At 72.6% G+C, this 57671-nt stretch carries 34 protein-coding genes; 18 read left to right on the top strand and 16 right to left on the bottom strand.

The annotated features are described in order from the left end of the window. The first annotated feature begins 161 nt into the window (after positions 1 to 161). Positions 162 to 914 carry a glycosyltransferase family 2 protein gene (locus ACIHEI_RS33325; RefSeq protein ID WP_396609333.1) on the top strand — a complete coding sequence of 251 codons (753 nt, stop codon included), beginning with the start codon at positions 162 to 164 and terminating at the stop codon, positions 912 to 914. Between the two features lie 141 nt (positions 915 to 1055). Here ACIHEI_RS33325 and ACIHEI_RS33320 read toward each other — a convergent pair whose 3' ends face one another. The 3 genes from ACIHEI_RS33320 to ACIHEI_RS33310 all read right to left on the bottom strand — a co-directional run bounded on the left by ACIHEI_RS33320 (position 1056) and on the right by ACIHEI_RS33310 (position 4212). Then, positions 1056 to 1832 (bottom strand): alpha-ketoglutarate-dependent dioxygenase AlkB, encoded by a 777-nt coding sequence (locus ACIHEI_RS33320; protein ID WP_396609332.1) that lies wholly within the window; start codon positions 1830 to 1832, stop codon positions 1056 to 1058. Beyond that, entirely contained in the window at positions 1816 to 3045 is a 1230-nt protein-coding gene (locus tag ACIHEI_RS33315; protein WP_396609331.1) for a hypothetical protein, read from the bottom strand. Before ACIHEI_RS33315 ends, ACIHEI_RS33320 begins: the two co-directional genes overlap by 17 nt. 225 nt (positions 3046 to 3270) lie before the next feature. Then, the gene (locus tag ACIHEI_RS33310; RefSeq protein WP_396609330.1) at positions 3271 to 4212 is read right to left on the bottom strand and encodes a LysR family transcriptional regulator; all 942 of its coding nucleotides are present in this window, start codon (positions 4210 to 4212) and stop codon (positions 3271 to 3273) included. Between the two features lie 82 nt (positions 4213 to 4294). Between ACIHEI_RS33310 and ACIHEI_RS33305 the strand changes: the two genes are divergently transcribed. Further along, entirely contained in the window at positions 4295 to 5221 is a 927-nt protein-coding gene (locus tag ACIHEI_RS33305; RefSeq protein WP_396609342.1) for a DMT family transporter, read from the top strand. Between the two features lie 192 nt (positions 5222 to 5413). Beyond that, positions 5414 to 7891: an excinuclease ABC subunit UvrA gene (locus ACIHEI_RS33300; protein ID WP_396609329.1), complete on the top strand. Its 2478-nt coding sequence runs from the start codon at positions 5414 to 5416 to the stop codon at positions 7889 to 7891. A gap of 47 nt (positions 7892 to 7938) precedes the next feature. Here ACIHEI_RS33300 and ACIHEI_RS33295 read toward each other — a convergent pair whose 3' ends face one another. Both ACIHEI_RS33295 and ACIHEI_RS33290 read right to left on the bottom strand, forming a co-directional pair. Beyond that, on the bottom strand, positions 7939 to 9093 hold the full coding sequence (locus tag ACIHEI_RS33295; protein WP_396609328.1) for a metallophosphoesterase: 1155 nt from the start codon (positions 9091 to 9093) through the stop codon (positions 7939 to 7941). A gap of 19 nt (positions 9094 to 9112) precedes the next feature. Further along, positions 9113 to 10582: an FAD-dependent monooxygenase gene (locus tag ACIHEI_RS33290; RefSeq protein ID WP_396609327.1), complete on the bottom strand. Its 1470-nt coding sequence runs from the start codon at positions 10580 to 10582 to the stop codon at positions 9113 to 9115. 300 nt (positions 10583 to 10882) lie between these two features. Here ACIHEI_RS33290 and ACIHEI_RS33285 point away from each other — a divergent pair, with 300 nt between their 5' ends. The 5 genes from ACIHEI_RS33285 to ACIHEI_RS33265 are packed head-to-tail and all read left to right on the top strand — an operon-like array spanning position 10883 to position 15705. Beyond that, positions 10883 to 11824, top strand: coding sequence for a thiamine pyrophosphate-dependent dehydrogenase E1 component subunit alpha (locus ACIHEI_RS33285; protein ID WP_392955889.1), 942 nt, complete (start codon positions 10883 to 10885; stop codon positions 11822 to 11824). Between the two features lie 29 nt (positions 11825 to 11853). Next, on the top strand, positions 11854 to 12090 hold the full coding sequence (locus ACIHEI_RS33280; protein ID WP_387649111.1) for an acyl carrier protein: 237 nt from the start codon (positions 11854 to 11856) through the stop codon (positions 12088 to 12090). Continuing rightward, the gene (locus ACIHEI_RS33275; protein WP_396609326.1) at positions 12087 to 14132 is read left to right on the top strand and encodes a 2-oxo acid dehydrogenase subunit E2; all 2046 of its coding nucleotides are present in this window, start codon (positions 12087 to 12089) and stop codon (positions 14130 to 14132) included. The genes ACIHEI_RS33280 and ACIHEI_RS33275 overlap by 4 nt, the downstream gene beginning before the upstream one ends. A gap of 22 nt (positions 14133 to 14154) precedes the next feature. Next, entirely contained in the window at positions 14155 to 15159 is a 1005-nt protein-coding gene (locus ACIHEI_RS33270) for a 3-oxoacyl-ACP synthase III family protein (RefSeq protein WP_392955885.1), read from the top strand. A 51-nt stretch (positions 15160 to 15210) separates the two neighbouring features. Next, positions 15211 to 15705: a hypothetical protein gene (locus ACIHEI_RS33265; RefSeq protein WP_392955883.1), complete on the top strand. Its 495-nt coding sequence runs from the start codon at positions 15211 to 15213 to the stop codon at positions 15703 to 15705. A 64-nt stretch (positions 15706 to 15769) separates the two neighbouring features. Here the strand turns inward: ACIHEI_RS33265 and ACIHEI_RS33260 are convergent, their stop codons facing one another. The 8 genes from ACIHEI_RS33260 to ACIHEI_RS33225 form a co-directional block, all read right to left on the bottom strand. Continuing rightward, on the bottom strand, positions 15770 to 18157 hold the full coding sequence (locus ACIHEI_RS33260) for a M28 family peptidase (protein ID WP_396609325.1): 2388 nt from the start codon (positions 18155 to 18157) through the stop codon (positions 15770 to 15772). Beyond that, positions 18138 to 19991: a BTAD domain-containing putative transcriptional regulator gene (locus ACIHEI_RS33255; protein ID WP_396609324.1), complete on the bottom strand. Its 1854-nt coding sequence runs from the start codon at positions 19989 to 19991 to the stop codon at positions 18138 to 18140. Before ACIHEI_RS33255 ends, ACIHEI_RS33260 begins: the two co-directional genes overlap by 20 nt. 392 nt (positions 19992 to 20383) lie before the next feature. Next, positions 20384 to 22864: an amino acid adenylation domain-containing protein gene (locus ACIHEI_RS33250; RefSeq protein ID WP_396609323.1), complete on the bottom strand. Its 2481-nt coding sequence runs from the start codon at positions 22862 to 22864 to the stop codon at positions 20384 to 20386. Between the two features lie 44 nt (positions 22865 to 22908). Next, positions 22909 to 23913: a guanitoxin biosynthesis L-enduracididine beta-hydroxylase GntD gene (gntD, locus tag ACIHEI_RS33245; protein WP_396609322.1), complete on the bottom strand. Its 1005-nt coding sequence runs from the start codon at positions 23911 to 23913 to the stop codon at positions 22909 to 22911. Continuing rightward, positions 23910 to 28370 carry an amino acid adenylation domain-containing protein gene (locus ACIHEI_RS33240; RefSeq protein WP_387649133.1) on the bottom strand — a complete coding sequence of 1487 codons (4461 nt, stop codon included), beginning with the start codon at positions 28368 to 28370 and terminating at the stop codon, positions 23910 to 23912. The genes gntD and ACIHEI_RS33240 overlap by 4 nt, the downstream gene beginning before the upstream one ends. Positions 28371 to 28439: 69 nt before the next feature. Next, positions 28440 to 28640, bottom strand: coding sequence for an MbtH family protein (locus ACIHEI_RS33235; protein ID WP_387649134.1), 201 nt, complete (start codon positions 28638 to 28640; stop codon positions 28440 to 28442). A 52-nt stretch (positions 28641 to 28692) separates the two neighbouring features. After that, positions 28693 to 31764: a condensation domain-containing protein gene (locus ACIHEI_RS33230; protein WP_396609321.1), complete on the bottom strand. Its 3072-nt coding sequence runs from the start codon at positions 31762 to 31764 to the stop codon at positions 28693 to 28695. Continuing rightward, positions 31761 to 32480, bottom strand: a complete 720-nt coding sequence (locus ACIHEI_RS33225; RefSeq protein WP_396609320.1) for a thioesterase II family protein — start codon at positions 32478 to 32480, stop codon at positions 31761 to 31763. The genes ACIHEI_RS33230 and ACIHEI_RS33225 overlap by 4 nt, the downstream gene beginning before the upstream one ends. Before the next feature lie 454 nt (positions 32481 to 32934). Here ACIHEI_RS33225 and ACIHEI_RS33220 point away from each other — a divergent pair, with 454 nt between their 5' ends. From ACIHEI_RS33220 to ACIHEI_RS33185, 8 genes are all read left to right on the top strand, one after another. After that, the gene (locus tag ACIHEI_RS33220; protein WP_392955867.1) at positions 32935 to 34887 is read left to right on the top strand and encodes an AMP-binding protein; all 1953 of its coding nucleotides are present in this window, start codon (positions 32935 to 32937) and stop codon (positions 34885 to 34887) included. 84 nt (positions 34888 to 34971) lie between these two features. After that, the gene (locus tag ACIHEI_RS33215) at positions 34972 to 44160 is read left to right on the top strand and encodes an amino acid adenylation domain-containing protein (RefSeq protein WP_396609319.1); all 9189 of its coding nucleotides are present in this window, start codon (positions 34972 to 34974) and stop codon (positions 44158 to 44160) included. A gap of 83 nt (positions 44161 to 44243) precedes the next feature. Further along, entirely contained in the window at positions 44244 to 44972 is a 729-nt protein-coding gene (locus ACIHEI_RS33210; protein WP_387867230.1) for a GPR1/FUN34/YaaH family transporter, read from the top strand. 4 nt (positions 44973 to 44976) lie between these two features. Beyond that, positions 44977 to 46020 (top strand): hypothetical protein, encoded by a 1044-nt coding sequence (locus tag ACIHEI_RS33205; protein ID WP_396609318.1) that lies wholly within the window; start codon positions 44977 to 44979, stop codon positions 46018 to 46020. A gap of 64 nt (positions 46021 to 46084) precedes the next feature. Next, entirely contained in the window at positions 46085 to 47155 is a 1071-nt protein-coding gene (locus tag ACIHEI_RS33200; protein WP_387649148.1) for a methyltransferase, read from the top strand. A gap of 100 nt (positions 47156 to 47255) precedes the next feature. Further along, on the top strand, positions 47256 to 48308 hold the full coding sequence (locus ACIHEI_RS33195; protein WP_387649151.1) for a methyltransferase: 1053 nt from the start codon (positions 47256 to 47258) through the stop codon (positions 48306 to 48308). Between the two features lie 106 nt (positions 48309 to 48414). After that, positions 48415 to 50019 (top strand): FAD-binding oxidoreductase, encoded by a 1605-nt coding sequence (locus tag ACIHEI_RS33190; RefSeq protein WP_387649154.1) that lies wholly within the window; start codon positions 48415 to 48417, stop codon positions 50017 to 50019. 179 nt (positions 50020 to 50198) lie between these two features. Further along, the gene (locus ACIHEI_RS33185; protein ID WP_396609317.1) at positions 50199 to 51029 is read left to right on the top strand and encodes a methyltransferase domain-containing protein; all 831 of its coding nucleotides are present in this window, start codon (positions 50199 to 50201) and stop codon (positions 51027 to 51029) included. 97 nt (positions 51030 to 51126) lie between these two features. On the opposite strand, the gene ACIHEI_RS33180 is transcribed toward ACIHEI_RS33185, so the two are convergent. Then, complete coding sequence (locus ACIHEI_RS33180) at positions 51127 to 52056, bottom strand: SDR family oxidoreductase (RefSeq protein ID WP_387649159.1); 930 nt, start codon at positions 52054 to 52056, stop codon at positions 51127 to 51129. 246 nt (positions 52057 to 52302) lie between these two features. Between ACIHEI_RS33180 and ACIHEI_RS33175 the strand changes: the two genes are divergently transcribed. Beyond that, positions 52303 to 53865, top strand: a complete 1563-nt coding sequence (locus ACIHEI_RS33175; RefSeq protein WP_392955858.1) for an MFS transporter — start codon at positions 52303 to 52305, stop codon at positions 53863 to 53865. A 76-nt stretch (positions 53866 to 53941) separates the two neighbouring features. Here ACIHEI_RS33175 and ACIHEI_RS33170 read toward each other — a convergent pair whose 3' ends face one another. Continuing rightward, complete coding sequence (locus tag ACIHEI_RS33170) at positions 53942 to 55354, bottom strand: multicopper oxidase family protein (RefSeq protein WP_387867220.1); 1413 nt, start codon at positions 55352 to 55354, stop codon at positions 53942 to 53944. Positions 55355 to 55831: 477 nt separating this feature from the next. Beyond that, the gene (locus tag ACIHEI_RS33165; protein ID WP_396609316.1) at positions 55832 to 56296 is read right to left on the bottom strand and encodes a calmodulin-binding protein; all 465 of its coding nucleotides are present in this window, start codon (positions 56294 to 56296) and stop codon (positions 55832 to 55834) included. Positions 56297 to 56558: 262 nt separating this feature from the next. Here ACIHEI_RS33165 and ACIHEI_RS33160 point away from each other — a divergent pair, with 262 nt between their 5' ends. Continuing rightward, positions 56559 to 57512, top strand: a complete 954-nt coding sequence (locus tag ACIHEI_RS33160) for an acyl-ACP desaturase (RefSeq protein WP_396609315.1) — start codon at positions 56559 to 56561, stop codon at positions 57510 to 57512. Positions 57513 to 57671 lie beyond the last annotated feature (159 nt).

Here is a 57671-nt window from a genome sequence, read left to right as displayed (position 1 = left end):
GGGTGCGGTGTCGAGGGAACCGGCAGCTGGTCGGGCAAGGCGGCGGGACACGGGCGGTGATGGCCGCGGAGGCGACCGGTGGCGCTGATCGGACCGGCCGGCGGAGTCTCGTTCGGCGTCCTCCTCGCGCAGTGGTGAACGTGGTCGAGAGGGGAGCATCAGTGACCGACCTGTGGGTGGTCGTGCCGGCCTACAACGAGGAGGCCTCGCTGCCTGCCACTCTGCGCGCGCTGGCGGAGCAGAGCGACGCGGACTTCGAGTGCGTGGTCGTGGACAACACCTCGACCGACCGGACCGCCGAGGTGGTCCGGGAGTTCGCCGTCACCGCCGGCTTCCCGCTGCACCTGATCACCGAGGCGCGCAAGGGCACCGGCGCGGCGGCGGACACCGGGATGCGGTTCGCGATCGAGGCCGGTGCCCGGTACCTGGCCCGCACCGACGCCGACTGCCTCCCGGTACCCGGCTGGACGGCGGCCGTGCGCCGCGGACTGGCCGGTGGGCTGGAACTGGTCACCGGCCAACTGAGGCCGCGCACCGACGAGTTCCGGCTCAAACTGTGGGAGCGGCGGCTGCTGCCGGCGGTGGTCGCGGTAGCGGCGTGGTTCGGCAGGTTCCGGCCCGGCAACCAGGACCCGCAGTACCTCGGCCGGTACTTGATGTGCCCCGGCTGCAACCTGGCCATCACCGCCGACCTCTACCAGCGCTGCGGCGGCTTCCCGCGCACCGCGATCGAGGAGACGCACGAGGACCGCGCTCTGGTGAACCGGGTGCGCAAGCTCACCGGGGCCTACGGGCAGGTCCCGGGGATGACGGTCTACGGTTCGGTGCGGCGGCTGCGCGCGTTCGGGCTGCGCAACACGCTGGCCTGGTACGCGGACCACCGGTACCGGCCGGACGTGATCGACGTCCGATGAAGCGTCAGGAACACGCCCGGGAGCGACGGGTACGGCCGGCCGCGCACCCATCGGCACGGGTGCCAGGGGCCGGGACGTGCACGGACCACGCACGGCTGGAGACCTGGCTCCGCGCGCTCTCCGCCCGCCGGGTGAAGGCCCTCAAGGCCGGACGGGCGGCATCAGATCGCTCTCGCTGATGGTGTACCTCAGTACGGGGTAGGTGAAATCCGTTTCGTGGTTCTCACGCCGTCGCAGTTGGAAGAATTCGCGTTCCTGCTCATCATCGGCCGGCACGAGCCGCGTACCCTGCGCGAGGTATGGGTGTCCGTCGTGGAACCGCACAAAGGTCTTCGACGTTCGAAATGTCACCCCCAGCCATTGGTTGTCCGCCGCCGGGACGGGTTTGTCCAGTACGATCTTGTGCCTGAGCCGCCGATTCGAGTCGACGGAGAATATGACGACACTGTTGTGGGTGAGCGGGATCTCGACCTTCTCGTCACTGGAGCCCTTCGATTCAAAGATCAGCTTTCTCGGCGGGCTCACTTCGGGGTGCTGATAACAGGAGAAGACGGCGATGAACGAATCGTCGGCCAGATCGAGGGCTTGGTCGGAGTGGCTTCCCATCGTCGTGCAGGAGTTCGTGTAGATCTCCATGAGAGCGTTGTTGAATCCGACCGAAAGCGCCGCGGCTTCCTGAATCTGCTGTGCCAGGCGTTCGTGCACGTCGCCGAAGTGCTGCGCCGGGCTGCCGTATCGAGTGGTGGTCCGTACGAGAGGCACGCCGTGCGCCTCATGGACCTTCGTGACCACGGCACCTCGTCGACCCCTTCCCACCTCTTCCAGGCGGGCCGACGCGGAAAGCTCCGTGAAGGGATTCTCCCCAGTGCGCAGGGTGCACGAGAGGATCTCGTCCGAGATCCTAGGCTCGAGGGGCAAGGTAGTCTCCCGTGTTCATGCTGAAGAGAAGCTCGTCGCCGTAATCGATGAAGGACGAGGTCCTGTTCTCCTCGGCGTACAGCCTTCGCAGTTCGTCCATGCCTGCCGGCGTGGGCGGCTCCAGTTCCAGCAGATCTCCGGCCGCTTTGAGGAACGTGTGGCCGTTCTTGTGAACGGCTTCGGAGTTCGAACAGCGCACCACGTATCCCAGGCGGGTCGGCAGCAACTCGGCGCCCAGTGGCGGAGGCTGGATTTCATGGGTGTACAGGCGATTGGTGGACAGCGGCATGAAGAACACGGAGCCGGGGTAGAGGGTCAGGCTGAATTGCAGGGGGAGTGCGACTTCGTTGCGCTTCCCGGCCGATTCCTTGAGTCGAAAGCGGAGCCTGGTCAGCCCGCTGGTGCCCCCCACGCCGTAGTCGAATTCGTTCTCGGTCAGGGGGTGCAGCTTGTCGAGCCGGTCGTAGAAGGTGCAGAAGGCCATGACGCCATTGACGGGCATGTCCTTGGTCTTGTCGGCATGAGCCGAGATCCTGGCCTTTGACTGCTTGCGCTCGGCCGTGGCGCCGGCGTTGTGGTAGATCTGAGCGAGGACGTGATTCAGCGCTGCCTGGTTCCGGAAGACGGCGGCGGCCTCGCGGTTCAGAGCCTCGACGATGCGCGTGTCGGTCGGGCGAAAGTTCTCGGTCGGTCCCGAGAGGTTCGTGGAGCACCGGAGCAGACGGAAATGCAGTTCCTCACCGTCTCGTGTGACGGGCGTCAGATAGATTCCGCTGCGATGGGCCGTTCCGGGTTTGGTGGACTCCGTCAGGGACTGGAAATCGTGCTCTGCGCGGATTCGTCCGAAGTGATCGGTGCCGGGGTCGAAGAAGCGGCGGTAGTACACGCCGGTGCCGTGTACGCGGATGGGAACCCGGCCGAGGTCGACGAGGGGCCAGGGCCCGTCGGCGTCCTCCTGGTAACCGTGTGACAGTTCCCGGACGACGAACACCCGGGCCGCCGCCCGCAGTCGGTGGGCGCTGATCCCGGATACATCGCCGCACAGGTAGACGGTCTTCTGCGCGACGTCGGGTGAACCGGAAGCGAGCTCCTCCGGCGTGATCGTGGACCCGAAGAAGTCCCGGACCAATTCATGATCCCGCAAGGTCGACGGCGCAACCAAGGTGTTGCCCGAATCGTCGATGCAGGCTTCTTCCGGCCCTGTCGCGTCCATCAAGCCGTACCTGCCATTTCTCACCCCGAGGCACGAACCGGCAGGGCCGACCGGATGGCCTGCCCACCTGTCCGGCCCATTCCATGAACTTCCGAACGGTCTTTTCGTTCGCGGCCGCCACGCGTCTTGGTGGATTGCGTGAAGTCGTCTACGCGGCTGGATCTTGATGCTCTCACGGGGGCCGGACCGTGGGCAACGAGTTCTGCCGCACCGGCGGCGCACGAGTCAGCCGGAGGGCGGTCCGGTGCCGGGCCGCGGTGGCTGGGCGTCGTGGGTGCGGATTTCCGCGGCGGCGCGGTGGAGTTCGGCGAGGACGGTGCGGACGGCCCGGCGTGCGGTGCGCTCCGGGCGGTGGAGGACGTCGATGCGGCGGCGGGCGTGCACTGCGGTGAGTGGGCGCAGGGCGACGCCGGGGTGTGTGCGGGTGGTCCAGCGTGGCAGCAGGGCCAGTCCGCCGCCGGCGGCGACGAGTTCGGCGACCACGGTGAATTCGTTGACGCGGTGGACGATGTCGAGGCGGCGGTTGGCGACGGCGGCGATGGCTTCGACGGTGGACATCAGCGGGAAGCCGTCGTGGACGGTGATCCAGGGCTGGTCGGCGACGTCCTGCGGGGTGAGGACGGTCCTGGTGGCGAGCGGGTGGCCGGTCGGCAGGGCGACGTCGAGTGGTTCCTGGAGCAGGGTGTTCGCGGTGACGGTGCGGGGCCAGGGCGGGCCGTGGTCGAGGCGGTGGGCGAGGACGAGGTCGTAGTCGCGGGTGAGGACGGGGAAGCGTTCCTGGGCGACGTCCTCGTCGGCGAGGCGGAGCCGCGGCCGGCCCGGCCCGGCGAAGCCGCGCAGCAGCGGGGGGAAGAAGGTGGTGGCCGCGCTGTGGAACGCCGCCAGCGAGACGTTGCCGTCGGGCTGGTCGGCGAACTCGTCGACGCTGTGCCGGGCCCGGGCCAGGGCCGTCTCCACCTCGATGGCCGCGCGGGCCAGGGCCTGGCCGGCTTCGGTCAGCACCACCCGGCGTCCGGCGCGTTCGGTGAGCGGGACGGGCAACGAGCGTTGCAGCAGGCGCAGTTGCTGGGAGATCGCGGAAGGCGTCACGTGCAGGGCCGCGGCGACCGCACTGACGCTGCCGAGTTCTCCCAGTTCCCGCAGGATCCGGAGTTGCCGCTCGTCCATGGACGGACAGTGTAGGGCTGCTACAGCTTCGTTTGAGGAGCTCGTGATGGTCTTCAACGTCCTGGTGGTGCAGCGTGAGGGCATGCCTTCTGCACGCCGTGTCGATGTGGTGCTGTTCCTGATCGCGCTGGTCTGGGGTTCCAGCTACCTGGTGGCCAAGACGACCACCGGTGCGCTCCCCGTCACCGGCGTGCTGTTCGCGCGGTACGCGATCTCGGCACTCGCCTGTGGAGCTCTGCTGCTCACCGCCCGTCGCGGGGCGCGCCGTTGGACCCGCGCGGAGGTCCGTGCCGGGGTGCTGCTGGGAGTCACGCAGGCGGCGGTCCTGGTGTTGGAGACCTACGGCGTCGCGTACACCAGCGCCGCGAACGCCGGACTGATCATCAGTCTGACCATCGTGCTGACACCGCTGCTGGACCGGACGGCGGGCAGTCGCGGACTGCCCTGGACGTTCTTCGTCGCCGCCGGCCTGTGCGTGCTCGCCGTCGGGCTGCTCACCGCCGGCACCGGGCTGCACGCCCTGCGGTCCGGTGACGCCCTGGTGCTCGCCGCCGCTGTGGTGCGGGCCGGGCACGTGGTGCTCGTCGGGCGGCTGACCGCCCGGAGCCCGATGGACCCGCTCCACCTGACGACCGTTCAGACCGTCGTCGGCTCGGCGTTGTTCCTGGTGCCCGCCGCCATCCAGCTGTCCGCACTGGCCGGCGGCAGCGCGAGCACCTGGTCGCAGCTGGTCTATCTCGCCCTGTTCTGCAGCGTGTTCGCCTTCCTCGCCCAGACCTGGGCGGTGCAGCGCACCTCCCCCGGTCGGGCCAGCCTCCTGCTGGGCACCGAACCGGTCTGGGCCGTCGTGATCGGGATCGGTCTCGGCGGCGAACGGCTCACCGTGTGGGCCGCCCTCGGCGCCGTGCTCATGATCGCCGGAACGTACTGGGGCCAGGCCGTCGAACGCTCCCACCGCACCGGCATCGCGCGCGAGCGGAGGCGAGAATGGCTGACGCGACGTCAGTGATGGTGTGGATCAAGGCAGTTGGTCCGCAGGGTGAGGTGGCGGGGCTTTGCCAAGTCTTGGGTAGAGTGAGTGCCTTGACCGGTAGGCGCCCTTCGGCGCGCCCGGGGCGTTCGGGGCGAGCATCCCCGGGATTTCCGATTGCGGTGACTTCGCCACACGGAAAAGTCACCGCTGCGAGATGAGGCAGCAACGATGACTGGATCCGCACGGCAGAACGACACCATCGACGTGGTGGGCGCGCGTACCAACAACCTCCGCGATGTCACGGTGAGAATCCCCAAGGGGCAGGTGGTCGCCTTCACGGGCGTGAGCGGCAGCGGGAAGACCTCGCTGGCGATCGACACCATCCACAGCGAGGCGCAACTGCGCTACCTGGAGGGTCTTTCGCCGTTCGTGCGGCAGTACATCACGCAGCGGAACCGGCCGAAGGTGGACCGGATCCTGGGGCTCGGCGCGACCCTGGCGGTCGATCAGCGGCGGCTGAACCGCAATCCGCGGTCCACGGTGGCGACGATCACCGGGATCGACGGTCACCTCGGGTTGCTGTACTCGCGGCTGCCGGGGATCGGGCCGGATGCGGAGGGGCTGCCCGAGCACCTGTCGACCGCGCACTTCGACCGTCACTCGCCGGAGGGAAACTGCCCCAACTGCCATGGTGTGGGCGGGCGCTGGCAGGCGCAGGTGGAGCTGGTCATCACCGATCCGGACCGGCCGCTGTTCGACGGGGCGTCGCCCTGGTACGCCAAGTGGCGCTCCGGGGAGCACGCGTTCGTCCCGGCGCTGGCCGAGAAGCGCGGGGTGGACCTCAGGCAGCCGTGGCGGGAGCTGCCGGAGGAGTTCCGGCACTGCGTGCTGTACGGCACGGGTGACGAGGTGATCGAGGCGACCGTCGACATGCCGAACAAGAACGAGTCGGCGTCGTGGACGTACACCTCCACCCAGCCGCTGCGCGGCGCCCTCGCGGAGGTGGAGCGGGTCTTCGCGAACGCCAGTACGCCGAGCGCCAAGCAGCGGTATCTGCCGTACATGCGCAAGGTCGCGTGCGAGGCCTGCGGCGGCACCGGGTACGGCGACGCGGCGCGGACGATCCGGCTGGGCGGGCTCACCTACCCCGAGCTGCTGGAGGTGGACGTGCGGGCGGTCCGCCAGTGGGCGGGTGACGTGGTGGCCCAACTGGGCGCGGCGCAGCGGGAGGTGGGCGAGCCGCTGCTGCTGGACCTGGTCCGCCGGCTGGGCGTGCTGGACCGCCTCGGCCTGTCGCACCTCCAGCTGACCCGGAGCGCGGCCACGCTGTCCGGCGGCGAACTCCAGCGGACGCGGCTGGCCGCGCAGTTGAGCACCGAGCTGAGCGGGATCATCTTCGTCCTGGACGAGCCGGGCACCGGCCTGCACCCGGCCGACAAGGCGCATCTGCTGGACATCGCACTGGAGTTGCGCGAGGCCGGGAACACCGTGCTGCTGGTCGAGCACGACCCGGAGCTGATCGCCCGGGCCGACTGGGTGGTGGACATGGGTCCGGGCGCGGGCCGGCTCGGCGGCGAGGTGATCGTGTCGGGCAAGCCCGCCGAGGCCGCCGCGCACCCGTTGTCGCTGACCGGCCGCTACCTGGCCGGGGACGGTCCCCGGCTGCGGCGCGAGCGCCGTCCGATCGGCGAACGGTCGGGCTGGGTCGAGCTGCACGGGCTGCGCGCGCACAACGTGACGGCGGAACGGGTCCGCTTCCCGGTCGGGCGGCTCACCTGCCTGACCGGCGTCAGCGGCAGCGGGAAGAGCAGCCTGCTCGGCGCGCTCGGCGCGGGCGTCGAGGCGGCGCTGAGCGGCGAGGCGGCCGAGACCGTGCGCACGGTCAGCGGCACCGACGCGTTCAGCTGGGTCGCCGTGGTCGACCAGGAGCCGATCGGCCGCACCCCGCGCTCCAACCCGGCCACCTACAGCAAGGCCTTCGACCTGGTGCGCAAGCTGTTCGCGGAGACCGAGGAGGGCCGCCGGCGCGGGGTCAACGCCTCCTGGTTCTCGTTCAACACCGCGAACGGCGGCCGTTGCGAGGTGTGCACGGGGTACGGGCGCAAGCTCGTCGACATGCACTTCCTGCCGGACGTGTGGGTGGTGTGCGACGAGTGCGACGGCCGCCGGTACAAGCCGGAGGCGCTGGAGATCACCTACCAGGGCCTGACCATCGACGGCGTGCTGGAGCTGACCATCGCCGAGGCGGTCAAGCGGCTGACCGGCCCCAAGCAGCTCGCCGAGACGCTGGAGGCCCTGGAGCGGGTCGGCCTCGGCTACCTGCAACTCGGCCAGAGCGCGACCGAGTTGTCGGGCGGTGAGGCGCAGCGGCTGAAGCTGGCGTCCGCGATCCAGCGCGGCTCGGCGAAGGGCAAGGCCGGTCTGGTGGTGCTCGACGAGCCGGTCTCGGGCCTGCACCCGTCCGACATCCAGCGGATGGTGGACGCGTTCGACGTCCTGCTGGACTCCGGCAACACCGTGGTCGTCGCCGAGCACGACATCCCGGTGGCCGCGTCGGCGGACTGGGTGATCGACCTCGGGCCGGGCGCGGGCCCGGCCGGCGGGGCCGTGGTGGCGGAGGGCACGCCGGAGGACGTCGCGCGGGCCGACACGCCGACGGCGGGCTTCTTCCGCCGGTACACGGCCGGTGAGCCGCTGCTGGGCTGAGCGGAGCGGGCGGGCTCGGCGGCTCCGGCGCCGCCGGGCCCGGCCGGTCAGGGGCGGGGAACGGTCAGCGTGATGACGGTGATGTCCGGCTCCGCGCCCAGGCGCACCGGCGGGCCCCAGAAGCCGGTGCCGCGGGTGACGTAGAGCAGGGTGTCGCCGAACCGGTGCAGCCCGGCGACGGCCGGATTGGCCAGCCGCGACAGGTGGTTGAACGGCCACAGCTGGCCGCCGTGGGTGTGGCCGGACAGCTGAAGGTCGACGCCGTGCTTCACCGCCTCGTGGACCTGCACCGGCTGATGGGCGAGCAGCACTACGGCCCGGCCCGGGTCGCGGCCGTCGAGCGCGGCCGCGTAGTCGGGGCCGAGTCCCTCGTCGGTGCCGCTGGCGTCGTTCACGCCCGCGAGGTCGAAGCCGGGCAGTGCGACGCGTTCGTTCACCAGCGGGCGCAGCCCGAGGCCGCGGACGAAGTCGATCCACTGCCGGGCGCCCGAGTAGTGCTCGTGGTTGCCGGTGACGAAGTACGCGCCGTACGGCGCGCTGAGCCGGGCGAGCGGCGCCACCTGCGGCCCGAACTCGGCCACGCCGGCGTCCTCGACCAGGTCGCCGACGACGGCGATCAGGTCGGGCCGGGTGCCGTTGACCAGGTCGGCGATCTGCCGGGCGCGGGCGCGGCCGACCAGGCTGTTGAGGTGGATGTCGCTGACGACCGCGATCCGGAAACCGTCGGCCCGCGGGTCGAGCCGGGCCAGCGGAACGGTCAGCCGCTTGATGGTGGGCGGGCCGAGGGCGGTGGCCGCGCCGTAGCCGACGGTCGCGGCCGCGGCGGCGCCGGCGGCCAGCGCGAGCGAGCGGTTGACGAACAGCCGGCGGGACGGGTCCAGGTCGGGGGCGCCGCGGCGGGCGGCGCGCAGCAGCAGCGGGCGGACGGCCTCGGCGACCAGCAGCGCGAAGCCCAGGTACAGGATCCCGGCCATCCACACGAAGCCCGGCCAGCCGACGGCCTGCGCCAGCGGCTTCGGCAGCGCGCCGTCGGCCGGCGGCGCGGCCACCAGCAGCAGGCCGAGCAGTACCAGCAGCGCCGTCCCGGCCCGGCGCGGCCAGCCGCGGGGAGCGGTGGTGTCGCGGACGACGCGCCGCCACACCCAGTAGTGGACGGCGGCGAGGGCGGGGACCACGAGGGCGGTGAAGAGCGCGGAGGACACGGCGGACTCCCGGCCCGGATCAGCGGGCGGCCGGCGCCGGCGTACCGCACCAGCGGCGCAGCGCCGCGGCCAGCCCGTCGTCCGCCACCGGCCCGGCCCAGGCGACGTAGCCGTCCGGCCGCACCAGCACGTACCGGGGCCACCCGCCGCCGAGCGGTTCGGCGAGCACGCCCGTGCGCAGCCGGTCCGCCCACGGGGCGGCGGCCGGCGGGCAGTTGTCGGTGCCGAGCAGCACGAACCCGCCGTCGCGGAACAGCCCGTAGAGGGGGCCCTGCGGCGAGGCGAGCGGCCGGTCCGGGACGCGCCGGCCGGCCCACCGGCCCTGCCCGCCGGACGGGTAGCGCAGGCGCAGGCCCGACAGGTGCTCGACGTTGAGCCGGTGCACCGGGCGGATCCGCATCGACCACATGGCGGCCCGGCGCATCAGGCGGGCCGTCGCGCTGTCCGAGGTCTCGAAGCGGAACGACAGGTCGGTCTTGCGCAGCGTCTCCGCCGCGATCGGGTGCCGCTCCGCCTCGTAACTGTCGATCAGCTCCTCCGGCGCCCACCCGGCGAGGACGGCCCGCAGCTTCCAGCCGAGGTTGAACGCGTCCTGGATGCCGGTCTGCAACCCCTGCCCGCCGGACGGGATGTGGGTGTGCGCCGCGTCCCCCGCGAGCAGCACCCGGCCGACCCGGTAGCGCTTCGCGTGCCGCTGCGAACTGCGGAAACGCGACAGCCACAGCGGGCTGTGCAGGCCGATGTCCGTCCCGAGGACGGCCGCGCAGCTCTCGCTCAGGTCCTCCAGGGTCAGCGGCTCGTCCGCGGGAACGGTGAACTTCTGCCGGTCGAGCACGATCACCCGGTAGGTGCCGTCCTGGAACGGGAACAGCGCCGCCATCCCGCGCCTGGTGATCCGCGCGTACTCGGCCGGGCCCGGCGGGTTCGACAGCCGGGCGTCGCCCATCATCAGCGACTCGTCGTAGTGCCAGCCGTCGTACTCGACGCCGATCACCTGCCGGACGGTGCTGTTGACGCCGTCGCAGCCGACGACGTACCGCGCCCGTTCGACCCGCGGGCCGTGCGGGCCGGTCAGCTCCACCTCGACGCCGGTGTCGTCCTGGCGCAGCCCGGTCAGCTCGGTGCCGGGCAGCAGCACCGCGCCGGCCTTCTCGGCGGCGAGCTGCAGGGCCTCCTCGGTCCGGGTCTGCGGGATGGACAGGCTGAACGGGAAAGTCGTGTCGAGCAGGCCGTAGTCGAGGTGGCCGTCCTCGTTGCCGAGCGGCGGGTGCGGGCACTCCCGGCCCCACTTCAGCACGTCGTCGGCGCGCCCGCGCATGTCCAGCAGCTCCAGCGTGCGCGGCTCGACGGTGCAGGCCCGGGACAGCGGGCTGCGCCCGGCGCGCTTGTCGACGACGTGGCAGGAGATGCCGAAGGCGGCGAGCTCCGCCGCGAGCGCCAGTCCGGTGGGGCCGGCGCCGACGACGAGCACCTGGGGGGAGGGCGGCATCTGCTGACTCCTACGGATCGGCGGGGCGGACCGGAGGCGGCGGCGCGCCGGCAGGTGGGACCGCTGCCGGCGCGCCGCCGCCCGATCAGTTAAGGCGGCCGCTCACGGCGGGCGCAACGGGCTGAGATCGGGGTGAGAGTTGCCGGAGAGCCGGGGTCGGCACGGTGAGAGCGGTTCGTGAACCGGATTGAGAACGGCGGCCGTTAGCGTGGCGGCCGATCAAGTGGTGCGCAGGTGGAGTGCATGTCGTCGAGGCCGTCCGGGCGTCCGGGCCGCCCAGTTCGCGGGAGTTGTCGCGCCATGACCGCTGAAACGTCGTCGCCGGCGGGTGTGCCGGACGCCGAGGACCTCGAAGCGCTGCTGGGCATCCGGCACTTCGAGACGCTGCTGCTGCGGATGTTCTCCGAGGGCCGGCTGAACGGGACCACCCACACCTGCCTCGGCCAGGAGTACGTCCCGGTGGCCCTCGCGCCGCTGCTGGCCGAGGACTTCGTGCTGAGCAACCACCGCGGCCACGGCCACTACCTGGCGCTGTTCCGCGACCCGGCCGGCCTGCTCGCGGAGATCACCGGCCGTGCGGGCGCGGTGTGTTCGGGCGTCGGCGGCAGCCAGCACATCCGGCGCGGACGCTACCTGTCGACGGGCGTGCAGGGCGAGAGCCTGCCGCTGGCCGTCGGGCTCGGCCTGCACTGCAAGCGGGTGGGGGACGGCCGGATCGCCGCCGTGTTCACCGGCGACGGCACCTGGGGCGAGGGCGCGGTGTACGAGGCGCTCAACATGGCCGTGCTGTGGCAGGTGCCGGTGCTGGTGATCGTCGAGCACAACGGGATCGCCCAGTCCACGCCCACCGAGCTCCAGTTGGCGGGCAGCATCGCCGACCGCGCCGCCGCGTTCGGGCTGGACTTCCTGGAGATCACCGGCCACGACATCCCCGCGATCCGCGCTCGACTGGCCCCGCTGGTCCGCCGCGTACGGGAGCAGCACCGGCCCGCCGTCGTGCAGTTCACCACCCGCCGGCTCGGCCCGCACAGCAAGGGCGACGACACCCGGCCGGACGCGGACGTGGCCGCGCTGTGGGCCGACGACTGGCACCGGGAGCTGGCCGAACGGCTCGGCGAGCCGTTCCGGGAACTCGACGACCTGATCCGCGCCGACCTGGAGCAGATGGCCCGCGAAGTCGAGGCGCGGCCACCGTCCGTGTGGACCGCGGCGGGCCCCGGAACGGCCGACGCGCAGGCATGACACCGGACACGAGGAACTGGGTGGTACCGATGACCGAACTGACCGACCTGGTGGCCGACGTGCTCCGGATCCCGGCCACCGAGGTGACCGAGGAGACCGGCGCCGCGACCACCGCGGCCTGGACCAGCCTGACCCAGGTGCAGATCGTCGCCCGGGTGGAACAGGAGTACGGCCTGCGGCTCACCGCCCGGGAGGCGCGGGCCTGCCGCTCCGTCCGCGCGCTGCGCGACGTGCTCGCCCGCGACGGACGGGAGAAGGCGTCATGACCGGGCCCGCACCCCGCGTCGTGGAGGCGCTCAACCGCGCCCTGCACCGGCTCTTCGACGAACGGCCCACCCTCCACCTGCTCGGCGAGGACGTCCTCGACCCCTACGGCGGCGCCTTCAAGGCGACCCGCGGCCTGTCCACCCGCCACCCCGGCCGGGTGCTGACCACGCCGCTGAGCGAGGGCGGCATCGCGGGCGTCGCCGGCGGGCTGGCGCTCGCGGGCGACGAGGCCGTGGTCGAGATGATGTTCGGCGACTTCGCCGCGCTCGCCTTCGACCCGGTGCTCAACCTGATCTCCAAGTCGGTGACCATGTACGGCGAGCGGGTGCCGATGCCGGTCGTGGTCCGCTGCCCGGTCGGCGGCAACCGCGGCTACGGGCCGACGCACAGCCAGAGCGTGCAGAAGCACTTCCTCGGCATCCCGAACCTGGCGCTGTACGAGACGACGCCGTTCCACGACCCGTACGCGCTGCTGAAGGAGGGCCTCGACCGGGGCCCGTCGATGCTGTTCGAGGACAAGGTCCTCTACACCCGCCGGCTGTACCCCGACGGCGTGGTGGACGGGCACTTCGCCTTCCAACTGCTCGGCGGCCCGGCCGGATGGGCGCACGTCGCGCCTGCGGACGGCGGCCCCGCCGACGTCGTGCTGCTCTGTCCGGGCGGCATGGCGCACCGGGCGATCGAGGCCGCGCACCTGCTGCGCGAGCGCGGCGCCACCGTCCACCTGCTGGTCCCGGCACGGCTGCACCCGCTGGACCTGGAGCCGGTGCTGCCGCTGATCACCGGCGCCCGGCTGGTCGCCGTGGCGGAGGAGAGCACCGAGGGCGGCACCTGGGGCGCCGACGTCGCGGCCCGGATCCACCGGCAGGCGTGGGCGGAGCTGCGCGCCCCCGTGCTGCTGCTCTCCTCGGCCGACTCGGTGGTGCCGACCGCGCCGCACCTGGAGGCCGAGGTGCTCCTCGGGGCGCCGCGGATCGCGGCGGAGCTGGGCCGGGCGCTGCCCGAGATCGCGCCGACTCCGGTGAGGCCTACGGCTGTTGAGGAAGCCGGGCGGCTCGCCGGGGTGCCGGTGGTGATGCCGAAGCTCAACAACAACGACACCGCCTACCTGGTCCTGGAGTGGCACGTCCCCGACGGCGGGTACGTCGAGGAGGGCGAGCCGCTGCTGGACGTGGAGACCTCCAAGGCCGTCGAGGAGATCACCGCCCCCGCGTCGGGGTACCTGCGGGTGCTGGCGCAGACCGGCAGCGAACTCGGGGTGGCGGAGCCGCTGGCCGAACTGTTCGCCGCACCGCAGGACGAACCGGCTCCGGCCGAACTCCCCGCCAAGGAACCGGAGTCGGCCGCGCCCGCCGACCGCACCTACCGGCTGGACCGGGTCCAGCAGGGCACCGCGGCCGTCGTCACCCGGGCCCACCGCGAGGTGCCCGCCGCGTTCGCCGCCGTCGAGGTGCGGGTGGACGCGGCGCTGGAACGGCTCCGGGCGGTGTCCGAGGAGACCGACGCCGAGGTCGGCCTGCCCGAACTGCTGGTCCGGGCGGTGGCCGCCGCCCGGCCCGCCTTCCCGCACCTGTTCGGCACCCTGCTGGACGAGCGGACCGTGGAACTCGCCGAACGCGCCGACATCGCCGTCACCGTCGACGCCGGGAACGGCCTCTACACGCCCGTCCTGCGCGACTGCGCCGCCCGACCGCTCGCCGAACTCGCCGACGACCTCATGGAGTTCAGGCTCAAGGCCTACCGGGGCGAGTTCACCGCCGGCGAGCTCTCCGGCGGCGCCCTCACCGTCTCGCTGAACCTCGAACCCGGCGTGCTGCTGGTCCGGCCGATCGTGATGTGGCCCCAGCTGTGCATGGTCTCGATCGCCGGCCCGGTGCGCCGCCTCGTCCCGTCCGACGACGGGCCGGTGGCCGCGAACGTCGTCACCCTCGGCCTCGCCCACGACCACCGGGTGGTCAACGGCCGGGACGCCGTCGCGTTCCTGCGCACCGTCGCCGAGGGCCTGAGCGACCCCCAGCAACTCGCCAAACTCACCGACTGAACCGACCCAGAGAGGAGTGCCAGTGGACTACGGGTTGACCGCCTTCGGCGTCGCCACCGGGGAGAAGGCCGCCGTCCGGGACGTCGTCGCCGAATACACCGAGGACGTCGAGCGCGTCCTCGGCTACGGCTACCGGCACATCCACCGGGCCCGGCCCGAGGTGAGCGTCACCGACCTGGCGATCGAGGCGGGCGCGAAGGCCCTCGCGGGTGTCGAGCCGCGCGACGTGGACCTGCTCGTCGTCGCCCTCACCGACCTGGCCGACCACCTGTACTGGGACGCGGCGGCCCGGGTCCAGTGGGCCCTCGGTCTGAGCCGGGCCGAGGCCGTGCTGGTCGACCAGGGCTGCGTCGGCGGCGTCACCGCCCTGGACACCGTGGCCGGACGCTTCGCCACCCACCCCGACTACCGCACCGCGCTGGTGATCGGCGCCAACCGGACCGTCGACGCCTACTGGAACCGCCTCGACACCCACTCGCTGCTGTTCTCCGACGGCGCCGCCGCGGCCCTCGCCGTGCGCGGCGCGCCCGGCCTGCGCTGGCGGGCCTCCTACGCGGAGAGCGACGGCCGCTACGCCGACTTCTTCCGGATGGACATCGGCGGCGCCCGCCGGCCCTTCGCGCCCGGCACCGAGACACCCGCCGTGCGCGACGCGTGGGACGTCGTCGAGCACTTCGGCAACGACGCCGAGGAAGTCGCCGCGTTCGCCGAGGAGATCGACGAACGCACCGCCCGCGCCGTGCACCGCGCCTGCCGCCGGGCCGGCTGCGCCGAGGAGGACCTCGCGCGGCTCGTCCTGCTCAACGACAACGCCCGCGTGCTCGCCGCACAGGCCGCACTGATCGGCGTGCCACTGGAGCGCACCAACGCCGAAACCGCCGCCGAGAACGGGCACTTCGGCGCGGCCGACCACCTGTTCTGCCTGGCCAGGCTGGAGGAGACGGGCGCACTCGCGCCCGGCGACCTCGTCGCGCTCGCGGCCAACGGCCGGGGGATGCACTGGGCCTGCGCCGTCCTCGAACGCTGACCCGCACGAACCTCCCACCCGCTCACCGGACAGATCGGAGCGAACCACCCCATGGACCGTCCCCGCGCCCGGAACGTCCTCACCGCGGCAGCCGTCGCCGCCGCCACCCTGACCCTGGCCTCCTGCTCGACCGCCACGCCCGCCACCAACCAGGCACACCCCGACGAGCCACCGGCCTGCAAGATGCTGCGGCCCGTCTCCGTCGAACTCGGCCTCGGCGAACCCTCGGTGAGCGGGCTGAGCGACCGCGGCTGTTCCTCCTACAAGTACCGCTTCGGCACCCTCACCCTGATGCTGGACGACCGCCCGCTCGCCGACGCCGCCACCGGCGACGGCACCCGGACGGAACTGCAGTTCCACGGCAAATCCGCGGTGATGCTGATGGGCGCCCTGAACGGCGTCTGCAAGGTGTTCCTGGACAGCGGCGAGCACTCCAGCATCGAGCTGCGCCTCGGGCGCACCACCGCGATGACGCCGCAGGTGTGCACCGACGTGAAGACGGCGGCCGAGAAGGTCGCCGCCCGGCTGCCGGGCGCCGTTACCTGACCCGCGGGTGCACCGTGGCCCGGTCGCCGAAGTCGGCGGCCGGGCCACGGTGTGTTTCGGGGGCTCAGTCCAGCGAGCGGGTGACGGACACCATCGCCGCCTCGCCGAACGCGGCCACGCCGAGGGCCGGCGGGCGCGGCCCGGCGAGCGGTGTGCCGTCCGGTGCGGGCAGGCCCGGGGTGCGGTCGATGACCTTCAGCGTGGCCGGGCCGGGCCCGAGGTCGAGCAGCAGCCCGGCGCCCTCCGCCGGTACCCGGTGGATCCACAGTTCCCACGGCGGGTTCCCGGCCGGGGTGTCCGCGTGCCACCCCGGCACCCCGTCGAGCGCGTAGCCGCGCACCGCCGCGCCCGTCACCAGCAGCACCAGCTCGGGGGCGCCGCGCTTCGACACCGCCCGGACGGAGACCCGCCGCCCGTCCCCCGGCCCGCCCGGGACGGGCGTCACGGTGACCTCCGGCGCCGCGAGCGGCAGCACCGGCGCCCCGGCCCGCCGGACGGGGACGCGCCAGCCGGGCCAGAGGTCGGCGACGGAGACCGGATCGGGGTCCGGCAGCAGCCGGTCGCTCCAGGCGTCCGGCGGCGAGTCGCTCAGCCAGGCGGCGGTGCCCCGGTCGGCGTCCAGCAGGTACAGCGCGTTCGCCCGTTCCCGGTACGGCTGCGGCGGCGGGATCAGCGCACCGGCCGCGAGGACGGCGGCGGCGACGAGCGCCGCCGCGGCCGGAACCAGCGGCCGCGTGCGCTGGGGCAGCGGCGGCAGTACGGGCGGCAGCAGGGCCGTCATCAGGGCCGCGACCGCCACCGGCACGGCCACCAGGCCGAGCCCGAGGGCGTCGGTGAGCAGCGGCACGAGCGGGACGACCAGCAGGCCGAGCGGGAGGACGGCGAGCGCGGCGCCCGCCACCCGTCCGGCCACCGTCGCACCGGCGCGGGAGGTGAGCAGGGCGGCGGCCGCGACCAGCCCGAGCGCGGGCCAGGTGAACACGTGGCTGCCGCCCGGCAGGACGACGGCGGAGGCGCAGGCCAGCAGCACCCAGAGCGCGATCGCCCCGGCGGCCTGGTGGCGGGCGTCGATCCGGCGCCGGGCGAACAGCGCGGCCGCCGCGCCCAGGGCGAGGGTGAGCAGCAGGAACCCGGCGAGCGCGAGGCCGTGGTCCGCGATGTCGCCGTAGGCGCCGAACTCGGCGTGCCGGGAGGCCACCAGGGGTGCCAGCGCGAACGCGGCGCCGGCGGCGAGCAGCATTTGGCCGAGGGCCAGCGCCAGCCCGGCGGCGGTCCGGGCGAGCGAGAGGCCCGCCCGGGCGCGCAGCCGCAGCAGCAGGAACAGCCCGAGGGCCGCGGTGGCGAGCGCGGCGGGCAGTGCGGCGCCGGCCGGGTAGGCGAGGTACAGGCCGGCCGCCTGGAAGTAGACGGAGTCGCCGCGGGGCGGGTGGGCGAGGTCGGCGGAGCCGAGGGCGCGGGCCAGGCCGAGCGCCTGTTCGCCCTGGTGCTGGACGGTCGCCGGATCGACCCGGTCGGGGGTGTCGTCGGCGCTGTGGTACGCCGTGTAGCCGTCCAGGTAGGCCAGGTTGAGGCCCTGGTGGCCGGCCTGCTTGAAGACGGTGAAGTCGGTGAGGTTGGGCAGGTAGCCGTAGGCGGCGTCGAGCAGCGAGCTGGTGCGGGCGGACGGCACGTGGCCGGCGAGCGCGTCGACCAGCCAGGCGGCGTCGGGGCCGGTCTCGAACATCAGACTGGGGCCGCGGCTGCCGCGGGCCTCGAAGTTGAGCACCAGGGCGTCGGGCGGCAGGAACTCCGGGGCGTCCACCAGGGCCCGGGAGCCGAGCAGGCCGCTCTCCTCGGCGTCGGTGAAGACGAACAGGACGTCGTTGCGCGGGGCCGGTCCGGCGCGCAGCGCGCGGGCGGTCTCCAGCAGGACCGCGACCGGGACCCCGGCGTCGTTGGCGCCGGGGCCGGCCTCGGTGGAGTCGTAGTGGGTGACCAGGGCGACGGGCCGGGTGTTCGCGGAGCCCGGCAGCCGGGCGACCACGTTGTCCACCCGCAGTCCGGCGTAGCGGGAGTCGGCGCCGGTGGGGGAGAGGTCGGGCATGTGGGCGACGGACGAGCCGGTCTGCACCCGGGTCTCCAGGCCGAGTTCGGTGAGCTTGCGGACCAGGTCCGCGCGGACCTGGGTGTGGGCGGGGGAGCCGCTGGGGCGCGGCTCGGTGGCGATCGCGCGGACCTGGTCGACGGCGCGGGCGGCGGAGAAGCTCAGGGCGGGCGCGTTCTCGTCGCGCGGGGCGGGCAGCCGGTCCTGCCAGGCGGTCAGGGCCGCGCAGAGCGCGGCGAGGACCAGGACGGTGACGGGGAAGGCCCAGCGGGCGGCCGGCGCGGGCGAGCCGCGGCGGGGCGGGCCGGGCGGCGCCCCGGTGGGGGTGACGGGTTCGACCGGCGTGAGGTCAGACCGCTTGACTGTCATAGACGGTGGGCTCCTCGCGGCGGCGGTACGGTCGGTGGCTGTCATGGGCGGGCTCGCGCCGGTGGAACACGGCGTCGGCGATCTGCTCGGCGACCTCCCGGCCGATCGCGGCGCCGAGTTCGGCCTCGGCGCGCTGCCGGGCGTGGTCGCGGACGAGCGGGTTGAACGCGTACTGGGGGCCGTCGGCGACCTCGCCGGGGGCGACGGTCAGCAGGTGCTGGCCGACCAGCTGGTCGAGCAGCCGCTGGGTGTCCTCCTCCGGCCGGTCGGCGACGGCGTAGGCCACGTACTCCGGGATGGAGGCGAGTTCGCACAGGCTGAGCCGCAGCCAGAGCCGGTAGCCGCCGAGCGGCAGCTGGTCGAGGGTGGAGGCCAGTCGGGCGCCCATGTCCAGGGAGCCGATGGAGAGTTCGGCGATCCGGTCGCGGCTGCCGGTGAGCCGGTCGACGAAGCTGCGCAGGCTGTGCCGGGGGCGGGCGCGCAGCCGGGCGCCGGCGGCCCGGATGGCGAGCGGCAGACGGCCGCACAGGTCGACGATCCGCCGGGCGCTGTCCACCTCGGCGAAGACCCGTTCCACGCCGACGAGCGAGGCGAGCAGGTCCACCGCCTCGTTGCCGGGCAGGCCGTCGAGGCAGTACTCGGTGAGGCCGGGGATCTTGAGCAGGCTGGTGCGGCCGGTGCACAGGACGGCGCTCTCGCCGCTCGGCAGCAGCGCCTCGTAGCGGGTGGTCTCGGAGACGTCGTCGAGCACGATCAGCAGCCGCTTGGAGGCGGTGACGCTGCGGAACAGCGCGGCACGCGCGGCGAGTCCGGCGGGGATCCGCTGGACGGGGACGCCGAGGGCGTCGAGGAAGCCGCGCAGCACCTCCTGCGGGGGCACCGGCTCGGACTGGCCGCGCAGGTCCGCGTAGAGCTGGCCGTCGGGGAAGTGCTGCTGGAGGCTGTGCCCGACGTGCACGGCGAGCGCGGTCTTGCCGGAACCGGCGCAGCCCACCAGGGCGATCACCCGGGGGGCGCCGGCGGCCTGTAAGTCCCAGGCGATCCGTTCGGAGATGTCGCTTCGGCCCGCGAAGTCGGTGACCCGGGGCGGGAGTTGGGCGGGGGTCTTGTCGGGCCGCGGGGTCCGGTGGGCGGTGGGCGGGGGCGCCACGCCCTCGCCGGCCAGGATCTGCTGGTGCAGTTCCTGGAGCCGGGCGCCGGGTTCGAGGCCGAGCTTGGTGATCAGCGCGTGCCGGCCGGCCCGGTAGACGTGCAGCGCCTCGGCCCGCCGCTGGGACTGGTAGAGCGCCGTCATCAGCTGCGCGCAGAGCCGCTCGCGCATCGGGAACTCGGCGACCAGCGGCTTGAGTTCGCTGATCAGCTCGGCGTGCCGGCCGAGCGCGAGCCCGACGTCCAGCCACTCCTCCAGGACGGCGAACCGGCGTTCCTCCCAGTGCGCGGCCACGGTGTAGGTGAGCGGGCCGGAGAGGTCGGCGAGCGGCTGGCCGCGGAAGAGCGCGAGGGCGCTCTGGTACTCGTCGGCGGCGTCCTCCAGGTGGCCGGCGGCGGCGAGGTCGCGGGCCCGCCGGACGGTCTTCTCGAAGGCGTCCGCGTCGAGGTCCTCGGCGCCGAGCCGGATGCGGTAGCCGCCCTGTTCGGTCTCGATCAGGTCGACCGGGGCGCCGGCGGCGGCGAAGGCGTTGCGCAGCCGCCAGACGCAGGTCTGGATCTGCTTGTCGGCGGTGGCCGGTGGTTCGGCGCGCCAGACGGCGTCGATCAGCGAGCTGACCGGGACGATCTTGTTGGCGTTGAGCAGGAGTACGGCGAGGACGGTCAGCTGGCGGTTCCGTCCCACCCGGACGGTGTTTCCGCCAATGACGACCTGTAAGGGGCCGAGAATTCGAAATGATATGTCGCGGCCATTGCGATGGGTTTCCTCGGTGAAAAGGCCGGACGTCGGGGAGAGAGCCTTTTGCTGCATCGGAGCCAATCCTCCACGGGGGCGTGGGATACGCGGCCGAAAAGGGATCCTAGAATGGACAAGCTGTCATGTCCATACCCAGGTTGGCGCCTGACTCCGTCAACTGACGTAGTGTCAACGGTCAGTGAGGTTCCCTGCATGAAGCGGGTTGGCGCGGGGTAGGTCGATGGCCGTGGCTCTCGTGCTTTGCCCGTCCTGCTCCATCACTTTACCTTCCAGAGGCCCGCGGCGCCGCTGGTTGTTCGTTTGTTCGAATCGGTCGGATGTCAATTCCGCGTGCCGGAGATCGCCATGCCCCGAAGTGCCTGCGAGTCAATCTTTCCGCCCGGAGTCCGGGGCAGCGCGGGCAGCACCACGATGTGGTCCGGCCGCATCGGCGCGGGCAGCGACTCGGCGAGCGCCCGGCGCAGCAGGGCGGCCGCACCGGCGGCGCCCGAGGCCCCGCCGTCCGGCGCCGCGGGCCGCAGGGCCACGAACGCCACCAGCCGCTCCGCCGCGCCCTGCCCGTGCAGCCGCACGGCACACTCGGCGACCGCCGGATGCCGGCCCACCGCGGACTCGACCTCGCCCAGCTCGATCCGGTACCCGCGCACCTTCACCTGGTGGTCGACCCGCCCGAGGATGAGCAGCCGGCCGGTGGGCGACCACAGACCGCGGTCCCCGGTCCGGTAGAGACGGCGGCCCGGCGCGAACGGGTCCGGCAGGAACCGCTCCGCGGTGAGCGCGGGCCGGCCGTGGTAGCCGAGAGCCACCCCCGGGCCGCCGAGGAAGATCTCCCCGGCCACCCCCGGCGGCACCGGCCGCAGCCGCGAATCGAGCACATGGACGCGGTAGTTGGGCACCGGGCGGCCGATCGGGATCGCCGCCCCCGCCGCCTCGGCGGGCCCGCACCGGTGCGTGGTGGCCCACACCGCGCACTCCGTCGGCCCGTAGTCGTTGAACAGCGGGGCACCCGGACAGCACCGCAGATGCTCGGCCACCAGGTCCGCGGTGAGCGGCTCGCCGCCGACCGCGACCATCGCCAGGCGGGCCAGCGCCGCCCGGTCCGCGACCTGCAGCAGGATCCGGTAGTGCGAGGGCACGGCATGCACGTGGGTGACGGCGGCCCGCTCCAGCAGGCCGCGCAGGGCGTGCGGATCGTGCGCCTCCGTCTCGGTCGGCAGCACGACCGCGCCGCCGTTGGCCAGCGCCCAGAACATGCCGCCCGCCGCGCCGTCGAAGCACAGCGGCGGCAGCACCAGATCCCGCCCGGGAGCCGGACCGGCCGCGGCCCGGGCGGCCGTGGAGGCGACGATCGCTCCGTGGTGGACGGCGATGCCCTTCGGCGCGCCGGTCGAACCGGAGGTGTAGATGACGTACGCGGTGTCGTCCGGCGTCACCCGCACCAGCGGGGAACGGGCCGGAAGCCCGGCGGCGTCGGCCGGGCGGATCATCGGCACCGCCAGGTCGAAGCCAGGGGGTTCGTCCGCGATCAGCGCCAGGGCGCCGGAGTCGCGCAGGATGTGGCGGATGCGCTCCGCCGGGTGGGTCGGCTCGATCGGGAGGTACGCGGCGCCGGCCTTCAGCGCGCCGAGCATCGCGACCACCGAATCGGCGCTGCGCCCGGCCATCAGCGCCACCAGCGAACCGCGGCCGATGCCGTGGCGGTGCAACAGCGCGGCCAGGCGGGCGGCCCGGGTGTCGAGCTCCCGGTGCGTCAGTTCCCGCTCCCCGCAGACGACCGCGACGGCGTCCGGGGTCCACTGCGCGTGGCGCGCGACGAGGGTGTGCAGACAGGTGTCCTCGAACGGGAGGTCCGCGCCGCGCGACCAGGCGCCGAGCTCGGCGTGCTCGCGCTCCGCGAGACCGGTGACGGTGCGCACCGGACGGTCGTCGAGGAGCGCGGCGAGGACGGCGAGCAGCCGGTGGGCGAACGCCTCCGCCGCCTCCTCCTCGAACAGGCCGGTGTCGTAGTCGAGTTCGAGCCCGTCGGGGCCGAGCAGCACCAGCAGCTCGTGCCGGCTCACGCCGTCGGCGACCCGGACGGGCGTCACCTCGAACGCGCCGACCCGCTCCGGCACGCGCCGCGGGGCGGCGGCCACCGCGAGCGCCGCCCGGGTTTCCGGCCCGGCCGGTGTGCCGGCGGCGACGGCCCGCACGGCGGCCCGGAGCGCGGCGGAACCGGAGCCCGCCTCGTCCACCGCCAGCCGCACGGCCACCGGCACCGGGCCCGCGACCAGCAGGCCGGCCTCGGCCGGTCCGCCGCAGCGGGCCAGCAGGACCGCCGAGGCGGCGGCCAGCGCCGCCTCGGCGGACACCCCGGCGGCCCGCAGCCGGGACGCGAGGTGTCCCGCTTCGACGTGCACGGTCGCCGCGTACCCGGAGGGCGCGGAACCGGTGCGCAGGACGGCGGGAAGTTCGCCGAAGCCGGCCGGATCGGCAGCTGCCAGCTCCGGAGCCGCCGTCCCAGATGGGTCGAGCAGCCATCGCATCAACCGCTCCGGCTCCGGAGCGACCACGATCAGGAGGAACCGGCCTTCGGCGAGCCGGGCCAGCAGCACCCGGGCCTCGCCGTGGTCCGCGCGGGAGGCGGCGAGCTCGTCGCGGACGAGCTCGCCCCACGCGTCCGGCTCCCCGCCCGCCGCCGGGTCGTGCACGGTGAGCCGCACCGGCGGCCGCAGCCCGGCGATCCGGGCCCGCAGGGCGCGGACGTCCGGCGGGCCGGTGACGAGCCACGTGCCGATGGCGAGGGCGGGGTGGTCGGACACGGTTCCTCCTGATCGTGAGGGGATTCAGCGGGGTCGGGCCGCCGTCACCGCAGGATGCGCTCCTCGGGAGCGTTCCGGTGGTCGCGGGACTTGCGGAGGTCCCGCGTGACGACTGCCTTCTTCAGCCACCGGTCGGTGCCGTCGAAGCGCGCCTCGAACGCGCTGCGCCCGTGCACCGCCCGGTAGTTGTCGACCACCAGCAGGTCCCCGGCGCCCAGCGCGACCCCGACCAGGTGCCGTTCCAGTTCGTCGGTCAGCGCGGTGAGCGCCGCCGCCGCCTCCCGGTCGCCCGGCACCGGCGACATGAACGCCGGGTCCACCCGCAGGTACGGGCGGTCCGGGTCGCCGAACAGCACGGCGCACGGCTCCGGGTCCTCCTCCATCCGCTGGATCGGGTGGAGCCGCCCGGTGCTCTCGGTGAGCGACCGCGCGTACTTGAGGTGCTCGGTGTCCGGGCGGATGAGGAACCGCCGTTCGGCCAGCACCGCGCGGTGGCGCGGCGTCAGCTCCACGTCCTCGATCCCGGACACCACGGTCGGCACCGCGTCGTGGTTGCGCAGTCCGAGCAGCAGCAGGTAGTCGCAGCGGTACGGGTGGAAGCCGTCCTCGGTGTGCCAGGCCAGCTCCACCGTCCCGTGCCCGCTCTGGTCCTTCTCGTGCTGCGGGATCGGCAGCACGTCGTGGACCAGGCGGCCGTCCTGCAGGGTCGACCAGCCGAAGATGTCGCCGAGGTGCGCGGTGGCGAGCACCAGGAACACCTCGTGCGCGGCGACCGCGGCCGGCCGCTCCGTCTCGCGCCAGTCCAGCGGCGTCGGGCCGATCGAGGTGTTGTCCACCTTGAGCCCGCGCACCACCAGCGCCGACGCCGACTCGGCGGTCCGGAACGCCCGCAGCTCCCGGACCAGCCGCGACGGCAACTGCTGCGCCAGCGCGGGCAGGTCGTCGAGCAGGGCCGGAGCGGTACTGGACCCGTACTCGTGCAGCACGGACCGGCTGAGCGTGGCGAGCGCCGCGCCGTCGGCCGGAGCGATGTCCAGGCGGCGGATCACGGGCGCTCACTCGCCGGCGGCACCACCACGTCCTCGGGCGCGGGCAGGTAGCCGCCCTCGACCAGGAAGCGGAAGCAGTCGTGCGCCCACTCCTCGTTGACCGGCGGGCAGGCGATGCCGGAGCCCTCCAGCGCCTCGGTGAGCACCCGGCACTCGTCCTGCGGGTTGATCTGCTTCTGCAGCTCCGGGTCGAGCGCGGCGTGCCGCATCGAGGCGACCCGCAGCAGCGGCGTCATCGGGAACAGGATGTGGTCCTCGTCGACGCCCAGCGCCCGCTGGCGGGCGTCCTCCTCGTCGACGACGTTGAGGTCGTAGCCGAAGGACCGCAGCCACTGGTAGCACTGGGTCATGGTGGTGGGCGCCGGGTTGGTGATGTTGAAGTTCTTGCCGAAGTTCTCCGCCCGCAGCGAGGTGTAGACGATGGCCTGCGCCGTGAAGTCCACGGGCACGGCGTTGATGACGTCGTTGTAGAGCGGCAGGACGCCCAGGTCGAGGAAGCCCCGCAGGTACACGTACAGGTAGTCGGTGTGGTGCGAGGCGCCGGTCTGGGTGTGGCCGGTGATCATCCACGGGCGCTGGACGGTGACCGGGATGCCGCGATCGCGCGCCAGGTAGACGATCTTCTCGGCGAGCCACTTGCTGCGCGGGTAGCCGGTCGGGATGCGGATCGGCCGGCCGTCCAGGTCCTCCTCGGTGAACGGACGCTCGGCGCCGGTGCCCATGAACACGTCCACGCTGGAGACGAAGTGGACGGACTTGAGCGTCGTGGTGGTGGCGAGCCGCAGCACCTCCTTGGTGCCCTCGACGTTGGCCGGACGCGCCGCCTCGTACGGGTAGGTGAAGTTGACCACCGCGCCGCTGTGGTAGATCGCGTCGAGCAGGCCCGCGTAGGCCGCGAACTCGTGCTGGTCCAGGCCGAGCCGGGGCTTGGCGAGGTCACCGACGACCATCCGCATCCGGGAACGGTAGGACTCGTCCCACGCGGAGTAGGTGCGCAGGGTCTGCTCCATCCGCTCCCACGCCGCGTCCTCGTTCTCGGCGCGGATCAGGCAGTGCACGGTGGCCTCGGTGCGCAGGATCAGCTCCACGGCGAGGAACGCGCCCAGGTAGCCGGTGGCACCGGTGACCAGGACGTGCCGGGGCGCGAACCACTCCGCGTGCGGGAGGTCGCCGGGGGCGATCTCCTCGGGCAGCGTGATCTCCGCGTGCAGCTCGGCGAGCTGCTGCGCGTACAGCACCTCGCTGTCGATGTTGTCGCGCTGGCGGCGGTCCTCCTCGATGGCCTGCGCGATGCCGGCCACGGTGGGCACCCGGAAGATCTGCTCGACCGGCAGGGTCACGTCGTGCTCGCGGGACAGCTGCGCGGTCAGCCGCGCCACCAGCAGCGAGTTGCCGCCGAGCTCGAAGAAGTCCGCGGTGGCGCTGATCTGGGACAGTCCGAGCAGCGCGCAGAACGTCTCGGCGATCTCCGCCTCGAGCTCGCTGCCCGGCTCGACGAAGTCCTCGGTGCCGAGGTCCGGCGCGGGCAGCGCGGCGGTGTCGATCTTGCCGTTGCGGGTGAGCGGCATCTTCTCCAGCGTGACGAACGCGCTCGGCACCATGTAGTCCGGCACCTGCGCCAGCACGTGCTTGACCAGCGCCTCCTTGGTCAGCACCCGGCCGACCACGGGCACGGCGTACGCCACCAGCCGCGGCACGCCCGGCTGGTCCTCCCGCGCGATCACCGCGGTCTCGGCGACCAGCGGGTGGCGCAGCAGGACGTTCTCGATCTCGGAGAGCTCGATCCGGAAGCCGCGGATCTTCACCTGGGTGTCGGCCCGGCCGAGGAACTCGATGGTGCCGTCCGCCCGGTAACGGGCGAGGTCACCGGTGCGGTACAGGCGGGCGCCGGGCTGCTCGGAGAACGGGTCGGGCAGGAAGGCCGCCGCCGTCATGCCGGGGCGGTTGACGTAGCCGCGCACCACGCCGTCGCCGCCGATCCACAGCTCGCCGGGCACGCCGGGCGGCACCGGGTTGAGGCGCTTGTCCAGCAGGTGGATCCGGGTGTTCGGGATGGGCCGGCCGATCGGCACCCGGCCGCTCTCGCCGTCCTTCGCGGTCACCGGGTGCACCGACGCCCAGACGGTCGCCTCGGTCGGGCCGTACTCGTTGAACAGCGCGACACCGGGCGAGCGGCGGAAGTGCTCCCCGACCAGTCCGGGCGGCAGCACCTCGCCGGCCAGCACGGTGGTGCGCACCGACGCGAACGCCTCCGGCGCGGACTCCAGCAGCACCGAGTACTGCGAGGGCACGCCGTCGACGTGGGTGACCTGCTTGTCCTGGATCAGCGCGCCAAGCAGCCGCGGGTCGAGCACCTCGGCCTCGTTCGGCACCACGACCGTCCCGCCGCGGCGCAGCGTCCAGTACAGGCCGCCGCCGGAGGCGTCGAAGGTGAACGGCGCGAGCACCAGGTAGCGCTCGGGCAGGCCGGGGCCCTCGCAGGCGGAGCGGGCCAGGGTGGAGTGCACGATCTGCCGGTGCTCGACGGCCACGCCCTTGGGGCGGCCCGTGGAGCCCGAGGTGTAGATGACGTACGCCAGGCTGTCGGGGGCCGGGCGCACGGCGGGCCGGGTGACCGGGCCCGCCGGGTCGGCGGTCGGGACGGGCAGCGTGCGCAGCGCGGGCACCTTCGCCGCCAGCGCGGCGAGCGCCTCCGCGTCACCGGTGACCAGGCCGATCCCGGCGTCCGTGGCGATGGTCGCGATCCGGTCCGCCGGGTACGACGGGTCGAGCGGGACGTACGCGGCGCCGGCCTTCAGCACGCCCAGCAGGGCGACCATGGTGTGCACCGAGCGGTCGGCGAGCACACCGACCGGGGTCTCCACCCCGACGCCCTGCGCGGTGAGCTCGGCGGCCAGCGCCTCGGCGCGCAGGTCCAGCGAGGCGTAGGAGAGTTCCGCGGTGCTGGAGGTGAGCGCGACCGCGTCCGGGTGGGCGGCGGCGGCCTGCTCGACCAGCTCGTGCAGCAGCTGCGGGGCGTCGTGCTCGGTGCGGGTGGCGTTCCAGGCGGCCAGGTGGTCGCGCTCCTCCCGGCTCAGCAGCGGGAAGTCCGCGAGCGGGCGGTCGGGCTCGGCGAGCGCCGACTCCAGGAGCAGCAGGGTGCGCTCCAGCAGCCGGGTGACGGTGTCGCGGTCGAACAGCGCGGTGTTGAACTGCGCGCGCAGCGTCAACTCGCCGTCCCTGCGCACCGCGTAGAGGTCGATGTCGTGCGGCGTCCAGGTGGTCGGCAGGTCGAGCGGGCGGGCGACCGCGCCGGGCAGCTCGCGCGAGGCCCACTGCTCCTCGAAGCCGAACAGCACCTGGAACAGCGGGGTGTGGCTCAGGTCGCGGGTCGGCCGGGCCGCCTCGACGATCTGCTCGAACGGCAGCCGGGCGTGCACCAGCGCCTCCGCCAGCACCGACTCGGACCGGCGCAGCAGGCCGGTCAGCGACTCGCCGGCCTCCAGCTCGAAACGCAGCGGCAGGGTGTTCTCCAGCGGCCCGACCAGGCCGCCGTCACTGTCCTGCCAGGCCGGCGGCACCGGCACACCGACGGCGAAGTCCTGCTGCTGGGCGTGCCGGGCGAGCGCCGTCACGTACCCGCTGAGCAGCAGCTCCGGCAGGGTGGTGCCGGTCGTGGCGGCGAAGTCGCCCAGCACGGTGTGCAGGGCGGCCGGCACCGGCACCGACACCGCGTCGGCCTCGATGGTCTTCACCGGCGGGCGCGGCCGGTCGGTGGGCAGCTCCAGCGTGGTCAGCGCGGCCGTCCGGGCCCGCCAGAACTCGATGTCCTTCTCGGCGTCGTCGCTCTCCAGCCAGGCACGCTGGGCCGCGAACACGGCGGGCAGGTCGACGGCGGCGGCGGTGGCCGGAGCGTCGGCGCCGTCCAGCAGCGCCGCGTACCGGGTCAGCACCTCGTCGGTGAGCCGGCGCACCGACGGGCGGTCGGCGACCAGCTGGTGGACGGTCAGCAGCAGGACGTGGTCCTCGGCGCCGAGCCGCAGCAGGCTGGCCCGCACCAGCGGGCCCTGCGCCAGGTCGAAGCGGCGGCGGCTCTCGGCGGCCGCGACCCGGGCCAGCTCCTCGTCGAGCCGCTCCGGGTCGAGCTCGACCACCGGCAGGCGCAGCGAGGCCACCGGCTTGACGGTCGCCAGCGGGTTGCCGTCCACCGTGCGGAAGGTGGTGCGCAGCACCGCGTGGTGCTGGACGGCGGCCGCGAGCGCCTGCTGGAGCACCGCCGGGTCGGTCCGGCCGGTGAGCCGGACGGCGTCACTGGTCTGCCAGGGGCGCTTCTCGTCGAGCTGGACGAGCAGCCACAGCCGGCGCTGCTCCAGGGTCAGGTTGCTGGTGAAGGCGTTGGCCGAGCCGTCGAGCAGGCCGGCCAGGACCGCGCGCTTCTCATCGGGCGTCAGGGCGGCGGTGCCGTCGTGTGTGCTCATGTGGGGGGACTCCCGTCCTCGGTGTCGGTGGCGCTGTCGGTGACCGGTCGGTGGCGCTGCCGGCGGTGGTCAGGCGGAGCGTTCGCGGACCGACCGCGGCCGCATGTCCGTCCAGACCCGCTCGATGTGCTTGAGGCACTCCTGCTTGGTCCCGGTCGTCCCGGTGGTGGCCCAGCCCGCGGGCAGGGCGCGGTCGGCGAACCAGATCGAGTACTGGTCCTGTTCGTTGGTGACGACCTGGAAGACCGTGTCGGCGTCGTCGATTCCCATCGCTGGCTCCTCGTGGTGGTGGGTTCCGGTGGTGGTTCCGGTATGAGGTGGTTCAGTTCAGGTGGCGCAGGAGCTGGTCGATCTCCTCGTCGGACATGTCGGCCAGCTGGGCCAGCACCGCCTGGTCCGAGGTGGGCCGCCGGTCGCGGGCGCGTTCCAGCTCCGCCAGGGCCTCGGCCAGCCCGGCCGGGGTCGGGCGGCGGAAGAAGTCGCGCACCGGCACCTGGATGCCGAACTCGGCGCGCACCCGGCTCAGCAGCTTCGCGGCGAGCAGCGAGTACCCGCCGAGGCCGAAGAAGTCGTCGTGCACGCCGACCGCGGGCCGGCCCAGCACCTCCTGGAAGATCGCCAGGGTGCGGCGCTCCTCCCCGTTGCGCGGCGGGGTCTTCTCGACGGGGCCGCTCGGCACCTGTGCGGGCGGCGGCGGCAGCGCGCCGCGGTCCGGCGTGCCGTCGGGGGCCGTCGGCAGCGCGTCCAGGACGCCCAGCACGGCCCGCGCGGCGGACCCGGGCAGCGCTGTTCCGGCGCGGGCGCGCACCATGGCCGCGAACGCGTCGCGCTCGCGCTCGGTGCCCGCGGGGACGGTCGGGTCCGGGACCAGCCAGGCGATCAGGCGGCGGTCGGCGTCGGTGGTGACCGCCGCGTCCCGCACGCCCGGCACGGCCCGCAGCGCCTGCTCGACCTCCGCCGCGCGGACCCCCCGGTCGCCGACCGCAAGCCACCCGGCGCCCGGGCCGACCACCTCCAGCGCGTCGTCCCGGGTCCGCCGGCAGCGCAGCCCGACCGGCACCCCGGGCCCGGCGGCGGTGGCCAGGTGCAGTTCGCCGACCACGCCGTCCGGCACCGGCCCGCCCAGGGCGTCCAGCAGCAGGTGGGCGGTGCCCGGCAGCGGCGGCCCGAGGCGCCTGCCGCGCCACGCGTCCAGCGGCGCCAGCGCGGGCGGGACGGCCAGCGGCGCGGGGGCGGGGCGGCCCAGCACCACCGGGAGGCCGGTGCGGGCGAGCATGTCGACCAGGTCGGGCTCGAGGACCTCGCCCACGCACACCAGCCTGGTCCCGGCGGGCGGCGCCCAGCCGTCGGTGAGCGCCCGGCGCCAGGTCGGCGGGTCGGCCAGGACGAAGGCCGAGGGCGGCCCGGCCGGCGCCGGGTCGAGCCCGGACAGCATCAGGCTCCGCGCGTGCACCAGCGGCATCAGCAGGTGCACGGGGGAGGGCGGCGTGCCGCCGTCGAGCAGCAGGACGTCGTCGTCCGCGGTCACCCCGAGCCGTTCGGCGACGGCCGTCAGCCCGGCGACCAGCGCCCGGTGGGTCAGCGCGGGGCCGCCGTCGGCGGGCTGCCACGCCGGGTCGTCGGGGCCCGGGACGGCGGGGGCGGCCGGGTCGAAGCGCGGGCCGGTGGTGATCAGCCAGCCGCCCGGCTCGTCCTCGGCCCGCCGGACGAACGCGCCCGCCCGGTCGTGCCGCTGGCCGTACCCGACCGACGCGCCCACCTCGAACACCGCGAGGACGACGGCGAGCAGCCCCGCCGACGGCACCGGCGGCGTCGTCACCCGCACGCCCGGCCCGGCGATCCCCTCGGCGCGCAGCCGCCGGGCCAGCGCGGCCGACCACTCGCGCAGCTCGCCCAGGGTGAGCACGGCGTCCGCCGAGGACAGCACCACGTCGTCCGCGCCCCGGACGTCCAGCAGCTGCGGGACCGTACAGCCATCGGCGGGCGCGGCGGTCGGGACCGACCCCGGGCCGCCGGACGGGCCGGCCGGCAGCGCGCCGACCGGGGTGCCCGGCGCGGCCGGCGCCTCCAGCAGGATCCGGCGGTACAGCTCCAGGACACCGGCCGCGGTCGGCTCGTCGTACAGGCCCCGGTCGTAGTCGAGCTGCAGGCGCAGCCCGTCGCCGTCCGGCAGCACCGTCAGCCACAGGTCGAACTTGGCGGCGGTGACGGGCAGTTCGACCTGCGTCATGGTCAGGCCCGCCAGTTCGGCGCCCGGCGCGGGCGGGCCCGGCATCGAGAACATCACGTCGAACAGCGGGTTGCGGTCGAGCGCACCCGCCCGCCGCACCTCCTGCACCAGCCGGTCGAACGGCATCCGGTCGTGCGAGAACGCGCCGACACAGGCGTCCCGGACCACCTCGGCGGCCCGCGCGAACCCCTGGTGCGGCGCCAGGCGGGCGCGCAGCACCAGCGTGTTGGCGAAGAAACCGACCAGCTGCTCGGCATCCGGGTGGTGACGGCCCGCGACCGGCGTGCCCACCGCGACGTCCTCCTGACCGGTCACCCGGGACAGCGCGGCCATGAACCCGGTCAGCAGGGTCATGAACAGCGTCCCGCCGGAATCCTTCGCCAGCCCCTCCAGACCGGCCACCGTCGCCGCGTCCAGCCGCTCCTCCAACCGGCCGCCGGCACCGCCGCGCTGCTCGCGCGGACGGTCCACGGGCAGCTTCAGCGGAGCCGTCCCGGCCAGCGCGGTGCGCCAGTACTCGAGCAGACTCTCCATCCGCTCCCCGGTCAACTGCCGCTCCAGCCAGCCGACATAGTCCGCGTACTGCACCGGCGGCTCGACCAGACCGGCGTCGCCGCCCGCACACAGACCGCGGTAGGCGGCGGCGAGATCGGCGTAGAACACGTCCATCGACCAGCTGTCGCACACCAGGTGATGAATCGTCACCAGCAGCGTGTGCCGGCGCTCCGACTCCTTCACCAGCACCAGGCGCAGCAGCGGCGGGGCGTCCAGCGCGAAGGGCATCGCCGCCTGCTCCCGGGCCAGGACCGTCACCCGGGCCCGCGCCCCGTCCTCCGGCAGCCCCGAGCAGTCCACCACCGGCAGCGGCACCAGCGCCTCCGGCAGCACCACCTGGCGCGGATCCCCGTCGACCAGACCGACACCGGTGCGCAGGCTCTCGTGCCGCGCCACCACCGCGTTGACGGCCCGCTGGAGCAGCACCACATCCAGCTCACCGACCAGCCGCACCGCACTGCACACGTTGTACGCGGCGTTGCTCGACGGATCGAGCTGGCACACGAACCACAGACTCCGCTGGGCGGGCGCGGCCGGCAGCACGAAGTGGTCGCCGTAGTCGCGGGCCTCCCCGCCGCCGACGCCGCCGACATAGGACGAACTGCTCATCGGGCCCCGCTCCCCTTCCTGGCCGGCTCCCGCGCCGGCAACCCGGCGAGCGAGGTCTCCACGAACTCCACGACGCTCCTCTCGTGGTCCTGCACGAAGAAATGACCGCCGGTGAACTCCCGCACCGCGCAGTCCACCGAGGACTGCCGGTCCCAGCCGGCGTTCCCCGGCCGCACCAGCGGATCGTGCGAGCCGCGCAACACCCGGATCGGCACCGGCAACGGCGGCCCCGGCACATACCGGTACGTCTCCGCCAGCGTCAGGTCCGCCCGGATCGTCGGCAGCATCAGCCGCACCAACTCGTCGTACTGCGGCAGCTCCTGGGACTCCATGCCGTCCCACTCCCGCAGCCGGTCGAGCAGCTCGCCGTCCGGCAGCCGGTGCACCTGCTCCGCGTCGCCGTACTGCGGGGCGTCCCGGCCCGAGACGAACAGCGCCACCGGCAGCGGCAGCCCGAGCTCCCGCACCCGCCGCACCAGCTCGAACGCCACCAGGGCGCCCATGCTGTGCCCGTACAGCGCGTACGGCCGCCCGGTGCGCGGCGCCCGCAGGCCCGCCACCGCGCCGTCGACCAGCGCCGACATCTCCCGCAGCGGCGGCTCCCCGAGCCGCCCCTCCCGGCCCGGCAGGCGCGCGGCCGTGACGGCCAGTGCCGCCGTGTGCCGCTGCCAGTTCCGGAACAGCGCCGACGCCCCGCCGGCATGCGGGAAGCACACCACTTCGCACTCCGGATCGGCCGGCGCGCCGAACGACGTGAACCAGCTGGAACTTGGTCGGACCGGGCGCACCCGTACCTCCCTCGGGGACGGCGGAACTCGGAGAACTTCGAAGAAACGGCGGGCCGTGAGAACGGCGGGCTTCGGACCGGCATGCTTCGGGCCGGCGGGGCCCGGAACGGTGCGGCCCGGAAACCGGCCGCGGAAAAGCGCCGGCGGCACTCCGCCGGACCGTCGAATCCGGCCCGGCCACCGCGCGGCCCTCAATACCTACCATTTATGCCGCAGGGCCCGTCAATGACAACCGTTCGGCGTGAGAGGCGGCGGATAAGGAAGTGAGACCTGGCTGAGAGACCGAACATCTTTAATTTCTCTTGGCCGCCGGTGCAGCCCGCAGCCGTACCCACCGGAATGCCGAACGACCGGCCGGACCAGGGAAATGGAGAGCTCGCCGATGTCGATCCCCGCCCGCCCCACGCTCGTCCACACGCTCGTCGAGCAGGCCCTCGCCCTCGGCGGCCGGCAGGCCTACGAGTACCTGCACGACGACGGCCGGGTCGACACCATCGGCTACCGCGAGCTGCTCGACCGGGCCGCGGCCCTCGCCCCGCTGCTGCGCGGCGCGGACGGACGCGGCGGCCCCGCGCTGCTGCTCTTCCCGCCCGGCCTGGACTTCGTCACCGCGCTGTGGGCCTGCTTCCTGGCCGGCGTCCCCGCAGTGCCCGCCTACCCGCCGATCTTCGGCTCCACCGAGCGGATCACCGCCCGCTTCGCCCGCATCCTCGAGGACTCCCGGGCCACCACCCTGCTCGCCGACCCCGCCGTGCTCGGCCTGCTCACCGCCGGACTGCGCCCCGAGGACCTGCCCCCGGTGGTCACCCTCGACGACGCCACCGGCGCCGGCCCCGCCGACCCCGAGCGCCTGCTGGCCGACGCGCCGGACCCCGAGGACGTCGCGCTCATCCAGTACACCTCGGGCAGCACCGGAAAGCCGAAAGGCGTCGTACTGCGCCACCGGAATATCCTGGCCAACATTCGGTCCATTACCGAGGTTTTCCGTCTGGACGAAACCGCGCGGGTGGTCTCCTGGCTGCCGCCCTATCACGACATGGGGCTCATCGGATTCATTCTCACCCCGATCCACGGCGGATTCCCGGTACGCCTGATGTCGCCCGTGCATTTCCTCAAGGACCCGATCGGCTGGCTCCGGCAGATCAGCGAACTCGGCATCACCCACACCGGCGGACCGAATTTCGCCTACGACCTCTGTGTCCGCCGCGCCGACCGCGCCGACCTCACCGGCCTCGACCTCGGCACCTGGCGGCTCGCCTTCAACGGCGCCGAGCCCATCCGCCCCGCGACGATCACCGGCTTCGCCGAACGGTTCGCCCCGTACGGCTTCCGCCCCGAGTCCTTCCTGCCCTGCTACGGACTCGCGGAGGCCACCCTCATCGTCACCGGCCGCCACTGGACCGGACACGACGACACCGACGCGGACGGCCGGGTCGACTGCGGGCCGGTCGTCGACGGCCACCGGCTCGCCCTGGTCGACCCCGATACCGGCACGGCCGTGCCCGACGGCGCCGAGGGCGAAATCTGGCTCGCCGGACCGAGCATCAGCGACGGCTACTGGGACACCTGGCAGACCGGCACCCCGACCGACGGCTACGGCCACCTCGACGGCACCCGCCACCTGCGCACCGGCGACCTCGGCCGACTCCGCGACGGCCGGCTCACCGTCACCGGCCGCCGCAAAGAGGTGCTCATCCAGAACGGCGTCAACCACCACGCCCACGACCTGTGCGCCGCCGCCGTCCGCGACAACCCCGCCGTCCGGCCCACCGCCGCCGCCTTCCACGGCGCCGACGACGAGATCGTCCTCGCCGTCGAGGTCGCCGGACACGACCACGACCCCGAGCGCCTCGCCGCCGACCTCCGCGCCCGCGTCCTGGCCGCCACCGGCGCCCGCGTGCACACCGTCGTGCTCTGCCCGCCGCGCACCATCCCGCGCACCACCAGCGGCAAGATCCAGCACGGCCTCGCCCGCACCCGCCACCTCGCCGGCGAACTCGCCGGCCGCACCGTCACCCCCGACCGGGCCGCCATCGGCGCGGAAGAGGCCGGCGCGCTCACCGCCTTCTTCTCCTCCGTCTTCGCCGCCGTCTGCCAGGTCTCCGACTGCGGCCCCGACGACGCCCTCACCGCGATGGGCGGCGACTCGCTGCGCGCCGCCGAGATCGCGGCCGTCGCCGAGGACGCGCTCACCCTGCCCGTGCCCGTCGAGGACGTCCTGCTCGCGCAGACCCCCCGCGAACTGACCGCCCGGCTGAACGAACGCTGGACCGAGGGCGGGATGCGACCCGCCGACGCCGTCGACCGGGCGAAGGCCCTGCTCGCCGGTAGCTGACCCTCACGGCCCCCTTGAACGAACCGCACGCCGCGAATGCTTCGCACGCCCGCCCGCCATGGTGACGAGACGGAGGCCCCGACCGTGTCCGACAGCTCCCGGATTCCCGCCGACCTCGGCCGCACCCTGCTCGCCAAGTGGCGGGCCCTCCCGGCCGAAGCGGACACCGGGACGGAGATCGGCCCGATCCGGCACGGACTGCGCCTCTTCGAGGAGATCCACCCCGGCACCGCCGCCAACGTCCTCCGCTTCGACGCCGAGATCGCCGGCACCGTCGACCCCGACCGGCTCGCCGCAGCCCTCACCGAACTCGCCCGCCGCCACGCCGCCCTGCGCACCACCTTCCCGGCCGTCGACCGCGCCACCGTCGCCACCGAGGCCCGCCCCGACCTGACCGTCATCGACCTCACCCCGGGCGACCCGGCCACCGCCCGCCGCACCGCCCGCGCCCAGGCCGACACCCGCGCCGCCACCCCCATGGACCTCGCCACCGGGCCGCTCTGGCGCACCGCCCTCTGGCAACTGCCCGACGGCACGGCCCGACTCCAGCTGCTCGCCCACCACATCGTCGCCGACGGCTGGTCCCTCGCCGTCGCCCTCGCCGAACTCGACGCCCTCTACACCGGCCACCAGCCGGGCCCCGCCACGCCGCTGCCCGCCGTCCCCGCCACCGCCGACCCGGCCGACCTGGCCGCCTGGCGCGAACGCCTGGCCGGCGTCCAACCGCTCTCCCTGCCCACCGACCGGCCCCGCCCCGCCGCCCGCCGCTTCCGCTCCGCCCACGTCGGCCTGAGCGTCGAAGCGGACCAACTGCGCGAAGTCCGGCGCCTCGCCGAGGCCGAGCACGCCACGCCGTTCATGGTCCTGCTCGCGGCACTGCACCTCACCCTCGCCCGCACCGCCGGACAGCACGACATCACCGTCGGCTCACCCATCGCGACCCGCGAACGCCACCGCGCCCCCGGCGCCGTCGGCCCGCTCGCCACGATGCTCGCGCTGCGCACCGACACCTCCGCCGCGCACACCGCCCGCGACGTCCTGCGCGCCGTCCGCGACACCTGCCTCGACGCCTACGGGCGCTCCCACGTGCCGTTCGAAACCGTCGCGGAACAGGTCGGGCAGGGCGGCGGCTCGCTGTTCGACGTGCTGTTCGTGCTCCAGCCGCAACTCCCCGAACTCCGCCTCGGCGACCTGCCCCTGCACCCCCTGGTCACCGCGCCCGGCACCGCGCGCAACGACCTGGAGCTCTACCTCTGGCAGGGCGAGGACGCCATCACCGGCTTCCTCGGCTACGACACCGACCTCTTCGAGCCCGACACCGCCGAGCTGCTCGCGGCGCGATTCGGCACCGCCCTGGCGGCCGTGGTGACGCGGCCGGACGCGCCGCTCGCCGAGCTGGACGTGGCCGGCGCGGTGGAGGCGGCGCGGCGCGAGGCTTGGGCCGTCGCGCCTGCGGTGGGTGAACTGCCGCTGTGCGTGCAGGAGTTGGTGGAGGCGCAGGTCGATCGTGCGCCGGGTGCGGTGGCGGTGCGTGCCATTGACGGTGAGCTGACGTACGGCGAGCTGGAGGCGCGGGCGAACCGGGTGGCGAATGCCTTGCGGACGCGGGGAGTCGGCCCCAGGGATCTGGTGGGGGTGTGTCTGCCGCGGACCTCCGACCTGGTGGTGGCGCTGCTGGGCGTGCTGAAGTCCGGTGCGGGTTACGTGCCGGTGGACCCTGGCTACCCCGATGAGCGGGTGGCGTTCATGGTGGAGGACGCGGATGCGGCACTGGTCATTCGGTCTCTGGCGGATGTTCTTGAAGTTCCTGATGCGCCCGTAGCAGACCGGCCCTCGGTTGCCGGTTCGGTTGATGACGTCGCGTATGTGATTTACACGTCGGGTTCGACGGGTCGGCCGAAGGGTGTGGTGATCGAGCACCGGCAGGTGGCGGCGATGCTGTCGTGGGCGGGGCGGGTGTTTCCGGCGGAGGTGCTGGCGGGCACTTTGGCGGCGACGTCGGTGTCGTTCGACCTGTCGGTGTTCGAGATCTTCGCGCCGTTGACGGTGGGTGGGTGTGTGGTGCTGGCGCCGACCGGGGTGTTGGATCTGGTGACGGATCCGTCGCGGTACGCGGGGCTGACGCTGGTGAACACGGTGCCGTCGGCGGCGCGTGAGCTGGTGCTGGCGGGTGCGATGCCGGCGTCGGTGCGGTGGGTGAACCTGGCGGGTGAGGCTCTGGCGCCCGGTCTGGTGCGGGACTTGTATCTGCTCTCGGGTGTGGAGAAGGTCAACAATCTCTACGGTCCGAGCGAGGACACGACGTATTCGACGTGGACGGCGACGGATCCGGCCGATGTGCGGACGCCGATCGGTGTGCCGGTGGACGGTACGTCGGCGTTGGTGCTGGACGCTGGTCTGCGGCCGGTGCCGCTGGGTGCGGTGGGGGAGTTGTACCTGTCGGGTGCGGGTGTGACCCGGGGTTATCTGGGTCGTCCGGGCCTGACGGCGGAGCGGTATCTGCCCGCGTCCGACGGTGGCCGGCTCTACCGCACGGGTGATCTGGTCCGTTGGCGTCCGGACGGCAAGTTGGACTACCTGGGCCGCGCCGACGGCCAGGTGAAGGTGCGTGGCCACCGCGTCGAACTCGGCGAGGTGGAGGAGGTGCTGCGCCGTCACCCCGATGTGGCGGGTGCGGTGGTGGTGGCCCGCGAGGACGCCTCCGGTTCACTGGGCCTGGTCGCCTATGTCGTCCTCAGCGGTGCGGAGTTCGCCTCTGGGGCGCTTGCGGCGTTCGTCCGTGGCCGGCTTCCGCAGTTCATGGTGCCGGGCGCGTTCGTCGAGCTGGCCGAGTTCCCCCTGCTCCCCAACGGCAAGATCGACCGCGGCGCGCTCCCGGTCGTGGACCTCAACTCCGTTCGGCAGAACGGCCGTTCACCGCAGACGCCGTCCGAGAACTTGATCGCTGACATCTGGCGCGAGCTGCTGGGTGTTCCCGAGGTCGGTGCCGAGGACGACTTCTTCGAGCTCGGCGGCCACTCCCTCCTCGCCACCCGCCTCACCCACCGCCTCGGCGAGGCCCTGGACGTCCACGTCCCGCTGCACCTGGTCTTCGAGCACCCCGTCCTCGCCGATCTCGCCGGCCACCTCCCGGTCTCCGGCGGGAAACGCGAAGCCATCCCGGTCGTCCCCCGCATCCCGGGCCCCGACGGCACCCTCGTCTTCCCCGCGTCGTCCGGCCAGAAGCGCCTCTGGCTGCTCTGCTCCCTGGACCCGAGCGCCAACCTCGCCTACCTGCTCAACGGTGGCGCCCGGATCACCGGCCCGCTCGACGCCGAACGGATGGCGGAGGCCGTCCGCTCGGTCGCCGGACGACACGAGATCCTGCGCACCAACCTGCGCGAGGAGAGCGGCGACATCGTCCAGGTCGTGCACCCCACCTGGCAGTGGGACCCGACGGTGGAGCCGGACACCCCGGATCAGACCGAGGCCGAACTGCTCGACCAGTGGCGCCACTCCGCCGTGGAACTCGCCGAAGGACCGCTCTTCCGCGCCCGCATCGTGCGCCGCGCCGCCGGCGAACACCTCCTCCTGCTCTCTCTCCACCACGCCATCGCCGACGGCTGGTCGCTGGACCTCCTGCTGCGCGAGATCGCCGCCGAGTACCAGGACCCGTCCGGCCGCGCGCTGCCCGCCCTCCAGTACGGCGACTTCACCACGTGGGAGAACGCCGCACCCCCGGACGACGCCGGGCTCGCCCACTGGCGCGAACACCTCGCCGGGGCCCGGGACCTCGACCTCCCGACCGACCGCCCCCGCTCCGCCCGCACGACCCACCACGGCGCTGCTGTGCCCGTCATCCTGCCCGCCGACACCGTCGACCGGCTCGCCCGGACCACCGGCACCACCGCCTTCGCAGTCGTCGCGACCGCCGTCACGCTCGTCCTGAGCGCCGTCTCCGGCAACCGCGACCTGACCATCGGCATCCCGACCAGCGGACGCACCCACCCGGACACCGCAGCACTCCTCGGCTTCTTCACCAACACCCTCCCGCTGCGCTGCTCGCTGGACCCCACCGCCACCCTCGGCACTGCTCTGCGCGACACCCACCAAGCCCTCATGACGGCGCACCGGCACGCCGGGACGCCGTTCGAGGAGATCGTCCGGACTACTCGAGCCGCCTCGCACGGCCAGGGGCGCAGCCCGCTCTTCCAGGTCATGCTGGCCGTCAACGAGACCCCGGCCCGCGCGCTGGACCTCCCCGGCCTGCGCGTCGACCGGCTCGAACTCCCGCCTGCAGAGACCCAGTTCGAGATCTCGCTGCACCTGGAGCGCGGGGAGGCCGCCATCACCGGCCACCTCACCTACAACACCGACCTGTATTCCGTTTCCACCGCCGAACTGTTCCCCGAACGGCTGGCCGCCGCCGTGGCCGCACTGGCCGACTGCCCCGACCTGTCGGTCACCGAGCTGGACGTGGCCGGCGCGGTGGAGGCGGCGCGGCGCGAGGCGCTGGCGACTGCGCCCGCCGTGGCCGGATCGCCGTTGTGCGTGCAGGAGTTGGTGGAGGCGCAGGTCGATCGTTCGCCGGGTGCGGTGGCGGTGCGTGCCGTTGACGGTGAGCTGACGTACGGGGAGCTGGAGGCGCGGGCGAACCGGGTGGCGAATGCTTTGTGGGCGCAGGGAGTTGGCCCCGGGGATCTGGTGTGCGTGTGCCTGCCCCGGACGTCCGACCTGATTGTGGCGCTGCTGGGCGTGTTGAAGTCCGGCGCGGGTTACGTGCCGGTGGATCCCGGCTACCCGGACGAGCGGGTGGCGTTCATGGTGGCGGACTCCGGTGCTTCGGTGGTGCTGCGTTCGCTTGACGAGCTTTCGCCGGCGGGTGCTTCGCGGCCCGGGCGGGTGGGTTCGATCGACGATGTGGCGTACGTGATTTACACGTCGGGTTCGACGGGTCGGCCGAAGGGTGTGGTGATCGAGCACCGTCAGGTGGCGGCGATGCTGTCGTGGGCGGGGCGGGTGTTCCCGGCGGAGGTGCTGGCGGGCACTTTGGCGGCGACGTCGGTGTCGTTCGATCTGTCGGTGTTCGAGATCTTCGCGCCGTTGACGGTGGGTGGGTGTGTGGTGCTGGCGCCGACCGGGGTGTTGGATCTGGTGACGGATCCGTCGCGGTATGCGGGGCTGACGCTGGTGAACACGGTGCCGTCGGCGGCGCGTGAGCTGGTGCTGGCGGGTGCGATGCCGACCAGCGTGCGGTGGGTGAATCTGGCGGGTGAGGCTCTGGCGCCGGGTCTGGTGCGGGACTTGTATCTGCTGTCGGGTGTGGAGAAGGTCAACAATCTCTACGGTCCGAGCGAGGACACGACGTATTCGACGTGGACGGCGACGGATCCGGCCGATGCGCGGACGCCGATCGGTGTGCCGGTGGACGGTACGTCGGCGTTGGTGCTGGACGCCGGTCTGCGGCCGGTTCCGCTGGGCGCGGTGGGGGAGCTGTACCTGTCGGGCGCGGGTGTGACCCGGGGCTACCTGGGTCGTCCGGGCCTGACGGCGGAGCGGTATCTGCCCGCGTCCGGCGGTGGCCGGCTCTACCGCACGGGTGACCTCGTCCGCTGGCGTCCGGACGGCAAGCTCGACTACCTCGGCCGGGCCGACGGCCAGGTGAAGGTGCGCGGCCACCGCGTCGAACTCGGCGAGGTGGAGGAGGTGCTGCGCCGTCACCCCGACGTCGTGGGCGCGGTGGTGGTGGCCCGCGAGGATGCCTCCGGCGTCCTCGGTCTGGTCGCCTACGTCGTGCTCAGCGACGAGGAGTTCGACCCTGCTGCGCTTGCGGCGTTCGTCCGTGGCCGGCTGCCGCAGTTCATGGTGCCGGGTGCGTTCGTGGAGCTGGCCGAGTTCCCCCTTCTCCCCAACGGCAAGATCGACCGCGGCGCACTCCCGGCCATGGACCCCAACTCCCTCAGGCAGAGCGGCCGTTCGCCGCAGACGCCGTCCGAACAGCTGGTCGCCGAGATCTGGCGCGAGCTGCTCGGCGTCCCGGAGGTCGGCGCGGAGGACGACTTCTTCGACCTCGGCGGCCACTCCCTGCTCGCCACCCGCCTCACCCACCGCCTCGGCGAGGCCCTGGATACCCACGTCCCGCTGCACCTGGTCTTCGAACACCCCGTCCTCGCCGATCTCGCCGACCACCTCCCGGTCTCCGGCGGAAAGCGCGAAGCCATCCCGGTCGTCCCGCGCATCCCGGGCCCCGACGGCACCTTTGTTCTCCCGGCCTCCCTCGGTCAGGAACGCCTGTGGGTCCTGTGCCGCCTGGACGCGGGGGCGAACCTCGCCTATCACGTGCGCGGCGCCGTCCACATCGACGGCGACCTGAATGTGCAGGCGTTCCGCGCGGCCCTCGAACAGCTCGCCCGCCGCCACGAGGTGCTGCGGACGTCGCTGCGCGAGGTGGACGGCGAGGTGCGCCAGGTGGTCTCGCCCACCGTGGAGGTCCCGCTCACCAGCGTCGACACCGCCGACTGGCGCTCGGTGATCGAGGCGGAGAGCCGGCGGGCCTTCGATCCCGCCTCCGGGCCGCTGTGGCACGTGACGCTGGTGCGTACTGAGCGGCAACACCACGTCCTGGTGATGAGCCTGCACCACGTCATCGCCGACGGCTGGTCGCTGGACCTCCTGCTGCGCGAGATCGCCGCGCTGTACGGCAGCGAACCGGCCGCGCCCTCGGTCCTCCCGGCTGTTCAGTACGCGGATGTCGCCGACTGGCAGCGGGCCGAGGCCCCGGCCGAACTCGACTTCTGGCGCGGTCAGTTGGCCGGCGCCCCGGCGCTCGACCTGCCCACCGACCGGCCGCGCCCGGCAAAGCAGACCTACGACGGCGCCGGGGTTGCCCTGGCGCTGCCCGACGACGCCCTTGCTGCCGCGTGTCGGGCCGGCGGGACGACCGCCTTCACCGTCCTGGCGACGGCCCTGGCCGTCGTGCTGGCCAAGGCGGCCGGCCAGTCGACCGTGACCATCGGCACCCCGGCCGCCGGCCGCGACCACCCCGCTACCGCGGACGTGGTCGGCTACCTGGTCGACACCGTGCCGCTGCGCCTGACGCTGGCCCCGGACGGCACGCTGGCCGACGCCCTCGGCGCGGCGCGCGAGGCCGTCGACGGAATCCGGGAGCACCAGCGGATCCCGTTCGAGGAGCTGATCCGGGCCGTCCGCCCGCCGCGCGACCGCAGCCGCAGCCCGCTGTTCCAGGTGCTGCTCGCGGTCAACGGCACACCGCCGCGCTACGAACTGCCGGGCCTGCGGATGGAGCCCGCGCCGATGCCGATCCGCACCACGCCGTACGACCTGGTGGTCCAGGCGGAGGAGCGGGACGGCCGGATCACCGGGCACCTGGTCTTCAACACCGACCTGTTCGAGCCGTCCACCGCCCAGCTGATCGCGGACCGCCTGACGGTCGTGATCGAGGCCCTGGCCGCTCGCCCGGGGACGCCGCTGGCCGAGCTGGACGTGGCGGGCGAGGTGGAGACGGCACGCCGCCAGGGCTGGACCACGGCGTCGACGACTCCCGAACGCGGCTGCCGCGTGCAGGAGTTGGTGGAGGCGCAGGTCGATCGTTCGCCGGGTGCGGTGGCGGTGCGTGCCGTTGACGGTGAGCTGACGTACGGGGAGCTGGAGGCGCGGGCGAACCGGGTGGCGAATGCCTTGCGGCAGCAGGGAGTTGGCCCCGGGGATCTGGTGTGCGTGTGCCTGCCCCGGACGTCCGATCTGATCGTGGCGTTGCTGGGCGTGTTGAAGTCCGGTGCGGGTTATGTGCCGGTGGATCCCGGCTATCCGGACGAGCGGGTGGCGTTCATGGTGGCGGACTCCGGTGCTTCGGTGGTGCTGCGTTCGCTGGACGACCTTCCGCCGGCCGGCGCGGCCAGGCCCTCGCAGGTGGGCTCGATCGACGACGCGGCGTATGTGATCTACACGTCGGGTTCGACGGGTCGGCCGAAGGGTGTGGTGATCGAGCACCGTCAGGTGGCGGCGATGCTGTCGTGGGCCGGTCGGGTGTTCCCGGCGGAGATCCTGGCCGGGACTCTGGCGGCGACCTCGGTCTCCTTCGACCTGTCGGTGTTCGAGATCTTCGCGCCGCTGACGGTGGGCGGGTGCGCGGTGCTGGCGCCGACCGGGGTGCTGGACCTGGTGACGGACCCGTCGCGGTATGCGGGGCTGACGCTGGTGAACACCGTGCCGTCGGCGGCGCGTGAGCTGGTGCTGGCGGGTGCGATGCCGGCGTCGGTGCGGTGGGTGAACCTGGCCGGTGAGGCTCTGGCGCCGGGCCTGGTAAGGGACTTGTACGCACTCCCGGGCGTCGAGAAGGTCAACAACCTCTACGGCCCCAGCGAGGACACGACATACTCGACCTGGACGGCGACGGACCCGGCCGATGCTCGCACCCCGATCGGCGTGCCGGTCGACGGCACCTCGGCGCTGGTGCTCGATGCGGCTCTGCGGCCGGTCCCGCTGGGCGCGGTCGGGGAGTTGTACCTCTCTGGCGCGGGTGTGACCCGGGGCTACCTCGGCCGTCCGGGCCTGACGGCGGAGCGGTATCTGCCCGCGCCCGACGGTGGCCGGCTCTACCGCACGGGCGACCTCGTCCGCTGGCGTCCGGACGGCAATCTCGACTACCTCGGCCGCGCCGACGGCCAGGTGAAGGTGCGCGGCCACCGCGTCGAACTCGGCGAGGTGGAGGAGGTGCTGCGCCGTCACCCCGATGTGGCGGGCGCGGTGGTGGTGGCCCGCGAGGATGCCTCCGGCGTCCTCGGCCTCGCCGCCTACCTCGTGCCGGCCGGCGCCGAGCTGGACCGAGCGGCCATAGCCGCCCACGCGCGTACCTGGCTTCCCCAGTTCATGGTCCCGGGCAGCTTCGTCGAGCTGCCCGAGTTCCCCCTCCTCCCCAACGGCAAGATCGACCGCGGCGCACTCCCAGCCATGGACCCCAACTCCCTAAGGCGGAGCGGCCGTTCACCGCAGACGCCGTCCGAACAGCTGGTCGCCGACATCTGGCGCGAGCTGCTCGGCGTCCCCGAGGTCGGTGCCGAGGACGACTTCTTCGACCTCGGCGGCCACTCCCTCCTCGCCACCCGGGTCGCCTCCAGGCTCTCCGCACGCACCGGCACGGACGTCCCGCTCGACCTGATCTTCGAGCACCCCGTCCTCGCCGAACTGGCCCGCCGACTACCGGAGCCGGCGTCCTGGCAGGCCCCGGCGGCGATCCCGCGGGTGCGCCGGGTCCTCGGCGGCAGCGCCGGCTGACCTGCTGCCACCCGGCGGCTTCGACCACGTCCGCGGTCCCGACGAACCACGACCAGACGACCACGACCAGGAGACAACCGACGATGAAGCAGGAAAACCCGACCCTCGAGGCGGTCGTATCCGCCTCCGCCTCCGTTTCCGCCGCTGTGACGCCCGCCCCCGCACCGGAGGACGAGTCGTCGACCGGCCCCCGTTCGCCCCAGGCCGCGATGATCGGCTTCGGCGGCTTCCTGCTGGGCTCGCTCTCCCTCGCGTTCTACCTGAAAGACGTCAGCATCCCGGCCAACTCCCTGGTGGCCTCGCTGCCGACCATGGTGTTCAGCAGCGCGATCCTTCTGCTGATGGCCGCCGCCTGGTCGATGCGCCTGGGCGACGGTGTGTTCGCCGCGGTCTACGGCCTGTTCGGGACGTTCTGGCTGAGCTTCTCGGTGCTCAGCATCGCGCTGAACAACAACTGGATGGGCACCTTCGAGAACGTCGAACAGCGCCAGGCGACAGCCAACTTCGTGCTGGTCTGGGCGATCGTGATCATCCTGTTGACGGTGACGACGCTGCGCCTGCCGCGGGCGTTCACCTTCCTCTTCATCGTCGTCTCGCTCACGCTGATGGTCATCTTCGGCGCCATCGAGCAGGCCATCGACCAGACCATCAACCACCCGCTGAAGCCCAGCGACCCGTGGCTGGTCTACATCGGCATCGGGACCATGTTCCTGTTCATCGCGCTCGGCATGTACATCTTCGCGAGCGCCATGCACAGCGCGACCGGTGCCAAGCGCCTCCCGCTCGGCAAGCCGCTGCTCAAGTCCCGGTGAACCGATGACGGACTACCTGCCCGAGGTCGCCACCGTCCCGTTCCCGATGGCCTGCCCGGAGGAGCTTCCCGACTCGGCGCCGGCGCTCGTGGCCGCCCGCCCGGCCGTGCTGGCCGAGGTGGCCGCCCGGCTGGCGGACCCGGCGGACCGGACCGGGTCGGCGGGGCTGCACGCCGCCGCCCGGGCAGCCCGGGAACTGCTCGGCACGGTGCCGAGCGACCCGGTCGGCGACGACCCGCGCGAGTCGCGGCCGAACCGGGACAACGACCTGGCGTTCGGCATCGAACGCCACCACGGCGAGCCGGTCGCGCTGCTCTCCGCCGCGCTGCTGAACGCCCAACTCGGCGTCCTGGAACTGGCCGACGAGCGGGGCACCAACCTCGACGCACCCGACTGGGGCGAGCTGCTCGACGGCTTCGACGTCCTGCACGGCTGGCTGGCCGACCCGGCCCGCCTCCCCGCGCAGCTCGCCACGCCCGAGCCCGACAGCCCCGGCGAGCCGGCGCCGCTTGACGGCCTGCGGCGCTGGGTGCGCGGACACCACGTGTTCATGGTGTTCGCGCAGGGCGGCACCATCGCCCTGCGCAGCCTGCGGGCCGCCGCGGACGCCGGCGACGAGGAACTCGCCGCCACCGCAGCCGCCGTGGCGACCCGGGTGATGCGGGCCTGCCGGGCCGCCCTGCGCTTCGCGGGGGACGCCACGGCGGACCAGTACCAGGCCGAGATCCGGCCCACCCTGATGCCGCCGGTCGCACCCCCGCAGATGAGCGGACTGCGCTGGCGCGACCACGAGGCCCTGGTGGCCGACCTGACGGACTCCCGGGACGCGTGGTCCTGGCTGGCCGCCCGCCGCCCGGAGACCCTGGCGGACTTCCGGTCGGCGCTGGACGACACCTACGACGCGCACAAGGGCGTGTGCGAGCACTTCGTGGGCCGCCAGTCGCCGAGTCTCCTCGCCACCAGCCGCTCGAGCCGCCCCGCGGTGGGCGTCATCGAGCAGTTCCACCGCCTCCGGGCGGGCTCGCTCCCGGACGCCCCGGACGCGTGACCCGATCCGATCCGATCAACAAGACCCGAGCAGTTCCGACCCGTCCCCGAAAGGCAAGGTATCCATGACCACCACCGCGCCCGAAACGCACGGCACCACCTCCGTCCCCGCACTGGACATGGACGGCCTGTCCCGGATCCTCTTCGGCCACGCGGCCTTCCAGTACCTCAACGCCGCCTGCGAGCTGGGCCTGCCCGACCTGCTCGCCGAGCGGACGGACCTCACCCGCGAGGAGATCCGCGACGCGCTCGAACTCCAGGACCGCGCGGTCGAGATCCTGCTGCTCGGCTGCACCTCCCTCGGCATCGTCGTCAAGGAGAACGGTCGCTACCGCCTCGCCCAGGTCGTCCTGGACCTGATGGACGAGGGCGACTGGGAGCGCTTCAAGGACACCGTCGCGTTCGAGCAGTACATCGTCTACGAAGGCCAGCTCGACTTCACCGACTCGCTGCGCGAGAACCGCAACGTCGGCCTGCGCCGGGTCCGCGGCTCCGGTCGCGACCTGTACCACCGGCTGGCCGAGAACCCGCACATGGAGCAGGTCTTCTACAAGTACATGCGGTCCTGGTCGGAGCTGGCGAACAAGCACCTGGTGACCGAGCTCGACCTGTCCGGCCGCAAGCACCTCCTGGACTGCGGCGGCGGCGACGCGGTCAACGCGATCGCGCTGGCCAAGGCCAACCCGGACCTGAAGGTCACGGTCTTCGAGATCCCCGCCTCCGGCACCATCGCGGAGAAGAAGATCGCCCAGGCCGGCGTCAGCGACCAGGTCTCGGTGATCACCGGCGACATGTTCGTCGACGCGCTGCCCACCGGCTGCGACGTGGTGATGTTCGCCCACCAGCTGGTCATCTGGACGCTGGACGAGAACACCGAGCTGCTCCGCCGCGCCTACGACGCCCTGCCCGCGGGCGGCCAGCTGGTGATCTTCAACTCGATGTCCAACGACGAAGGCGACGGCCCCGTGGTCGCCGCCCTGGACAGCGTCTACTTCGCCGCGATCCCGGCCGAGGGCGGGATGATCTACTCCTGGGCGCAGCACGAGAAGTGCCTGCTCGACGCCGGTTTCAGCACCGTCGAGCGCATCGCGTTCCCGGGCTGGACCCCGCACGGCGTCATCGTGGCGACCAAGTAGCCACCGCCCGCCCGAAGCCCGGATCCGTCGGGGCCGCCCTCCCGGGGCGGCCCCGGCCCGGCCGTACCCAAGTCCCCATCCCCCTGATCGAGGTGACGGCATGCTCGACCCCACGACGCACGACAACGCCACCCGGATGCGCATGCTGCTCTACGGCCAGCTCGTGTCGCGCACGCTCTGCACGGCCGTCAGCCTTGGCGTCCCCGAGGCGCTGGCCGGCCGGGCCCGCTCCGCCGAGCAGCTGGCCGACCAACTCGGCGCCCACCCGGTCGCGTTGGACCGCCTGCTGCGCGGCCTGGTGCCGTTCGGCGTCCTCGCCGAGGAGACCGACGGCAGCTACTCCCTGACGCCCTTCGGCGCCACCCTGCTGCCGACCACCCCCGGCACCGCGCAGCCCACCGCCCTGCTGCTCGCGCAGGAGGTCGGCCTGACCTGGACCGACCTCGAACACACCGTCCGGACCGGCGATTCGGCGTTCCGCCGGCACTTCGACCGCGACCTCTTCGACCACCTGGAACAGCGGCCCGACCGCCGCGAGGTGTTCGACCGCTCCCAGGAGGCGGGCCTGCGGCTGGAGTTGGACGAGGTCTTCGACGCGGTCGGCTTCGAACGCTACCCGTGGATCGTCGACGTGGGCGGCGGCAACGGCCACCTGCTGTGCGAACTCCTCAAGCGCACCCCGGGAAGCACCGGCACCGTCCTCGACCTGCCCGGCACCGTCCCGCTCGCTGAGAAGCGGATCGCCGAGGAGGGCCTCACCCGCCGCTGCACGGCCGTCGCCGGGGACTTCTTCGCGCACGTCACGCCGGGTGCGGACCTGTACATCCTCAGCCACATCCTGCACGACTGGGGCCAGGACCGGGCGACGGACATCCTGCGCACCTGCGCCGCCGCGATGCCCGACCACGGCCGCCTGATGGTCGTCGACCTCGTCACCGACGCCACCACGGTCGACCCGGGCACCGGGCAGTCCGTACCGCACCGGCTGCCCGCCGTCATGGACCTCTACATGCTCTCCCTCTTCGGTGCCTCCGGAGGGCGCGAACGCACCCGCGCCGCCTTCGCCGCACTGCTCGCCGACGCCGGACTGGAGGCCGAGGAGACGAAGGTCCTGCCCAGCGGCATGGCCGTGATCACGGCCCGCCGGCGCTGACCGCCGCCGCACCTCTCATCCGCCATCACGAGCGTCACCACACAGGAACGTCACCACACAGGAACGTCACCACAGGAACGTCACCATACAGCAAGGAGTCGCAGCCATGTCTGGATTGAGCCGCCGGGGACTTCTCACCGGTGCCGCCGCCATCGCCGGGGCCGGCCTGGTCACGGCGGACCTCGTCGCCGGCGCCGGGCCCGCAGCCGCCGCGGGAGCCTGCACACCGCCGTTCGGGTCCACCCTCGTTCAGCCCGGGGATGCCCGGTACGACAGCTTCCTGCGCGCGCACAACACCCGGTTCGTCGGCCAGCCGGACCGGGTGACCATCGCGACCACCAAGGACCACGTCGCCACCGCTCTCGGCAACGCCGTCGCGGCCGGCCGGCGGGTCGCGGTGCGCTCCGGGGGCCACTGCCTGGAGAACTTCACGGCGAACTCCGACATCAAGGAATTGATTGATCTCTCCCAGATGTCGGACGTCTACTACGACGCCTCTCGCAACGCGTTCTGCGTGGGACCGGGCGCGATCGTGTCGCCGACGCAGCACACCCTCTTCATGGGATGGGGCGTGCAGATTCCGTCCGCGGGCTGCTCGGACGTGGGCCTCGGCGGGCACATCCTCGGCGGCGGCTACAACTTCTACTCCCGGATCCACGGGATCGCCGTCGACCACCTCTACGCCGTCGAGGTGGTCGTGGTGGGTGCCGACGGGCTGCCCCGCACCATCGTGGCGACGCGTGAGGCCAACGACCCGAACCGGGACCTGTGGTGGGCGCACACCGGCGGTGGCGGCGGCAACTTCGGTGTGGTGACGCGGTATTGGCTGCGCTCGCCGGGCGTGACCTCCACCGACCCGAGCAAGATCATGCCCCGGGCCGGGAACCAGAAGGTCCGGAACGTGCAGTGGTCGTGGAACAACCTGTCGAAGCAGGCGTTCACCACCCTCGTCCGCAACTACAGCCAGTGGTTCGAGTACAACAGCGCCCCCGGGACGCCGGGCGTCCAGATCTGGGCGTCGCTCTCCGCCTCGCACCAGGCGGCCGGCGTGATCGGCCTGATGGCCGGCATCGAGGACACCGTCGTGGGCGGCGAGGCCATGCTCGACGCGTTCTTCGCGACCGTCACCGCGGGCGCCGCCCTCACGGTCGCCTCGGACGAGAAGTACTCGCTGGCGTGGCTCGACCGGGACAACTGGTACTGGGGCGGTGCCGGGCGGCAGAAGGACAAGACCGCGGACCTGAAGAAGAGCTACACCGACGCGCAGATAGGAACGATCTACCAGTACCTGACGGACAGTTCGATCAGTAACCCGGGCGCCCAGGTGAACCTGGCCGCCGTCGGCGGGAAGATCAACAGCGTCGCCACGGACGCCACCGCCTACTCGCACCGCGACTCGATCCTGCGCGTCTACTTCACCCCCGGCATCTGGCGTACCGCGGCGGAGGACGCCGTCCACACGGCGTGGATCCGCAACATCTACCGGGACGTCTACGCCACGACCGGCGGTGTTCCGGCGCCCAACGCCATCAACGCCGGGGCGTACATCAACTACGCGGACTCCGACCTCGCCGACCCGGCGTGGAACACCTCCGGCACCCCGTGGTCCACGCTGTACTACGGCTCGAACTACGCACGTCTGCAACAGGTCAAGAACACCTATGATCCGCGCAATGTGTTCCGCCACGCCCTGTCGATCCGACCCGTCTGATCGGCACCGGCACCGTCCGGGTCTTGAGTTTGCTCCTGCGCGAGGGCAGGATTCCGATCAACCCCGGGGGGAACTTCCCGGCCGTTCTTCCACCGCGGACCGCCACGGCCGCCGCGGTGTTACCGGCCGGTTCGAAATTGCCGGGGGCACAGTGCCACAGATACGACAGGGAGACCAAGATGGCTGCGGAATTATCTGGTGTTGAAGGCGTCGCGAGCTTCTACGAAGGGCTCGCCCAGGTTCTCAACAACGTGTGGGGCGAGAACCTGCACTACGGCTACTGGGAGGACGACGCCGACACCAGCACCGTCGAGGTCGCCACCGCCCGGCTGAACGACCTGATGGTCACCCTGCTCGACCCCGCCCCCGGCGCCACGATCCTCGACATCGGCTGCGGCGTCGGCAAGCCCGCGCTCCAGCTCGTCGCGGCCAGGGACGTGCGCGTCACCGGCATCGCCATCGCCGACGTCGAGGTGGAGCAGGCCAACGAACGCGCCAAGGAGGCCGGCCGCTCGGACGTGGCCACTTTCCGCAACGCCGACGTGACGGACCTTCCGTTCGAGGACGGCTCGTTCGACGGCGCGTGGGCGCTCGAATCGCTGCTCCACGTGCCGGACCGGAACCGGGCCCTCGCCGAGACCGCCCGGGTGCTGCGCCCCGGCGGGCGGCTGGTGATCGCCGACACCGTCGAGCGCCCGCCGATGAGCCCCGAGGGCCGCAAGGTGCTGGACGAGATCCGTGCCGCCTACCACGTCAGCCCGTACGCCACGGCGGACGAGTACGCCGGGCTGCTGGCCGGCAACGGGTTCGTCGACGTCGAGATCCGCGACATCAGCGACAAGGTGGTCCGGACCGGCTCGATCATGGCCGACGCCGTTGCGGCCCGGCGCGAGGAACTCGCCCGGATCGACGGCCCGGAACCGGTCGACCAGTACATCGACCTGATGCGCCGCGCGGCGGCCAGCCCGGACATCGGGTACCTGGTGATCGTCGCGACGCGCGGCGCCTGATTCGGTGCTGCCGAGCCGGTGTCGCCCGACTCCTTTCCTGGCGACGGGAGTTGGGCGGCACCGGCACCGCGTGGCGGTTACCGGTACCGCGTGCCGGTTACCGGTAGCCGGCCGGGTCGGCCGGCTTGCCGGCCTCCTGGACCTCGACCAGGTACCGCCAGCAGTCGGGCTGCGAGCCGTCGAGGTCGGTGAAGCCGTACTCGCGGGCCAGCTGCCCACTGGAGACGGACTTGCCGTTCCGGCGGGCGACGTCCGGGTCACCGGCCAGCGCGGCGACCGCACGGCCGACGAACGCCGGGCTCTCCGAAATGCAGAAATGCGGTTCCACCGCCAGCGCGTCGCGCCAGTTCTCCTCGGTGACGCCGAAGGTTTCGAGCATCATCTCCGAACGCATCCAGCCCGGGGTGAGCGCCACCGCCGTCCCGCCGTGCGGCTTCAGCTCGTGCGCGAGCGCGAAGGCCATCCGCACCACGGCGTTCTTGACCATGTCGTAGAAGAACGAATTGCGGTAGTGCGTCTCGTTGTACTCGGCCGTCCCGTCGGTCATCTCGACCACGAGTCCGCCCGGGTTGCGCACCAGCAACGGCAGTATGAAGTGGCTGGTGATCGCGTGGGTCTGCACGCCCAGCTCGAACAACCGCCGCCCGTTGTCCAGGTTCTGCTCCCAGACCGACTGGTCGAAGGTGAACAGCTTCTCCCCGCCCCAGACGTCGTTGACCAGCACGTCGAGCCGCCCCTGCTCGGCGTCGATGCGCTCGGCCAGCGCCCGGACCTGCTCGTGCACCAGGTGGTCGGTGGGCACCGCGATGCCCTTGCCGCCCGCCGCGGTGACCAGGTCAGCGGTGTCCTCGATCGTCTCGGAGCGCTTGTACTCCGACTGCTTCTCCCGGGTGGTGCGGCCGGTGACGTAGACCGTCGCGCCCGCCGCGCCGAGCTGAACGGCGATGGCCCGCCCGGCTCCCCGGGTGGCACCCGCGACCAACGCGATCTTTCCGTGAAGGTCCGGTGCCGATGTGTCGAGTTCCATTGACTTCCTCGTCCATTAGAACAACCAGGCCCGCGTCCGTCATCGACGGGCCGGCCAATGACGCCACGATCCTTTCAAAAGACGGCGCCTTGTGCTGGACTTTTCACCACATTTACCGACGATCGACGGGTCGGCGCCGTTCCTCAGCCACTTCGGGCTCAACCGGACATGACGTGGTTCACGAGTGAATAGGCTGCTCATATGACTCCCGTTTCGACATCCCAGCCGCCCGTGAAGCGTGCCGGAATGCGCGAGTGGACGGCCCTCGGCGTCCTCGCCTTACCCGCGCTGCTCATCACCCTCGACAACACCGTGCTCCACCTCGCGGTGCCGCACCTCAGCGCCGACATCCACCCCAGCGGACTCCAACTGCTGTGGATCGTCGACATCTACAGCTTCCTGATAGCCGGCCTGCTGATCGTCGCAGGCACCATCGGCGACCGCATCGGACGCCGTCGCCTGCTCCTCCTCGGCGCCGCCGGCTTCGGCGCCGCCTCGCTGCTCACGGCGTTCTCCCGGAACACCGAGATGCTGATCCTCAGCCGGGCCCTGCTGGGCATCGCCGGGGCGACCCTGATGCCGTCGTCGATGTCGCTGATCCGCAACATGTTCTTCGACGCCAAGCAGCGCGCCCTGGCCTTCAGCATCTGGATCGCCTGCTTCCTGGTCGGCGGCGCGATCGGCCCGCTGGTCGGCGGCGCGCTGCTGGAACACTTCTGGTGGGGCTCGGTCTTCCTGCTGGGCGTGCCCGCGATGGTCCTGCTGCTGATCCTCGGCCCGATCCTGCTGCCCGAGTACCGCGACCCGAACCCCGGCCGGATCGACCTCGCCAGCGTCGGCCTGCTGACCCTCGCCCTGCTGGCCACCGTCTTCGGCCTGAAGAAGCTCGCCGCCGACGGCTTCGCGCCGCTGTCCGTCGCGGCGCTCCTCCTCGGCCTCGCCACCGGCACGGTGTTCGCCGTCCGGCAGCGCCGGCTGAGCCACCCGCTGATCGACCTGAAGCTGTTCCGCGAACGCAGCTTCTCCGCCTCCATGACCACCATGGGCATCGCCCTGTTCGTGATGTCGGGCTCGCAGCTGTTCGTCGCCCAGTACCTGCAGATGGTCGTCGGGCTGTCCCCGCTGAAGGCCGGCCTGAGCTCGCTGCCCGCCAGCATCGGTGGCGTGGTCGGCTCGCTGCTCGCCCCGCTCGCGCTGACCCGGATGCGCTCGGCGTACGTGATGACCATCGGCCTGGCGATCGCCCTGGTCGGCTTCGGCGTGCTGACCCAGGTCTCCGCCGGGAGCGGCCTGGTCACCGTCATGGTCGCGCTCGGACTGCTCAACTTCGGTGTGGCGCCCACCATCGCGCTCGGCACCGACATGATGATCGCCTCCGCACCGCCGGAACGGGCCGGCGCGATCTCCGCCGTCTCCGAGACGCTCCAGGAGATCGGCCTCGGCACCGGCATTGCGATCCTCGGCAGCGTCGGCACGGCCGTCTACCGCACCCAGGTCGCCGACGGCCTCGCGTCCGACGGGCTCTCCCCGGAGTCGGAGTCCGCCATCCGCGACACCATCGGTTCCGCCGTCGCCGAGGTCTCCCGCCTGCCGCAGGAGGTCGGCGCCCAGGCGCTGTCCACCGCCCGTGAGGCCTTCACCCACGCACTCCAGTACGTCAGCACCATCTGCCTGGTGCTCACCGCGCTGGCCGTCCTGATGGCGCCCCTGCTGCTCCGCTCGGTGCCGCCCGGCACCGGCGCCGGGAGCGCCGACTCCGACGAGGCGGTGCCCCCGCTCCTGAAGACCGCGGACCCGCAGAAGACCTGAACCCCCGTGGACGCCCGCCGCCCGGCCCGTGGAACCTCCCACGGGCCGGGCGGCGGTTGTCTTTTTCGACGGGACCTCAGCGCACGACGTCGAGGTAGCTCATCATCCCGAGATCCTCGTGGGCCGCGATGTGGCAGTGGAACATCCACTTGCCCGGGTAGTCGGCGAACGGGATCCGGATCACGATCTTCCCCGGCACCCCGCCGGACGAGGCGGGCACCATGGCGGTGTCCTCGCGGTGCGTGTAGGGCTGCGGCACCCCGTTCACGGACATCACCTGGAACGCGTTGGTGTGCAGGTGGAAGGGGTGGTTCTCCTCGGTGGTGTTGACGATCGTCCACTCCTCGACGGTCCCGAGCCGGGCCGGGGTGTCGAAGAGCGAGCTGTCCGCCGCGAACTTCCGTCCATTGAGGACGAAGTAGAAGTTGTCGCCCTCCTGGAGCTCGCCGAGCTCGACCGTCCGGCGGCCCGCGACGGCGGCCGGGGCGAGGTCGGCCGGGGCACCGGGGATGGCGCCGGTGACGGCCGGCTGGCGGGTGACGGGCCAGCCGTCGACCTTGATCGTGGCCAGCTGGGTGTCCGGATAGGTGCCGCCCTGCGGACCGTTGGTGTAGGTCGTGGTGCGCAGCACCGCCTGGCCCGGCACCGCGCAGGCGGTGACCAGGACGTCGAAGCGCTTGCCCGGCGGCAGCACCAGGGTGTCGCGCGTGCTCACCTGCGCGACCGGAATGCCGTCCTCGGCGACGACGGTGAACCGGTAGCCGTCGAGCCGGAGTTGGTACGGGATGTCGGCCCCCGCGTTGACCAGCCGCCACAGCTGGGTCTCGTTCGGCTTCAGCGTCAGCGTGGGCCGGAGCTGCCCGTTGACCAGCCGCACGGTGGGATTGGCCGGGCTGATCGTGTTCTGCACGATGCGCCCGGCGGCGTCGATCTGGGCGTCCTTGAGGACGAGGGTGTGCGCGGTGGCGTTGCGCAGGCCGACCGGCAGCAGGCTGCGGTTGTCCCCGACGATCATGGCGCCGGAGAGGCCGGCGAAGATCTGGTTCTGGGTCTGGCCCGGTTCGAAGGCCATGTCGGACATGTTGTGGGCCCCGTTGGCCGCGCACATCGTGCCCATGGCGTGGCTGTGGTACCAGAACGTGCCCTGGGGATGATCGGCCGGGACAGCCAGCCGGTAGGTGATGGTGGCGCCGGGGGAGACGCAGCTGAAGGAGTTGTCGGAGTCGTCCGTCGGCGAGACGTGCATGCCGTGGAAGTGCAGGTTGGTGGCGACCGGCAGCCGGTTGACCAGCTTGATGGTGACGGTCGACCCGGCGGAGACCTTCAGCGTGGGCGCGACGACCGTGCCGTTGTTGTAGACCTGCCCGGCCACCGGGCGGCCGGACACGTCGAACACGCTCTGGCCGACGTCCAGCGTGATGTTGAGGTTCTGGTTGTCGCCGGTCGCGTCGGCCGTCACGGGATCGCGGAACGGGTCACCCGTCCGCATCCCCGCCTCCTGCTGGGCGGTCGTCGGCGGCTGCGGCGGATCGGTCGGCGCCGGGGCCGCGAGGGCCCGGGTGCCTAAGACGGCGGCCGAGAAAAGCATCGAGACCGCAGTCAACACGTGGATGATGCGCCTGGTGCGCCGTATTTGCTGCCGCTGTGATTCGGCGGCCGTTCCGGTTGGGTTGGGCATCGGCTCTCCATATCCAGACTGTCTGGGCGAACAGAGCGTTGCGAGCCCAAGCCTCGCCGATTGACCTGCACCAGACAAGACCTTGGATATGTCCGGGCGACGGCAATGACCGACCTGTCGTCGGCAATGACCTGACCCGCCGTCGGCAAAGTCCCGGTATCAGGCCGGTATCACACCGGTACCGCACCGGTATCGGGAAGGGGCAGCTCCTGCGAGGACGGGGCCGACCGTGACAGTCGACCCCAACAGCCCTGCGGAGAACCAGCGTTGTGACGGCGGCGCCGACGACTACCGGACGGGAATTTCCCTGACCAGGCGCGAGGACCAGTCGCACCAGCGGTAACCGGGCAGGAATGCGCCACCGGCCTCGTCGAGGTGCTCCTCGACATACGGAATGGTCGCGTCGCAGACCTCGGTGGCGAAGTCGAAGAACTCCGTGCTCTCGGGGTTGGTGTGATAGCTCCAGCGGGGGTTGTACGGAGCCGGCCGCGGGACGATCCGCGCCATCACATGCGGACGGTCGGTGGTCTCCCCGCTGATGAGCCTCCGGGCGTGCTCGATCTCCTCACTCTTCGTCAGCTCGATGACAAACTCCTCATGCGTGACGTCGGTCATCACGAAGTAGGCCCGGTCCGCGGCGGCCGCGCGGACCGGCGAGCCCGTCGGGGCCGCGGCCTGCGAGGGCTGCGCGGTGGCGAAGGCCAGCGCGCCGACGGCGGCGAGGCCGACCGCCTTGGTGAACACACGTGACATGGGAGTTCTCTCCTGGTATCCGGGCGTCGTGCGCATCACGACTGAGCACCGTGCGCATTGAATCAGTCACGATCGGTCACCGTGTGGGCGATGCGGCTCGCGTCCGGGTGGTTCTCGCCGGTGGTCCTCACCGACCGCGCAGATGGTCCTCACCGGCCACGACGAATGGGGCCGAATGGCCCCAGACAGCGTCGGGGTTGCCAACCTACGGTTGCGTTACCTACGGGACCGTAGGTTTGTTCGTCGATCGAGAGTTGGACCCGTGAGCAGCACCTCCTCCCCGGCCCAGTGGACCGATGCCCGCCTCCTGCACGACCTGGAAGAGGTGGTCGAGCGTGAACTCAACCGCCACCTGAGCGTCTTCAAGGAGTGGATGCCCCACGAGTACGTCCCCTGGAGCCGCGGACGGGACTTCGACGGGCCGCTCGGCGGCGAAGCATGGTCAATAGAGCAGTCGCCGCTCACCGAAGTCGGCCGGGTCTCGCTCGTGGTGAACCTGCTGACCGAGGACAACCTGCCGAGCTACCACCACGAGATCGCGACGCTCTTCGGCCGCGACGGCGCCTGGGGCACCTGGGTGCACCAGTGGACAGCAGAAGAGGCACGGCACTCGATGGTGCTGCGCGACTACCTCATCGCCTCCCGTGCCGTCGACCCCGTGGAACTCGAGCGCGCCCGCATGACCCACATGCAGAACGGCTTCGTCTCCGACAACCGGCACTCGCCGCTCCACACCGTCGCGTACGTCGCCTTCCAGGAGCTCGCCACCCGCATCTCCCACCGCAACACCGGACACGCCTCGGGCGACCCCGTCTGCGACCGGATGCTCGCGCAGGTCGCCAACGACGAGAACCTGCACATGATCTTCTACCGGAACCTCCTCAAGGCCGCCTTCGAACTCGCCCCCGACCAGGCCATGCAGGCCGTCAACGAGGTCGTCACCAACTTCCGCATGCCCGGCCACGGCATGCCCGGCTTCGAACGAGCCGCCGCACGGATCGCCGTCGACGGCGTCTACAACCTCCGCGTCCACCTCGACGACGTACTGCTCCCCGTGCTGCGCCACCTCAAGGTGATGGAGATGAGCGGCTTCGGACCGGACGGCGTCCGGGCCCAGATGGAGCTCGGCCTGATGCTCGACGGCCTCGCCGCCCAGGCCACCCGGTTCGACGAACGACAGGCGACGATCCGGGCCCGGCGCGCCGCGAAGGGCTGACGCCGGCACTTGGGTTTCCCGCAGCCTTCGCCCGCAGAGGCCGGCGGAGGCTGCGAGGTTTGCACCTGGGGCGGATCCGGCGTAGTGTTCACTGGTCGCTCGGCAGGGAGCACCGGACACGCAATCTGTGTGGACGGTCCCGGGGCGGCCAATCCCTGA

It is taken from the genome of Kitasatospora sp. NPDC051984, assembly GCF_044593455.1.
Lineage (GTDB): Bacteria > Actinomycetota > Actinomycetes > Streptomycetales > Streptomycetaceae > Kitasatospora.
Note: the sequence above shows the minus strand (reverse complement) of the source record. Positions and strands in the feature narration are given on the sequence as shown.

Excerpts from the sequence above, each read along its gene's own strand:
- ACIHEI_RS33185 (WP_396609317.1), top strand. The coding sequence starts at position 50,199 with ATGGCTGCGGAATTATCTGGTGTTGAAGGCGTCGCGAGCTTCTACGAA.
- ACIHEI_RS33165 (WP_396609316.1), bottom strand. The coding sequence starts at position 56,296 with ATGTCACGTGTGTTCACCAAGGCGGTCGGCCTCGCCGCCGTCGGCGCG.
- ACIHEI_RS33170 (WP_387867220.1), bottom strand. The coding sequence starts at position 55,354 with ATGCGGACGGGTGACCCGTTCCGCGATCCCGTGACGGCCGACGCGACC.
- ACIHEI_RS33195 (WP_387649151.1), top strand. The coding sequence starts at position 47,256 with ATGCTCGACCCCACGACGCACGACAACGCCACCCGGATGCGCATGCTG.
- ACIHEI_RS33290 (WP_396609327.1), bottom strand. The coding sequence starts at position 10,582 with ATGCCGCCCTCCCCCCAGGTGCTCGTCGTCGGCGCCGGCCCCACCGGA.
- ACIHEI_RS33180 (WP_387649159.1), bottom strand. The coding sequence starts at position 52,056 with ATGGAACTCGACACATCGGCACCGGACCTTCACGGAAAGATCGCGTTG.
- ACIHEI_RS33285 (WP_392955889.1), top strand. The coding sequence starts at position 10,883 with ATGACCGCTGAAACGTCGTCGCCGGCGGGTGTGCCGGACGCCGAGGAC.
- ACIHEI_RS33300 (WP_396609329.1), top strand. The coding sequence starts at position 5,414 with ATGACTGGATCCGCACGGCAGAACGACACCATCGACGTGGTGGGCGCG.
- ACIHEI_RS33205 (WP_396609318.1), top strand. The coding sequence starts at position 44,977 with ATGACGGACTACCTGCCCGAGGTCGCCACCGTCCCGTTCCCGATGGCC.
- ACIHEI_RS33240 (WP_387649133.1), bottom strand. The coding sequence starts at position 28,370 with ATGAGCACACACGACGGCACCGCCGCCCTGACGCCCGATGAGAAGCGC.
- ACIHEI_RS33260 (WP_396609325.1), bottom strand. The coding sequence starts at position 18,157 with ATGACAGTCAAGCGGTCTGACCTCACGCCGGTCGAACCCGTCACCCCC.
- ACIHEI_RS33220 (WP_392955867.1), top strand. The coding sequence starts at position 32,935 with ATGTCGATCCCCGCCCGCCCCACGCTCGTCCACACGCTCGTCGAGCAG.
- ACIHEI_RS33230 (WP_396609321.1), bottom strand. The coding sequence starts at position 31,764 with ATGAGCAGTTCGTCCTATGTCGGCGGCGTCGGCGGCGGGGAGGCCCGC.
- ACIHEI_RS33200 (WP_387649148.1), top strand. The coding sequence starts at position 46,085 with ATGACCACCACCGCGCCCGAAACGCACGGCACCACCTCCGTCCCCGCA.
- ACIHEI_RS33310 (WP_396609330.1), bottom strand. The coding sequence starts at position 4,212 with ATGGACGAGCGGCAACTCCGGATCCTGCGGGAACTGGGAGAACTCGGC.
- ACIHEI_RS33305 (WP_396609342.1), top strand. The coding sequence starts at position 4,295 with ATGCCTTCTGCACGCCGTGTCGATGTGGTGCTGTTCCTGATCGCGCTG.
- ACIHEI_RS33315 (WP_396609331.1), bottom strand. The coding sequence starts at position 3,045 with ATGGACGCGACAGGGCCGGAAGAAGCCTGCATCGACGATTCGGGCAAC.
- ACIHEI_RS33210 (WP_387867230.1), top strand. The coding sequence starts at position 44,244 with ATGAAGCAGGAAAACCCGACCCTCGAGGCGGTCGTATCCGCCTCCGCC.
- ACIHEI_RS33265 (WP_392955883.1), top strand. The coding sequence starts at position 15,211 with ATGGACCGTCCCCGCGCCCGGAACGTCCTCACCGCGGCAGCCGTCGCC.
- ACIHEI_RS33190 (WP_387649154.1), top strand. The coding sequence starts at position 48,415 with ATGTCTGGATTGAGCCGCCGGGGACTTCTCACCGGTGCCGCCGCCATC.
- ACIHEI_RS33235 (WP_387649134.1), bottom strand. The coding sequence starts at position 28,640 with ATGGGAATCGACGACGCCGACACGGTCTTCCAGGTCGTCACCAACGAA.
- ACIHEI_RS33275 (WP_396609326.1), top strand. The coding sequence starts at position 12,087 with ATGACCGGGCCCGCACCCCGCGTCGTGGAGGCGCTCAACCGCGCCCTG.
- ACIHEI_RS33280 (WP_387649111.1), top strand. The coding sequence starts at position 11,854 with ATGACCGAACTGACCGACCTGGTGGCCGACGTGCTCCGGATCCCGGCC.
- ACIHEI_RS33175 (WP_392955858.1), top strand. The coding sequence starts at position 52,303 with ATGCGCGAGTGGACGGCCCTCGGCGTCCTCGCCTTACCCGCGCTGCTC.